We start from the raw sequence: 57,671 nt of genomic DNA, 5'->3' as shown, positions 1-57,671 counted from the left end.
GTGAAATTACATCCGGAAGTGAAAGGCACATTGAAAGTACAGGCAGCAGAGGAATAAGACGACAACCGGATGAGAGGCAGCACTCCGGGCGGGGCGGTGGCTTGAGGACTGCTATTTTTGGCTTGCCAAGGGCCCAGTGATCGGCGGTGGGAATGCAAGAAGCGTCCTTTTGAAATGGTAACGGCCATGAGCGCAGCTATTCTTAGCTTATCCGGTCCAATGGGCCTGTTTTCAAGGAAATAGCGGCGCCTGTGGCCGTTAGCTTGGGAGAGGCTGCTTTTTCGATGGAATAAAAGCCGTGGTGGCCGTTAGCGAAGAGATAGATGGTACGCTTAACAGTCATTTACAGTTTACCAAGCGGCGCCTGGGCTTGATAATGGGAGAAGACCCCGCGCCTACTCCGGCATCGCACACCAAAGTGCTGCGTGAGCTGGAGTGGGTTGGCGGGATAATTGAACGATGACGCCTGTACCAAGCATTGGGCGGCTGGAAGGCTGCTATAGTATTAAGTAAGCAAAGGAGCTGTAAACGCATGAACCCCGAGATGATGTATGATCGCGTACCGCCGCAGAACCTCGAAGCGGAGCAAGCGGTGTTGGGTGCTGTCCTGTTGCAGGGCGAGGCGCTCATCACTGCCATGGAGCGGGTGCGCAGCGAGGACTTTTATACGGCTGAGCACCAGCAGATCTTCGATGCGATGGTGGAGCTCGGCGAGGCTGGACAGCCCATCGACCTTGTCACCCTGACGGCGTATCTGCAGGATCATCAGCAGCTCGAGGGGATCGGCGGCGTCAGTTACCTGGCCAAGCTGGTCGGCGGTGTGCCGACGGCGGCCAACGTGGACTACTACGCGCAGATCGTCGAGGAGAAATCGATGCTGCGCCGTCTTATCCGCACGGCAACCGAGATTGTGACTGACGGCTATGCCGGCGAAGACCAAGTGAGCGCGTTGCTTAGCGATGCCGAGGCGCGCATCATGGAGCTGTCCAACCGTCGCTCCAGCAGCGGCTTCATCTCCATCCGTGACGTGCTGATGGAAGTATTCGAGAAGGTAGAGCAGCTCTATACCAACAAAGGCAACGCGTCAGGTATTCCATCGGGCTTCCACGACCTCGACAAAATGACCTCGGGCTTCCAGCGGAATGACCTGATCATTGTCGCGGCGCGTCCCTCGGTCGGTAAGACGGCCTTCGCGCTGAATATCGCTCAGAATGTCGGCGTGCGGGCCCGCGAGACCGTCGCTATCTTCTCGCTGGAGATGTCCGCGGCCCAGCTCGTGCAGCGGATGATCTGTGCGGAGTCCAACGTCGATGCGGGCCGGATGCGGACCGGTTATCTGGAGGGTGACGATTGGGAGAAGCTGACGATGGCGATTGGCTCCTTGTCCGAAGCGGAGATCTATATTGATGATACGCCGGGCATCACCGTGGCGGATATCCGCGCCAAGTGTCGTCGGCTCAAGAAGGAGAAGGGTCTCGGTATGATCCTTATCGACTACTTGCAGCTGATCCAAGGCCGTGGCAAGGCCGGGGAGAACCGGCAGCAGGAGGTCTCCGAGATCTCGCGGACGCTCAAGCAGATTGCCCGGGAACTCGAAGTGCCGGTCATCGCACTATCCCAGCTCAGCCGGGGTGTGGAGCAGCGGCAGGATAAGCGGCCCATGATGTCGGACTTGCGGGAATCCGGTTCGATCGAGCAGGATGCTGATATCGTGGCGTTCTTGTACCGGGATGATTACTATGATAAAGAGTCGGAGAAGAAAAATATCATCGAGATCATCATCGCCAAGCAGCGGAATGGACCGGTGGGCACGGTGGAGCTGGCGTTCTTGAAGAACTTCAACAAGTTCGTCAGCCTGGACCGCTCCCATCAGGAACCGGCTTAGCGTAGAGAGATGATAGCTATTTCCGAACATTAAAATATGCTGTATTGTAAATGTTCGCTTTTCGGTTGACAGGCAAAATACGGACTGCTACACTGAGAGTGCTGTCTAAATATAAATGCGAGTTCAAAAAAGTCGAAATCACTTTGTGATCAAAAGCGGACTTTTTGAACCACTTTTATAAGGCAGTAATTTTCGGTGTGTACATACACTGAAGTGGGGGAATGACTGATGTCAACAGTTGTTGTTGTAGGGACGCAATGGGGCGACGAGGGCAAAGGCAAAATCACCGACTATCTGGCGGAGGGCGCTGATGTCGTAGCCCGTTATCAGGGCGGAAACAACGCTGGCCACACGATTATTATCGGGAACAAGAAATATAAGCTGACTATGATTCCATCCGGAATCTTCAATGAGAATAAAGTCTGCGTCATCGGCAACGGAATGGTTATCAACCCGGCTGCCCTGATCGAGGAGATCGAATATATCCATGAACACGGTTTCTCCTCTGAGAACCTGAAGATCAGCGACCGCGCGCATGTGATCATGCCTTATCATATGGTACTGGATGCGCTGGAGGAAGACCGCAAAGGCGATAACAAGATCGGAACCACGCGCAAAGGCATCGGCCCTTGCTACATGGACAAAGCCGCTCGTGCTGGCATCCGGATCGCCGATCTGATGGATGGGGAGATTTTCGAGGAGAAGGTACGCAAGCTGGTAGCTGAGAAAAACCACGTGATTGCACAAGTGTACGGCGGCGAGCCGGTTGATGCGGATGCGATCATCAGCGATTACCTCGGTTATGCTGAGAAGCTGCGTCCGTATGTCGCCGATACATCCGTTGTGCTCAATGACGCGATCGATTCGGATAAAAAAGTGCTGTTTGAGGGCGCCCAAGGGGTTATGCTGGATATCGACCAAGGTACCTATCCGTTCGTAACCTCGTCTAACCCAACAGCAGGCGGCGTCTGCATCGGTTCGGGCGTAGGTCCGTCCAAGATCCAACAGGTCATTGGTGTGGCCAAAAGTTACACCACTCGTGTTGGTGACGGTCCGTTCCCAACTGAGCTGCATAACGAAATCGGGGATACGATTCGTGAGACCGGCCATGAGTACGGCACGGTAACCGGACGTCCGCGTCGGGTCGGCTGGTTCGATACGGTCGTGGTTCGTCACGCTCGTCGCGTGAGTGGTATCACCGGCCTGTCGCTGAACTCGCTGGACGTCCTGACTGGTCTGGAGACCGTCAAGATCTGTACGGCGTACAAGTACCGCGACGAGATCATTGAGCACTACCCGGCCAGCCTGAAAATGCTGGGCGAATGCGAAGCCGTATACGAAGAGCTGCCAGGCTGGAGCGAGGACATCTCCGGCGCCAAGAAGCTGGAGGACCTGCCAGAAACGACACAACGCTTCGTAGCCCGTGTCGCCGAACTGACTGGCATTCCGATCGCCATCTTCTCCGTTGGCCGGAACCGTGACCAGACGAACCCGGTTCGCAAGATCTACGAATAGTACCAAGACCGGACGAACTCGATTCGTCTACCATAAGAAGCACTAACCTATTGAGTCCGGATGACCCGGAGCCGTCTGGTATACAGGCGGCCTGGTCATCCGGACTTTCTTTTTCATTGTGACTACCTTCTCGAGACTGGTGCAACCCAACTTACGAGGTAGCGGCGCAAGGGAGCAACGACGTAACTAAGGAACAACGTAAGAGTAATATAAAAGCACACAAGAGCAACATAAGAACGACATCATGAGAGAGACGCAAGGGAGCAACCCTTGCGTCTTTTTGTGTTCCGTCCGCAGCTTCCAGGGCGCGGGGTTCGGTAGCGTGACGGCGGTCGTAGAAACACATGCGGCACAGACGATTATCGTAGGTTGGGTAGTTAGAGGAAACGAGGGGCGCCGGGTCCGCCGGTTGGTAGAGCATACAGCGGAAGGCGGTAAGTAAACTTTCTTTCCGTGCTCAGCTCCCAGTGCGTTGGGTTCGGCAGCATGGCGCCGATACTCCTACGACCACAACTCAGATGGTTAAAGACAAAAGTACAGTTAAATCCTAATAGAATAGCTTATCTCGGGGGACTAAAGACAATTGTGCAGTTATTATGCTCGTAATTGTATAAATGTGGAATTTATGGAGCGATTGATTGTATTTTTGTCGCTATGACATAGAAGATCGGAGAATACGCAGCATTTCGTTGCACTTTTGTCTTTAGCTAGGGGTGGACGGGGGTTATTAAGTCATCTTCGAACTGACCCAACGGTTGCGCCTGTCCCACAGCTGCAAGCAGGACCAGGTCGATTCATCGGTTGCTTGAGAAAGCCCCACCAAGCACAGGAGCGGATGCGGTGTTCGTGGTCTTCGGGTGATTATCCAGGCTGGCGCGCTCCCAAGAAGGTGTCGTGCCATGAGCGACGGGGTAGCCGAGCGACGAATGTACAAAAACAGGGTAGACATTTTTTCCTGCACTCGGAAAGTTCGCAGAATACTTCACCCCATTGCAAAACGTTCTCCCCCTTCGCTGCTTACGGGGAATGATATAGTTAGTAGGCCTTCCAAATTGGCGAGAGGATTTACATAAACACGGGGTCTCCAAAGTTTGAAAGCGCTACATCTATATCAAAAACTCAAAAGGAGAATGAACATTTCCATGAAACCCATCCACCACCCATTGCATCACAAACGGTTCCTTAGTCTGCTGCTCGCGCTGGTCATGCTGGCCTCGGTCTTCGCTGTGCCAGCGGCCCAGGCAGAATCCCAAGCGGATGTATCGCCGCTTGCTGCGGCAGCCGCAGCAAGCGGTGACACGCCGGAGCGTATCCGGGACGGCGTCATCCTGCATGCTTTTGATTGGAATTTAAATGTCATTGAGGAAAACCTCCAAGCGATTAAGGACGCCGGATACACAGCGATCCAGACGTCGCCAATTATGGGCAGCGCTGCCGGGGTCAACTGGTATTTTGCTTATCAGCCCAGCAACATGGAAGCAGGCGGCAACCGTAACCGGTACGGTGACCGAGACGCGTTTGTTCGTCTGACCACCGCTGCCGAGCAAGTAGGCCTCAAAGTCATCGTCGATGTGGTGCCGAATCACATGGGCAGCCCGGCCAATTCCGATGCTCCGTGGACTGACAGCACGCATTTTCACGATGTGGGCGGGAACGTCGGATATAACGATCGTTTTCTGCTGACCCAGCCTCAGATGATCAGCGGACTGCGGGATCTGAACACGCACTCTCCGTTTGTACAAGAATCCTACATCGCGTACTTGAAGGACATGATCGATGCTGGCGCGAGCGGCTTCCGCTATGATGCCATCAAGCACATTGAGCTGGACGACGACGTGCCTTCCCCGGCGAGTATGGCCGCAGGTGCAACGAATGCGAGATATCCCGGCGGGGAGTTCAAAAGTGACTATGTAAAAAATGTGACTGGTGCCGCCGAGGCTTATTTTGAGGAGAAGGGTAAGGAAAACTTCCAGTACGGTGAAGTGCTGCAAGGAGGAGACCCGAACAACGACCGGATGGCTGGGTATGCCAAGTATATCGACCTGACCGCTTCGATGTATGGCCATCATGTACGTGGTGTCCTGGAGCTGGGAGACATTGGCCGTCTCGACAAATGGGCGGATTATGCTGCCGAGGGCCTGAAGGCCGATCAGCTGGTACCTTGGGTTGAATCCCACGACACCTACAATAACGAAGGGGAGTCCCTGGGCTTCAGTCCGAAGCAGATCCGTCAGGGTTGGGCTATGATTGCCGCCCGTAAAGACGCTTCGCCGCTGTTTTTTGCCCGTAATATCAATGCGGATGGCAGCCAAAGAACCAGCGTACGGACCGCTGACAACGTAGATAACAGCCGGCCTCAGTGGACACATCCCGAAGTCGTAGCCATCAACAAGTTCCACAACGCCATGGCAGGCAATGACGAGAATCTGGTGAGCCTCGGGAACAACGCGGTTATGATTGAGCGCGGTACGGTCACTGATGGCGGTGGCGCGGTGCTGATCAATACCAGTGCAACGGACCGTGTGCTGGGTAGTGTGCCCGTTACCTTCCTGAAGGATGGCTTCTATGTAGATGCTCTGAATTCAGCCAACGTCTTTACTGTCGCAAACGGCAGAATTAGCGGAACCATTCCTGGTAACCCAGCAACCACTTCTACCACTGACACCAGCACGAACCCTGGCCTCGTGGTGCTCATGGAGCGGGACGCAGCAAGCTCTGCTATTCTGGCGGCTATGCCTAACGATGATGATGTAATCGCCGGCAACAGCTTCACAGGCAATGAGCTCCGGCTCAGATTGTCGGCTGTCGGTGTCACCGATACCCTATACACTATCAACAACGGTGAGGCGAAGCGTTTTGCCAATGATGAGACAATTACGGTGAGCGGCAACTATAACGATCCGATTACCGTCACGATGGCGGGTAAGACAGCCGGAGGCCATTGGATCACCAAAGAATTCGCCTACACCAGGGTAGAGCTTCACGAAGAGGCAGCTCCACCGGTCGAGGAGCCAACGCACGTCGACGTGTATTTCTCCATCAACCGTCATGCCAACTTCCAAGCCTGGGGCGGATACAGCTACGGTGTGCGGGTGTACACGTTTAACCCTGAGCTGTTTGGCGGCTGGCCCGGCGGGACGATGACGAGAATGAAATACAATGGTGTCGACACCCATTGGTACAAGATTAGAATGCTGCGGGTGACTGCGGGCGGCATTATATTCAATACGCAAAGCAACGCTGGCGCACAGCAGCAAACCAATCAACCGGCGATTACCGCCTCAATGCTGAATAATGAGCAATTATATTTCTATGGCAGCAACGCGAACAACTTTAACATTAATGGCTCCGCTGACAGCGGCAATAACGCACGTGCTAACTGGGATACGGCATTTGCTGCAGGCAACGGAATCGGCTTTGAAGCCAGTGGTATCTTCCCGCCCGGACGCAATGGCGTGATCTTCAACACGTCGGGCGGCAGCACGATTGCCACGCAATATGTCCGGGACGGTGAACAAGCAACTCGGCCAACCACCGATCCAACTCGCAGCGGTTATCTATTCGACGGAAAATGGTACACGGACGCGGCGTTAACCCAGGTATATGATTTCGCTAATCCTGTAGTTAACACGCTTGGCGACGATCACATTTATGGCATGACCCTTTACGCAGGGTGGATTGAACTGGAAGCCGACAAATTCCTGGTGGATTTCAACACCCAGGGTGGCAGCTTGGTAATGTCTATTCCGAACGTGGCAGGGGACAGTACGATTACTGCGCCGGAAGCGCCGGTCAGAAACGGTTATGCTTTTGCAGGCTGGTTCAAAGATTCAGAGGGTACGCAGGCTTGGACATTCGAGACCGACACCGTGACGGCATCAACGACATTGTATGCCAAGTGGAACGTGGTGCCGTACAACATCGACTATAGAGACGGTGAAGTCTCGGCCGTGATGCCGGGCACTGTACCGACTACCTATACCGTTGAATCACCAACGTTTGATTTGAGTGACCCGAGCCCCAAAGAGGGATATACGTTTGACGGCTGGTATACCGATTCGCAATTCCTGCCGAGCTCCAAGCTCAGCAGTGTAGCAACTGGCTCCACCCGTGACTTGACCCTCCATGCCCGCTTCAAAGCGAATACCTCCCGCATAACGCTGGATTCGCAGAGTGGGTCAGGCGGTACGGAGATGGTAACAGTCAACTACGGCGGCAGATTACCGCTGGGCATCGCCCGTCCTGAGCGAGAGGGCTATTCGTTCCAGGGCTTCTACACCGAGACCGAAGGCAAGGGCCAACAGATGTATAACAGCAGCGGCATTCGGGTGTTTGAGGGTAATGTAACCCACACATCCGATCGTGTCCTATACGCACACTGGATTCTTGCCGGAGAAGAGGTCGAGGTAGACCGGTCCACGCTTGAGCAGGACATTCGCACAGCACAAGCCTTGCATGATGGAGCAGTTGAGGGCACGCAGCCAGGACAGTATCCAACAGGTGCAAAAGCAACACTGCAAGCAGCAATTGCGACAGCTACAGCTGTCTATGACCAATCGTCTGCAACTCAACAGCAAGTGGATGAGGCTGTAACCGCTCTGACAGCGGCAGTCCAGGGGTTCAGAAATGCGATCAATCCTGTCATCATCCCAGTCAATCCAGGTACGCCTGGTGTAACAGTAGACAAATCTGTTCTGCAAACGACCCTGCGTGACGCGCAGAGCCTGCATGATCAAGCAGTCGCAGGCACCGAGGCTGGTCAATACCCTGCTTCGGCAAAAGCAGCCCTGCAAACGGCAATCACAGCAGCGCAAGCTGTAAACAGCTCATCAAGTGCCACGCAAACGGCCGTCAATCAGGCGGATGCGGAGCTGAAGAATCAAATGTCGGCATTCCGTGCGCAGGTGATTGCGGTAGAACCAGGGAACCCAGAGGAGCCAGAGGAGCCGCAAAACCCTTCCCTTCCATCGTTTACGGACATTGGCGGGCATTGGGGAGAAGCTGCGATTATGGAATCCGTAGCATTGGGCTTCGTGAACGGATATCCAGACGGTACATTCCATCCGAATCAGCAGGTCACCAGACTGGAGTTCACCACCATGCTGGCGCGTGCGCTGCGTCTAGCAGAGCCTGCGCAGACAGCACTCGATTTTGCAGATGCAAGCCGGATCCCGGCCTGGGCCGCTCCGTCGGTGACAGCCGCAGTCCAAGCGGGATGGATCACCGGTTACGAGGACCGTACCTTCCGGGGCACCAACCCGATCACAAGACAAGAGATGGCCTCGCTCATCATTCGCGCATTGGGCAGCCAAGTGAATGCGGAGGCAGAATTGACCTTCGCCGACAGCTTCTCCGTCCAAAACTGGGCCAAAGGCTATGTCGCCGCAGCGGTTGAACAGGGACTCATGCAAGGCCAAGGCAACAACCGCTTCGCACCTATGGCTAACGCCACACGCGCCGAAGCAGCAACCGTCATCTTAAACTTGCTTAAACTGCAATCGGAAGCCTAACTAAATACCTGCTAGTCGCAAATAATCCCTTGATCGCTAGAGATGGGGATTATTTGCTTCTCTCGAATTGCCCTATTTGTGATAAACTTTATTAGCATTTATACGAGTCAGACATTTGAAAGCGTGCCGGAGTGGTACGAATCGATTCTGGAGAAGCGAAGCGCTCGCCTTTGTCCCCGGATTTCCACCTCTGAAGATTTTATATAATCAGGAAATCTGGGGACAACAGCGATCGGAAGAATGATTCGTTACCCGCAGGCCTACCTTTCAACAGCCGGACCTTGAGGAAATGGGATGAGCATGAAGATTAAATCTTTCATCGTCGACCGCTATCGAGAAGCGCCGTTCAAGAAGCGCATCATTGCTATTTTTTTCATCAGTGTGCTGGTCCCGATTGTGTGCCTGGGCTGGGTTTCCTTGTACGCCATCAACGCCATCTTAACCAATAAAGTCGAAGATTCCATCCAGAGTGTCCTGAAGCAGGAGATTCTGACGCTGGAGAACACCCTGAATAACCTCAATCACGTCTCGCAGCAGCTGGCCTTCGGCATCAATAACAACCGGTTGCTGGAGCAGCATTACTTTGAGCAGGACTTGTACATGAAGTCACGCTATCATAGCGATTTGAAGAGCGATTTGAATGTCGTGACCTTCTCCAATCCGAACGTGGGGTTGACCTTCTATTACTTCGCGGATCGTGGGAACTATGATTTCGAGAACTTCCCGGTGCGGGAGACCTTTGATATTGACCAGTTGCCGCTCATGGAGTCGTACCCGGAGATTACTTACTTTGGCCCACATGTGAGCAATAACCGGATGTACAATGGATTGGTATTCAGCACCATCCGCAAAGTCAATGTCACCCATGAAGAGGTATACGTCTACATCGAGACGGGATTCAAGACAACGCTTAACCTGTTTGCGCCGGACACAGGCATTACCCACTCCCGCCAGCTGCTCATTCTGAACAATAGCGGCGAGGTGACGTATAGCCAGAATGCCGAGCTCTTCCCGGTGAGCAGCGTGTTTCCGTTCACAGGTGAGCAAGACCTCTCGGGGGAGTACAACGGATTTCTGTGGCACCGGGAGGTTAGCAACCAAGGCTGGAGTCTGGTGTCCATCCTTCCCAAGAGCGAGATCAATGAGGAGAAAAATCAATGGTACCTGCAGTTTGCCATTATGGTGTGTATTTTCGCGGTTGCCGTTGGGCTGATTGGGACGTTCATGTGGCGCATGGTCTATCGACCGCTGGAGAAATTCAATTATGAAATCAAGACCTTGATTGACTCCAATCCCGCAGATCGGACGGATCGGCTGCATATTCCCGAGTTCGATTACCTGCTGTTCAAGACCCGGGAGATGAAGAAGAAAATCTGGGAGCTCTACGGAGAAATTGAGCAAAAGGAAAAACGGCGCGCCAATCTCGAAGTGGAGAAGCTCATGTATCAGATTAATCCGCATTTCTTGATGAATACGCTGGATACGGTCCATTGGCTGGCGATGATGAACGGGCAGCAGGAAATCGACAAGCTAGTCCTGTCCCTGAACCGGCTGCTGCGGTACAATCTGGGCAAGATCGGCGAGGAGACGACCATCGGGCGGGAGATCGAAGCGGTCAAGGAATACTTGCAGCTGCAAACCATCCGGTATGATTTTCAATTCGACGTCGATATTGATGTGGATGAGGAGGCCATGTCCTTCGCGATTCCGCGGTTCATCCTGCAGCCGTTAGTAGAGAATGCTCTGTACCATGGGGTGAGCGACAATGGATACATTCACGTGGATATTCGTCTGGGTGAACGATTGGAGATCTCCATTCAGGACAATGGTTCGGGCATGTCACCCGAGCAGTTGGAGAAGCTGCTGCATGACGACGCCATGGATAGTCAGAAGGTAGGGATGGGGATCGGCATGAAATATGTTATCCGCATCCTGCAAGCAAATTACGGGGATGAAGCGACGTTTACGATCAAGAGCGAAGTGGGCAAGGGGACACAGGTGTTCATGGCATTGCCCGTAGACAGAGGTGAGCAGGCGAAATGATTCAGGTATTGGTAGTGGATGACGAGAAGATTGTCAGAAAAGGTCTGGTGTCCTTCATCCCTTGGGAGCAATTCGGCATGACCGTTGTGGGTGAGGCCAATAACGGTGAGAACGCACTGGCGTTTCTGGAGAAAAATAAAGTGGATCTGCTGTTCACGGATCTGGCCATGCCCGTGATGTCCGGTATTGAGCTCATGCGGGAGATCAGCGTCAAATATCCTCAGATTCAGGTTGTTGTCTTGACGCTGCATCAGGATTTTGAATATGTGCAGGAGGCCCTGCGCCTGGGGGCGATCGATTATATCGCCAAGACGGATCTGGAGAAGGAGCAATTCGAGGATCTGATGGCTAGAATCGTCTCCCTGCTGGATATGCAGAAGATCAAACGCCAGACAGCGGCTCCGACAGAATACAGAACCCCGGATCAAATCTATGTCGCTTACTCTCTGGCGCAGCGCCAGGAGGACATGGGCTCGGATGAGGTGCCCTTGGCCTATGGTGCGTCTGAGGCAGAGGAGGGCAGCTGGTACTGGACCTATGAACCGCGGGACTTCGCAGAGCGGGCGCCGGAGTATGCGATGGTCTGTATGAAGAACGTACAGGGGCTGGACCGCAAGGCGATAATGCAGCTGATCCGGGGCTACCGCAGGAATGGGCTGTTCTATGATTATGAGCCGCAGCGGGGCATGCTGGAGATGACGAAGGAGGACATCCGTCCGATCGCCTCCAGTGAGGATTATCACCTGCAGGACCTGAAGCTGAAATGGTTGAACTCGGACTGGATCTATGATGAAGAGGGGTTCGAGGATCGGTTGGCCGAGCTGGCGAGGCTCCGCCTGCCGTCGATTCGGCTGACCCGGCTGTTCTTCTCACTAACGGATGATTGGAACCGCTTGTACGGGTCCTTGCTGGAGCAGCCCATCCTCATCAAGGATTCGTTCTTGTTGTTCGTTGAGCTCGTGGACTGGCTGCGGCAGACGCGAACGATCCTGCATGAATCGACGATGAAGCCGCAGTTCTCAGTCGAAATTCAGAGCAGTATCGCCAAGGCCAAGTCGATCGCACAAGGCTCGGTGGATCAGTCGATCTCGGCCAGCGACATGGCCAGGCAGGTCAATATGAGCTTGAGCTATTTCAGCCAATGCTTCAAACAGATTGTCGGTCAGACCTACACCGACTATGTCAGAGATATTCGAATGGAGAAGGCCAAGGCATATTTGACCAATACGCAGAAGACGATTCAATGGATTGCCGAGCAGGTCGGCTATACGGATGAGAAGTATTTCAGCCGGATCTTCAAGGAGCATGTGGGCGTACTGCCAAGCGATTTCCGACAAATGAATCCGGGACCCCGCTCCAAGTAAAGCTATATGAGGGTGGCGAAGCGGGACCACCGAGGGGGTAAGCCTGACTGAAAACAGGGTAGACGAATTTCAGTCAGGCTTATTTTTTTGTGACATCCTCTCCCTTACACCAGATGTTCCTCTAACGCGCATCTCCGGGAGCAGATTTATAATAAGGATAAAGCTAACCAATAGCTTCACTACAAGGGGGAAGTAAAAAGTGAGTAAACGAGTTAAACTTACCGCGATTGGCCTGATTGCTGCCTTTACGCTTAGCGCCTGTTCGAATACCGGACCGGCCAATACCAACTCCGGGAGTACGCCGCCAGCATCGGGAAATACGAACACTACAGAGCAAGTAGCCGTTGATCCTTTTGCCAAGTACGAAGAACCGGTAACCGTCTCCCTGGGCCGTTCCATTGACCCGAACTACAAATATGAGGGCTCCGACACGGCTGAGGATAATCTGTACACACGCTGGCTCAAGGATACGTACAACATCGTCATTAACCATGAATGGGAAGCGGCGACTGGGGATTATGCTCAGAAGGTAAGCCTAGCGATCGGCAGTAACGATCTTCCTGATGCCATGCTGGTCGATGAGAGTCAGCTACGGCAAATGGTGAAAGCGGATCAATTGGCCGATTTGACCGAGGTCTATGAGCAGCACGGAACTGAGCGGCTCAAACAAATCTATGACTCCAATCCAGGACTGCTGGAGAGTGTGACCTTTGACGGCAAGCTCTATGCTCTGCCAGAGACCACGCTGCCTTCTGCACCACTGACCTGGATCCGCAAGGATTGGATGGATGAGCTGGGTCTGTCCGAGCCTAAGTCGCTGGAAGATCTGGAAGCGATTGCGCAAGCATTCATCGACAATAATATGGGTGGCCCGAATACGGTTGGGGTTGTTGGTACGCAGCAAGGCGGTTCCTTGTACTCGACCTTCCTGTCCTCCAGCGACCATTACATGAATCTCTCGCCGGTGTTCTTCGCGAAGGATGCTTATCCAGGCATCTGGATCGAGGATGAGAATGGTCAGGCCACGTACGGTTCGACGACAGAGAATACGAAGCAGGCACTGACGACCTTGAGAGATTGGTATGCCAAGGGCATTCTGGACCGTGAGGTTGGATTGAGAAAGAGCTCGCAAGAGCTGCTGACAAGCGGCCAGGCTGGCATCTTCTTCGGCCCATGGTGGTCGCCATACAACCTGATGGACTCTATCAAAAACGACGATCAAGCCAACTGGCGGCCGTATGCGGCACCACTGAACGAAGAGCAGCAGTTTAACTCCAATCAGGCGACAGGCAGCACCTTCATCGTGGTGAAGAAGTCGTTCAAGAACCCGGAAGCGATCATCAAAATGCTCAATATCCACGTGAATGAAAAGCAAGAAAGCTACAAAGAAGCAGTCGGCAAAGAAATGACGTCGCAGGAAATCCCATTGTTCCTGATCATGGGCCTCGGCGATCAGCTCGAGTACGCGGTCAAAACCACGCAAAAGGTACTGACCGGCGAGCTGGAGCTGGAGGAAGTCGACAAGGCCAACTACGGCTTCACGTACGAGATTGCCTCCCATGTGAAGGAAATCAAGACGGAGCCGTTCGACAACTACGACATTCAATACTGGGATAAAGAGACCAACCCGGATTTCTTCCCGCATGTTTACTCGCACTTGAACGGCGGCTCGACCTTCGTTGATGCGGATATCCAATGGACGCGGAGTCTGGCTACGGCTCAGACCAAGACCATGCAGTCCCGATGGTCCAACCTGAAGAAGCTGGAAGACGAAATCTTCCTGAAGATCATTATGGGCAGCGCCCCGCTCGAAGAGTTCGATACCTTCGTAGAGAAGTGGAATCAGCAAGGCGGAAAAGACATTACAGCAGAGGTCAATGAACTCAAGTAAGGACGTGAAGTCAAGGCAAGCGGACCTCCGCTTGCCTTGATCTCCCCTTAGTTAAGGAGTAGGTATTATGTTGAATCGCGGGGCTTACAAGCATTATTATGTCATGCTGTTGCCAGGCTTGATCTGGTTGTTTTTTTTCAACCTGTTGCCAATGTATGGCGTGCTCATGGCTTTCAAGGATTTCAACCCCGGCCTGGGAATTATGAAATCGGATTGGATTGGTCTGGAGAATTTTAAGTATATGTTCCAACTGGATGACAGCAGGCAAGTGTTTCAAAATACGATTTTCATCGCCGCTCTCAAGATGGCTGGCAATTTGATTACGCCCCTGATCTTCGCTCTGATGCTAAATGAAGTGAAAAACCGTTTGTTTACCCGTTCGGTGCAGACGATTGTGTATCTGCCCCATTTCCTGTCCTGGGTTATCGTCGCAGGAATCATGCTGGATATCCTGTCGTACACAGGCCCTGTAAATCAGGTGCTGGCCATGTTCGGCTCGGAGCCGATTCTGTTTTTTGCCAATGAACGCATTTTCCCTTGGATGGTCGTGCTGAGTGATGTGTGGAAGGAATTCGGGTTTGCCGCCATCATCTTCTTCGCAGCCTTAACCTCCATTAACCCTGAAATGTACGAGGCCGCCGCCATCGACGGGGCTTCTCAATTTAAACGGCTTCTGCACATCACCCTCCCGAGCGTCATCCCGGTGGCGATTCTTCTGGGTACGCTGAGCTTGGGTAACGTGCTCAATGCCGGCTTTGACCAAATCTTCAACTTGTATAACCCTTCGGTTTACTCGACCGGGGACATTATTGATACCTGGGTGTACCGGGCAGGTCTGCTCGATATGCAATACGGGCTTGCTACAGCGGTTGGTCTGCTGAAGTCGGTCGTTGGCCTGGTGTTGATTGCAATCTCCTATACGTTAGCATACCGGTTTGCCAACTATAGAATTTTCTAGCGGAAAGGTGGGGCAGCAGTGATAGAGGAGCGCTCTGCGATATCCAAGCTTTACAACGGCCTCAATGTGTTCCTGATCCTGTGTATTACGTTGGCGTGCATATTGCCCGTATGGTACACGTTAGTCGTCTCGCTAAGCGACCGCTCGGTCGTGGCGGCGGGCGAGGTTTTCTTTTATCCCAAAGGGCTGACGCTATCCTCGTACCAGATGATCGTGGAGGACAATCAGTTTTTCCGGTCCTTCTGGATCTCGGTGCAGCGGGTATTTTTTGCAACGATCATTACCTTCTTTGTCGTCCTGCTGATGGCCTATCCGTTGTCCAAGACGTCCAAGGACTTCAAGCCAAGAAACTTCTTCATGTGGCTGTTGATCTTCTGCATGCTGTTCAGCGGTGGAATGGTGCCATGGTTTATGACGATGAAGTCGCTTGGACTGATCAATTCGATCTGGGGACTGGTTCTCGGCGGTGGTCTGCCTGTCTTCAATGTCATTCTCGTGATGAACTTCTTCCGCAACCTGCCCAAGGAGCTGGAGGAATCGGCGATTATGGACGGTGCGGGACCTTGGCGAATTTTGCTCGGAATCATCCTGCCGCTCTCCATGCCTGTTATGGCGACGATTCTGGTGTTCACGATCGTGGGTCACTGGAATGAGTTTTTCCAAGCGCTCTTGATTATGACTAAAAATGAGAACTATCCGCTACAGTCCTATATTCGCCAGGTATCGGCCAACGTCGATCTGACGAAAATCGATGCCGAGTCGGCCAAACGCCTGACCACGATGTCCAACCAAACGCTCAACGCGGCCAAAATCTTCGTCTCGATGCTGCCGCTGCTGGTCGTGTATCCGTTCTTCCAGAAGTACTTTGTAAAGGGGATTACGTTGGGGTCGGTGAAGGGCTAGCAGAGTATAACGTGCGTGATGGGCGCTTAGAGGAGAGGGAGCTTCCGATCGCTGTTGTCCCCGGATTTCTTGAATTTCTAACCGCTCTAGCGGTTGAAATCCGGGGACAAAGGCGAGCGCTTCGCTTCTCCAGCTTCCCTCTCCTCTCTGCTTGTGCCGCATCGTTATTCAAAAAAAATAAAAATAAAGAATTACATAGTCGTGCGAGTTCAAAAGTTCGGTTTTCAGCACCGAGAAGGTTGGATGCAGGAGGAAGTGAGGAGCGGAGCGTAGGTGAACCTACGTGAGCACCGGAAATTCCGAATGCATTCAAGATTCGAAGTCGAAACCACTTCAATGAAATGACTTCGTGATCAAAAGTGAATTCTAGATCGGAGAGAATTGTGAATGCAAACGAGTGAGACAATCCATCCGGATATGATGGAAGCTACAGTACCGAACAGGAGGTGGACGCCGGGGCGTCTGGGAGCTGCGGTAGAGCCGCAGAAAGGAATCTATGTGATTCAAGCGGAGTTTGCCCAGATTCTGCTCCAGCCCGTGAGTGATGCCATCGTCCGCATCAAGCTGCTGCTAGATCCGGGCAAAGCCTTCGACCGGGAGGATCTGAACAGCACGATTGCCGTGCAGCAGGAAGCGTTTGTCCCTGTCTACAGTGAGCTGAAGGAAACGAACGATGTGTATCGCCTGTTCCTGCCCGAGCTGACGGTGGAGCTCAATAAGACAACCGCGCAGATCGATTTCTACACGCAGCAGGGTGAACTTATCGCCTCGCAGGAGGAGATTTACAGCAGCAACCGTGGGGAATATGTGTGCCGCAACCGCATGGAGGCGGAGTCGCACATCTACGGCCTGGGCGAGAAGACGGGCTTTCTGGACAAAAAAGGCGAAAAGTACGACATGTGGAATTCCGACGTGTTCGATCCCCATGTACCGGAAATCGAAGCATTGTATGTATCGATTCCGTTTCTCGTCCATTTTCAGCCTGGGAAGACGTCTTATGGCCTGTTCCTGGATAATCCCGGCCGCACGTCCTTCGACATGCGCACGCAGCCGGATGCGTATACGTTCCAGGTGAACGCGGGGACGATCGATTATTATTTTATCCCAGGACCTGGTCTGCCTGATGTCTTGAGGAAGTACAGTGGGCTCACCGGCACCATGGACATCCCGCCCGCTTGGGCCATCGGCTATCATCAATCCAGATACAGCTATATGAACGAAGAAGAAGTGATGTCGATTGCTCGGACGTTCAAAGAGAAGCGGATTCCGTGCGACGTCATCTACCTCGACATTCATTACATGGACGAGTATCGCGTGTTTACGTTTGATCCGGTTCGCTTCCCGAACCCTCGTAGAATGATTGAACAGCTGCAGGAGATGGGCATTCGGATCGTTCCAATCGTCGACCCTGGAGTGAAGAAGGACCCGGAGTATGGGCCTTATCAGGATGGGGTGCAGCATGATTATTTTTGCAAAAAGCTGGAGGGTGACCTGTTCATCGGCGACGTATGGCCGGGAGCCAGCGCGTTCCCTGACTATACGGAGGAGAAGGTTCGCGACTGGTGGGGCGAGCAGCACCGCTACTATACCGAATCCGGCATCCAAGGCATCTGGAATGATATGAACGAGCCGGCGGTATTCAATACGACGAAAACGATGGATCTGGATGTGGTCCACGGCAATGACGGGACGCCAAAGTCGCATCGTGAGCTGCATAATCTGTATGGCATGCTGATGTCGATGGCCACGCAGCAAGGCTTGAGAAAACAACTGGGTGGCGAGCGGCCGTTTGTACTGACCCGGGCAGGCTATGCAGGCATTCAGAAATATGCCGCGACTTGGACAGGTGACAATCGCAGCTTCTGGGAGCATCTCGCGATGTCGATTCCAATGGTGCTGAATCTCGGCTTGTCTGGCCAACCGTTCGCGGGTCCGGATATCGGGGGCTTTGCGCATCATACGTCGCCGGAATTGCTGGCGCGCTGGACGCAGGCCGGAGCTTTCTTCCCGTATTGCCGCAACCATAGCGTACTCGAATCGATCCGCCAAGAGCCATGGGCGTTCGGCGAGCAGATCGAAGACATCTGTAGAACCTACATCCGGCTGCGTTATCGGTTCATGCCATATCTCTACACGCAATTCCACCAAGCGCACACGACCGGGATGCCCGTCATGCGGCCACTCGTGCTGGAGTATCCAGACGATCGCAAGGTGTATGAGATGTGCGACCAATTCCTGGTCGGCAGCGACCTCCTGTTTGCGCCGATTCTACGTCCACACACCGAGTCGCGTTCGGTCTACCTGCCCGCAGGGGAGTGGATCGACTACTGGACGGGAGAGCGGTATAGCGGGGGTCAGCATATCCTGGCGTATGCGCCAATCGAGCGGATGCCGATGTATCTCAAGGCTGGCGCGCTGATCGCCGAGCTGGCCGATGATGAGGCATGGAAGCCTGAGATGAGTGCGCAGTCAGCGATTGAACTAGTTGTCTATGCGGGCTCGGCAGGCACCACCTCGACGGGACAATGGTATGAGGATGATGCTCGCACCTATGCGTATGAAGAGGGTTCTTACAATTTGCTCGACACGAAGATGAGCTTCAACCAGGGGGATATTGTCTTGGCAGGCACCTACCGGGTGAGGAAGCTGCCTCTGCTGCGGGAGCAGTTACAGCTTCGCATCAAATGGCTGGCTTATGCTCCTGAGCGAGTGACGCTGACAACCTCAGATGGGACCGAAGAGCTGGAAGCCCTGGGCGGAAGCTGGTCTTACGATGCAGACGCACAGGAATTGAAGCTGCAATTGCCGAATACGCATGATGCGTTTGAAGTGGTGGTTACTTCGGCGGGGACAGTATCGTAGCTGGCATGGAGATATACGAGTGATAGCAGAGCAGGGAAGGGGAACGATCCTCTTCTCTGCTTTTTTGTTACACGTGGAACGAAATTTGCGTTAATTGGTTATTGGGATGAATGAAATAAGACACTTTTGTTCCTCTATAACCCAGCATATCCACTATCTATCCACCTACCTACCAGTCAACCCGACCAATCAGATCCACCTTTACACGTCGAAAGCGGGTGGGGGGACGAGGCTGACATTGCAACGAGTTAAGCTGGATGGAGTGGATACGTCTTCAAGAAGAGTTGCCGAGAGGTGAATGCCCACTCTGCCGCTTGCCCATACTGGTAAATATAGTGAACGTATGGGAGGTACACAGACATGTGGAAGGTAGCGAAAGTAGCGGAGTGGCTGGGTAAGACGATGGCAGCGGCGGTGCTCATCAGCGTGTTGTCCATCTGGACCACGGGTGTCATTGTCACTAGTTATGTGGACGGGATATTGAAGCAGTACGAGCTGCCCCTGGAGGTACAACCGCTGGCAATGTCGGGCTTGTGGGGACAGCTGTGGGGTGCGGAGCCGCGGAAATCGGGCAAGACGGAGACAGCGGAGCAGACAGAGCAGCAGAAAACGGGGCGCGAGGAGGAAGCAGCCCTTGGCGGCACGGGATCCGGCAGTGGCACTACCAGCACAGGCGGCCTCCGGGGAGATGGCGAGGATGACGATGTGGACGCGGCGCTCGGCGATGGTGAAGGTGAGGGCGGCAGTGGCGATGGCCCCGGAGGTCTCAGCGGTGGATCAGAAGCAGGCACCGACGGCACGGGCGCCGGAGGTCTTGGTGGTGGGTCCGGCCCCGGAACAAACGGTGCGAGCGGGGAGCCGGGATCCGGCAGCAGTGGAGGTCCCGGCAGCGCAACCGGCCCAGGTGGCGAAGCGGGCATGGGAAGCGAAGAGGAGCAAGGCCCGCCGCTCTCCACGGAGACCGGCAGCGGCACGGGGACGCGTGCCGAGGGTGGTGCGGGAGGCGATTCGCCTGTGATGTCATCAGGCGAGATTGCCGAAGCCAAGGAGCAGATGAGCGACGAGGATAAGCAGCTGATGTTCGGCCTGCTCATGAACAAGCTGCCGCAAGAGGCGTGGCAGAGTATTTCGACCTATATGGAGAACGGTCTGACGGAGGAGGAGCTGGTCAGCGTCCAGCAGATCGTGGCCCAATATTTGAATGATGAGGAATACGCTCAATTAATGAATATTCTAAGTAAATATTAATCTCCCAAGCCCGGAAGTGCTGTTGATCTGCCATTCTTGCCTATGCTAGAGTAGAAATCGTGGAGAGCCGTCCTGACTCACGGAGCCGGCTCGATGAGACAAGTCTATCTAGCTGGATGAGCAAAAAGGAGCAGATCATGACCTTAGGAACACCACCATCAAGGAATAATAAGGTAGGTCCTGCGAATCAGGCGAAATCTACCAACAAGCAAGATGGCAAGCTCAGAGCCCAAGACACAGGTCGTCCATTGACGACACCAGGCAAGCCTTTTCGCTGGTTGACCCGCAAGCCCTTCTGGCTGACAACGGCAGCACTGCTGCTGCTCGTCATGGCAGGGTACGGGATTGACCGCTATATACAAACGAATACCGTCACCTACTACCATCTCTATCAGAATGGTGAGCTGATCGGCGAGATTGCCGACCCGGCGCGGGTGGATGAGCTGCTGGAGCAGCGCCTGCAAGAGGCGCGCGAAGCCAACCCCGAGATACATATGGAGCTCGACTCCGGTGAGATATCGTATATCCGGGATAAAGCCTACAAGGCGGACCCGGACACGGATTCCGCGCTGCTGGTATTGGGAAGCAGACTCAGTACCCATGCCATTGGCTATGAGGTGAACGTGAACGGCAAGCTGATCGGCATTGCAAAGGATGAGCGTACAGCACACAAGGTACTGCAGCAGGTGCAGGACCGCTATGCGATTGAATCCATCGAGCCCAAGGGACCGCAGGTGATGGCGCTCTCGCATAACCAGAGTGCGGTGGACGCCTCGGCGGATGAGCGGGAAGTCACCTCGGTCGAGATTCTCGAAGAGGTCGGCACGGGTCGTACCCAGGTCGAGCCAGAGCGTGTAACCTCCGAGGACGAGCTGTATCGCAGGCTCGCCGAGGGCGTAGAGAAGCCGATCAGTTATACAGTGCAGCAAGGAGATTGCATTGGCTGTATCGCTAGCAAATTCGGCATCTCCTCCCAGGTGATCTATCAGAACAACCCGTGGATCGAGGGCGACACAATCGATGTCGGTGAAGTCATTGACCTGACGGTCGAGCGACCGGCGATTACGGTACAGACGGTAGAGCAGGTCAAGGAAACGATTGAGATGGAAGCACCCATTGAGGTCAGAGAGCATCCCGAGCTGATGGCTGGCACCTCCAAGGTAGTGCGTCCGGGCCAGCCGGGCCAGAAGCAGGTCACGTTCAAGCTGATTAAGCAGAACGGCTATCTGATGCACGAAGAGCTCGTCGAGGAGCAGGTGCTGGTGGCGCCGCTCAGCGAAGTGGTGCTCAAGGGCACCAAGGTCATTACGGGCGAAGGCTCGGGCACGTTTGCCTGGCCGGTGAATAACGCACGGATGACGAGCAGCTACGGCCCGCGCTGGGGACGGATGCACAATGGCATCGACCTGGTTGGCAACAAGAGTATTCTGAGCGCCGACCACGGGGTTGTCGAGTTCGTCGGCACACGCAATGGCTACGGCAAAACGATTATCGTGGATCACAAGAATGGCTACAAGACGCTATACGCTCACCTGGACGCTTATTCGGTCCAGCAAGGCGATATTGTGGAGAAGGGCGACAGGCTGGGCGATATGGGCAACACCGGCCGCTCGACAGGTACGCATTTGCATTTCGAAATTCGTAAAAACGATACGCCACAAAACCCAAGCAAATACCTCAATTGAACTCATACCGAAATACCGATCGCCGTAGTGGACCGCTGCGGCGATCTTCTTGTAAAGGGGAAGGACTTCCCGAACATTGGCTGTAACGGGGGCACCCAGATATGGTAAAATAGAGAGCGAACACACAGAACGACTAACGACCGCAAGCTGCGGTCCTTCGATACACAAATACGGACAAGCGACGGGCGGTGTAACTTGTGCAGAGGAAAATCCTGGTTGTTGACGATGAGCAACCGATTGCCGATATTATCAAGTTCAATCTCGAGAAGGAAGGGTATGAGGTCATCTGTGCCTTCGACGGCGGAACAGCGGTAGAGCTGGCGCTGGCGGAGCAGCCGGACCTCATCCTGCTCGATCTCATGCTGCCGGTCAAGGACGGTATGGACGTCTGCCGCGAGGTGCGGCTCAAGCTGCAGACGCCGATCATCATGCTGACGGCCAAGGATACAGAGCTGGACAAGGTGCTGGGGCTGGAGCTTGGTGCGGACGATTATGTGACCAAGCCCTTCAGCACGCGGGAGCTATTAGCGCGAGTGAAGGCACAGCTGCGCCGGCAGCAAAAGAGCGCATCGTCACAGGAGCCAGCGGAGAGCGAGAAGCAGGGGCTGAAGATTTTCAACCTGTTCATCGACACCGATATGTACGTCGTCTACAAGGACCAGGAGCCGCTCGACCTGACCCACCGCGAGTATGAGCTCGTCTACTACATGGCACGCAACAGTGGCAAGGTCATGACTCGTGAGCACCTGCTGCAGGCGGTATGGGGCTTCGAGTACTTCGGTGACGTGCGGACGGTGGACGTGACGATTCGGCGGCTGCGGGAGAAGATTGAGGATGATCCCAGCAAGCCGGAGTACATTCTTACCCGCCGGGGCCTCGGCTACCTGATGCGTAATCCCAAAGCCGGCGGTTTTGGCTACGGATGATGAACAGCATTCGGATCTTCCGCACGATCCAGGTCAAGCTGATCATCATCTATGTGCTGTTAATCCTGATCGCGATGCAGCTGATCGGGGTTTATTTTATCAGTACGATGAAGACCTCGCTGACCGATTCCTTCACGAACAATCTCAATGAGCAGGCCGACATGCTGACCCGTCTGGTGGAGCAGAAGCTCGCGCCGTCGCAGCTGACGGAGGAGCAGATGATTGAGGATCTGCGGGGGCTGGTTAGTACGCTGTTCAGCATTAATGAAGCCGAGATTCAGGTGCTCGACGCCAGCGGCAAGGTGCTCACCACCACGGTGGTGGCGCATCAGTCCTATGTGGGCAGCAAGAACACGACGCTCGCGGTCAGCCGCGCGCTGCAGGGCATCAGCAACAACGAAGAAGATATTATCGACGCCGACAATGTCCGCAAAAAGGTGATCGCCAAACCGGTCATCTCGCGGCCTGGAACGAGCCAGGCCAAGATTGTCGGCGCCGTCTACATTGTAGCCTCTATGAATGAAGTGAATGACACGATTAACCGGGTGAACCGGATCTTCGTCTCCGGGATGCTGATTGCGCTCGGCATGACGGGCGTCCTGTGCGTGCTGCTGGCGCATACGATTACCAGCCCCATCAAAGGCCTGACGCGGCATGCGTCGGCGGTGGCGGAGGGGGATTTTGACCAGCGGGTGCCGGTGTACGGGGACGATGAGATCGGTCAGCTCAGTCAGGCGTTCAACAATATGACCGACCGGCTGCGCGAGGCGCTCTCCGCCAATGAGGAGGAGAAAGAGAAGCTGGCGTCGATCCTCGCCAACATGAGCGATGGCGTTGTCGCTGCGGACGACCGCGGTCAGGTCATCGTCACCAACCGGCGTGCTCGGGAGATGCTGGGTGTGAAGAAGCATGACGGCGAGTATCTCGGCCAGCTGCTCGGTCTGACAGAGGAGCGTGTGCAGGAGCTCGTTCAGGGCATAGAGCATACGGCGATTATCCGAATGGAGCCGTCGATTGAGAAGGAAGACAGCCTGATTCGCGTCACCTTCACGCCGATCTACCGCCGCGACAAGAGCGCTGCAGGAACGATTGCGGTGCTGCAGGACGTTACGGAGCAGGAGAAGCTGGAGCAGTCGCGGCGCGAATTCGTTGCCAACGTATCGCATGAGCTGCGGACGCCGCTAACGACGATTAAGAGCTACGCGGAGGCGCTGGATGACGGCGCGATGCAGGAGCGGGAGCTGGGCGAGCGTTTCGTCGGTGTCATCCGCAATGAGACGGAGCGAATGATCCGACTCGTTACTGACCTGCTGCACCTCTCGCGTCTCGACTCCAACCAGGCGCCGCTGCGGCGGCAGCCGACAAGCGTGCCGGAAATGCTGGAGGAGGTCGCCGACCGGTTCTCCTTCCAGCTGCGGCAGAAGTCGATTGGCATGTCGGTGCGTGTCGAGCACGGGATCTCGTCGGTCTGGCTCGACCGGGACCAGATCGATCAGGTACTCGACAACCTCGTCTCCAATGCGATCAAGTATACGATGGATGGCGGGCGGATCGAGATCGCTGCGATGAAGCCGGAGCCTGGTGTGATTGCCATCGGCGTCATCGACACCGGGATTGGTATTCCACAGCGTGATTTGAACCGGATTTTCGACAGATTCTACCGTGTCGACAAAGCCCGCTCGCGGAATATGGGCGGAACGGGTCTAGGTTTGTCTATTGCCCGGGAAATTATTAAGGCCCATGGGGGGACTATTGCCCTGGCCTCGGAGTATAACGAAGGCACGACGGTGACCTTCACGCTGCCTGCCCTCGAGGAAGGGGGAGAGTCCGCATGATCGAGAAGTTCAAGACGGGTGCATTGGTGCTGCTGGTTGTACTGAGTCTGGTGCAGAGTTATTTCCTGGCTTACAGTGTCCCATCCCTGCGGACCACCACGACCACCGAACAGGACTATGTGCAGACGGAGCGTATGGGTCCGGAGGAGCGGATTGAGAACCTGATCTATCCTGAGGACATGGTGCTTCATCTGGGTGAGAATCGACATACCGTGTTCTACCCGGGGACCAACTTCTATGAGCGGATTCTGGAGAAGCTGCGGGGCCGCGAATTCAAGGGATTCCAACGGAATGCGCGGACCGCAGTGGACTGGAACGAGGTGCGTAACCGCGACCAAGGCGTAGAGCTGCGATTCGGCAGCGCGATGCCTGTCGAATTGCTGCAGAGAGTTCTGAAGCTGGAGGCAGATCCACAATTCCTGGCCGATCAGATCGACCGCATCTGGATCTTCAATCCGCAGGGGCGCGAGGAAGTGCGGGTGTACTTCTTCAGCTCCGACCGCCAGGTTGTGTACGAGTCGGTCCGGGCGGATCTGACGATCAGTGATATCCAGGAGTATGTCGGTTACGGCGCCTACTGGCCATCGTACCAGACTAATGATGGATTGCTCTATCTGCCGACCGAGCCGCTGGAGACCGTGCAGGCGGTGGTGGGTTACGACAAATATACAACCGAGCAGATGCAGCGCAATCTGTTCTTCGATCCCGCGGTGACGCGGACGATCCGTGACCGCAGCGGCACGCAGATCTTCACCGACGGCAAGCAGGGGCTGCAGGTTGAGCAGAACGGCCAATGGGTGCGGTATACCGACCCCGTCGCCTCTAGTGGCAACGTCAACAACTTGACGGAGAACGTGATGGCCGGGCTGCAGTTCACCAATCAGCACGGCGGCTGGGATGGCAAGCACCGCTTCGTCAATCCTGGCAGCGCCGAGGGTGGACGCGGTGTCGTGTTCCAGCAATACTGGCATTCGCTGCCGGTCATTACGGAGCCACCGCTGCGCTTCGGCCAGATTCGGCTGACCCTGCAGCGTGGCGTTGTCGGTGAATATGAGCGCTCGCTCATGACTCTGAGCGGTGAAGCGGACAAGACGATCCGCTACCTGCCAGCAGGTGAATCGCTGTCCCAGGCCTTGCAGGCGTATGAGCGCCGAGCCGAAGTGCGGGCACTGTACCCAGCGCTCCGCGCAGAGGTACTGGAAGAGCAGCAGATCTCGCTCATGCCGGTCTGGGCGGTACGCTTGACCGATGGCACGCAGGACATCCTCCTGGGAGCCCTCCCAACTGGCACTCAGGTGGAGTCATCCATTCCGGTGACCCCAGTCGAGGAACAGGAGGGCACGCCAGAGGAAGAGGACGCCGAGCGCAACGGCAGCGAGGCGAATCAGACGGGCGGTGAAGGCAGCGGAAGCGAGGCAAACCAAACGGGCGGTGAACTGAACCCGTCTGGTGACACCTTCAACCAGACCGGTAGCGAGTCGCCGGTCAATGAGATTGACCCAGCTGGCGGGGCTGTGAACCAGCTTGACGATGGCATGCTGGACAATGCCGACCCGCTGGACGGCGGGGACTTGACGCCTTCGGCAGGTTGACGGAGCTGGCTCGTGTAAAGAACCGAAAAAACATGACTTTAGTTTACCTTAGCGGTTGGACAGGGGATCAGGAACAGTCAGACGACCCAATGGTTCCCCCTATAACTTGTTCTAACGGCCACATAGGCGCTTATTTCGGCGTTTTAGTGAAGCTAGCGTTTCTAACGGCCACAGGTGCGGCTATTGTCACAAATTCACAGAGAAATCGGCGTTTTTGGGTGTAATAGCTGTCTATATGGCCGTTACAATGTCAAAACACCGATTTGGAGCCAGATAGCAGCTGTGGTGGCCGTTAGAATCGGCAAGTAGGTGTCCGACCGGCGATTGGAAGAACGATCCGCGCCACGCGGGCTTTGCACCACCAAATGGAGAGGAGGCAGGGAAGCGATGGATTGGAGACGGGCGAAGAGCGTACTCATCTTCTCTTTCCTGCTGCTTAATATCATCCTCGGCTATCAGCTGTGGCTGGAGGTTCGCGAGCGGCTGAACAACAGCGCCGATCTGACCGACCTGCCGCAGGCCACGCTGCGAACGATGCAGGAGAAGAATATCCGGCTCAGCGGCAGCATCCCTTCGGAGAAGCCGGAGCTGCGGGATCTGACCTATCGGTTTATTTCCCAGCCGGAAGAACGGCAAGAGCTGGAAGAGCCAGTGCCTAGCACAATCGTATATAATGAGAAAGACTTGTTGCGGGGGCTGGGCGATGTCATCCCGAATCTCGATCAGTATACGTTTATTGATTCGACGGCAGGCAGCGATGGTATTTTCACTCTGTATCGGATGATGGACGGGCTGCCGATGTACGACGTTAAGCTGGAGCTCTACTATAGCAATCAGCAGATTATTGCCTATCGCCAGGATATGGTGGATCAGGTGCAGCCCGGTGAGGCCAAGGCGCAGACAGTGTTATCCGCCCTGCAGGTGGTCGAGAGTTTGATCGAGAACTTCCTTCAGGAGGGCTCCAACATTCAAGAGATTCGGCTGGGGTATCAGGGTCAGATGTTTGACTCGGAGACGCAGGTGTCGGCGCCGTTCTGGCGGGTGCTGCTGGACGAAGGGGAACCGCCAATCTACGTGCATGCGATTAGCGGAGATATCGTGACGGAGAACAGCACGGTGACGCTAGACGGGTTGTAACGGGCTCGAACTAGACATAAGAACGTCATAAAGACATAGAGACATAGAGATTCACAACTACAGCAATGGGACGAGAAAGAAGGCAAGAGGAGCTATGGGACTGCGGTTTACAGTATTGGCAAGCGGATCGACGGGGAATGCGACGATTGTGCAGTCGGAGGACGCAACCGTGCTGATCGACGCCGGGCTGAGCGCCAAGAAGCTCGAGGAACTGATGCGCGAACGCGAGGTCGAGGGCAAGGACATCGATGCGATTTTTGTTACGCATGAGCATTCCGATCATATTAAGGGACTCGGGGCTTTTGCCCGCAAGCATCAGCTGCCCATCTATGCCAATGAGGCGACGTGGGAAGAGATGCACAAGCATGTGGGGGCCATCGAGGCGGACAAACGATTTGTCATGGGCACCGGGACTGCGGTAGAATTAGGGGGCATGCTGGGGCGGATGCGGGTGCAATCGTACGCGATTTCTCACGATGCGGCCGAGCCGGTCGGTTATTGCTTCTACAGCGATAACTGCAAGCTCAGCCTTGTGACCGATCTGGGTTATATGAGCGACAAGGTCAAGGAGCAGGTGATCGAGTCGGACGTGCTGGTGCTGGAGTCCAATCATGACGTGGACATGCTGCGCGTGGGACGTTACCCATGGAACATCAAGCGGCGCATACTCAGCGACATCGGCCATCTCTCCAATGAAGCGGCTGGCGAAGCGCTGTGCGAGCTGCTGTCGGACCGGACTCAGCGGGTGTACCTGGCTCACCTGAGCCGGGACCATAATCTGATGGATTTGGCCAAGCTGACCGTGAATAATGTATTAGAGAGTAACGGGTTCTTCTTCAAGCGTGACGAATTCGCGCTGAAGGATACGTATTATAACCGGTCTACTGAGTGGGACGAAGTGAAGCGGAGATAGGCATCGGCGGCACCAGCGCTGGCATCTCCATCGAGAAAAGCGGCTTTATGGCGAATCTCCTCACGGGAGAGGACACCCTTCTCTACGAGCAGCTCCATCATGGCGCTGACGTTGAGCAGGAGTTGGTAGTGATCATCTTTGAGGTCACCGACGCTGGCGGCGAGTTGGACTTGTTCCCAGGTCGTGCGCGATATCATTTGCATGAGATTAGCTCCTTTTTCGTAACATTTCTATCACTAGTGTAGTCTAAAGATATAGAGATCATTCCTGAGTGGGGGATTTAATAACTATATTGTCTTGATGTCTGAGACATCGAGGGGAGCGGGAAGCTGATGAGTTTATTCGATGACGATTTTTACTCGACCAAGGTGTCCAGGCGAAGCAACCGCGAGCCCCGGCCGTCGTTTGGCGTCCGGCGCTCGGGCCGCGGGTGGTCACCGCTGCAGATCATAGCTGCTTCTTCGCTGATCAGTTCGCTGGCAGTGGTGCTGGTCTTTGGCTTGGTTACCCAGGGCTGGGGTACCGGGTCGGGGACGTCTCCGAGTAAACCGACCACTGGTGCGGTGCAATCGTTGGATCCGTACGAACGGCCCATTCAAGCGTCTGCCAAGATTCGACCGGCAGTGGTCAGCATCATTAATGAGCAGCTGCTCGACAGCTTTGGCTTGCCCGGCGGGTTCTGGGAGGAGGAGGAAGGCCTCCTTCCGGAAGAGGAAGCGACCCTGCAAGAGGCCGGACTTGGCTCTGGCGTTATTTTTGAGAAGGTGAAGGGCAAGGCCCGCATCATTACCAACTACCACGTCATTCAGGATGCGGTTTCGGTCAAGGCGGTACTAACCAACGGGGAGATCCGCGAGGCCAAAATCATCGGCAAAGACCAGATCACCGATCTGGCTGTGCTTGAGATTGATGCCAAGGGGATCGACGTGGTTGCCGAGCTCGGTGATTCAACGAAGATTCGTGATGGTGAGACGGTCATTGCGATCGGGAATCCGCTCGGTCTGGGTGACTCCCTGACGATGGGGATCGTCAGCAAGACGCGCCGTATCATCCCGGTCTCACTGAACCAGGATGGTGTGTATGACTGGGAGCAGGAGGTCATCCAGATCGATGCCTCAATCAACCAGGGCAACAGCGGCGGGGCACTTGTCGACCTCAACGGGCGCCTGATTGGCATCAACAGTATGAAGGTGTCGGACTACGGCGTGGAGGGACTGGGCTTTGCGATCCCGATTAACCAGGCCATGCCGGTCGTGAAGAGCCTGATCGAGTACGGCAAAGTGAAGCGTCCGTATGTCGGCGTATTCACACTCGATCTGGAGCAATACTATCTGCAGGAAGCCATGCGTCAACGTGCGGCGGAGGAAGAGGGCGAAGACCCTGCGGCAGAGGATACGCTGCAGCTGCCTGCAGAGGTGAAGCGGGGCATCATCGTGCTGGAGGCCGTCGGGCCAGCCAAGAAAGCAGGGCTGGAGCTCGACGACGTGATCGTCCAGCTCGACAGCACCCCCATCGGCAACACGATGGAGCTGCGCAAGTACCTGTATATGAAGAAGGCGATCGGCGACAAGGTCGAGGTGACCTTTTACCGGGAAGGCAAGAAACAGACCACCACGCTGACGCTGGTGGAGGTTAACGAAGAGGATCAATAAGACTAGCAGCCCAAGGCGGTTAGCTGGCAGGGAGAGGGCGCAGACGGCCAAATCGGCTGAAAGGCGCCCTTGGCTCTGTCCGCAGCAGCGGGCCATAGAGATGGAGTGTAGGGGTAAACGATGTATTGTGTATGCAAGGAACATATCGAATTGTCGATTGATAAGTTTGTGGATGAATACGAGGATGCCCCGGACGTGGTCGACCTGCGCGAGACGCGCTTCGCCAATTGGGATCCGCCGCTGAAGTGTGAGCTGTGTGAGGAGCCAGCCTCCTACTTGATCGTATAGGGGTTTTGAGTGAGAGACCTCCGTGGAAGGGTTGATCTTCCGATCGCTGTTGTCCCCAAATTTCATGATGGTGTAAACCCTTCAGGGGATGAAATTTGGGGACAAAGGCGAACGCTTCGCTTCTCCAGCTTCAACCCTCCCCCTGCGGCTTCTTCACCAAGCTATAGTGGGTAGTAAATTTAAATGAAGGCACGCACAAAACCCCTCGCGTCCCTACGCATGATGCGTAGGTGACGCGGGGGGTTCGGCGTTAGAGGGGTAGCAACGAACCGATAGCTTGCGCTGACGGACGTGCCTCATCTAACCGAGCCTCCATGGCGGGACAGGCGTTACCTGTTCTGCTAACGTGAGCCCTCTATGCAATCTCTGCATTAAGGTGCCATTGGGGCAGTGTCATCTGGAGCTGGAGTCATTGGATCTTCAGCTGGTGGAGGTGTCGTACCCGGATCCGTCATGGTATTATTCGTACCGTTACCTGCGTCACCGCAAGCTGCAGCTCCGAATACCAGACCTACACTCATAATAGACGTCAGCAACATCGTTACCCACTTTTTACGTGTTTTCATTTTCAACTTCCCCTTTCGCGCTTTCGCGTTTTGGAATTTGCTTGCCTGACATCTATTTAACCGCTAACCAGAAGTGTAAACGGTTTTTTCGGTTAGAAAAGCTTAAGATTCACGTCGAGTTGGGGCGGGTTATGGTTTTGGTTGGAGTGGGGGGATGTAAATAATGGACGGATGTGCGTGCTCAGGGGCTTACGCGGGTAGGAGGCCCTTACGATCGCTGTTGTCCCCGGATTTCTTGATTGATAACCCCTGCATAGGGGGAAATCCGTGGACAAAGGCGAGCGCTCCGCTTCTCCAGGGCCTTCCTACCCTCTTCAGCCATTGACCACTGTGGGACCATCACATCATTTACATATATAGATAGAAGAAGGGAAGGGCAGAATCAAATGAACATACAGATCGTGGCGGTTGGGAAGCTCAAGGAGAAGTATTGGGTGCAAGGCATTGCGGAGTATGCCAAGCGATTGGGGCCTTATGTGAAGCTGCAGCTTACAGAGGTAGCAGACGAAAAAGCCCCCGAGACGATGAGCGCGGCGGAGGAAGACCAAGTGCGTCAGAAGGAAGGTGAGCGTATCCTTGCACAGATCAAACCAGATGCGCACGTTATCGCATTGGCTATCGGCGGGGCACTCTGGTCGTCAGAAGAGCTGGCCTCCCAAATGGACAAGCTGGCCACCTACGGGCGCAGTCATGTCGTGTTTGTCATTGGGGGAAGCAACGGGCTGTCCCAAGCGGTCCTAGCGCGTGCACAGCAGCAGTTGAGCTTTGGACGGATGACGTACCCGCATCAACTCATGCGGCTAATGCTGGTGGAGCAGGTGTATCGGGCGGTGAAGATTAATCGGGGGGAGCCTTATCATAAGTAGCGGCAAGTTCATCAGACAAAATAGAGCACTTTCAAACATGAAGTTATTCAATACTTCTTCTAAACTGAAACAGAAAGGAGATGAGAATGAGTGGAGTCACTTCGATTAATTCGGCAAGCGATAGATTACGTGGAAGAGCATCTGCACACGAACATTGGAATTGAAGATATCGCTAGAGCCGCGATGTCATCGAAGTACCATTTTCAGCGAATGTTCCATTCCTTGACGGGTTTTACGGTATCTGAATATGTTCGCAACCGTAGGCTTACGCTTGCGGCGCAAGAACTGGTAGGAACGGATGTTAAGGTCATCGATATTGCATTGAAATATGGTTATGAGAGTCCGGAGGCATTCGCTAAAGCATTCCAACGCATACATGGCGTAACTCCGCTGGCGGCAAAGAAAAGGAATGTCAAGCTCAAAGCGTTCCCTCAAATCTCCTTTCAAATTCAGATCAAAGGAGAAACAGAAATGAACTATCGGATTGTAGAGGAGAAGGATTCAACAATTATCGGAAAGGACGTTGTCATTCGTAAAGACCCCTTCACGGAGATACCGGCTTTTGTAGAGGAGATTTGGACGAATGGCACGCATGATCGGATTAACGAAGCAATTGGCCGGCCTGTAGGAACTCTATTAAGTGGCTATCACTTCGATTTTAGTGAGGATGGAACTAGGAAGTATTTAATGGGGGCCGAGCTTCCGGAAGGAATGGAAGCCGTAGAGGAGCTGACGATCCTTCATATTCCAATTCAAACCTATGTGGTGATCGACGGGCTAGATATTCAAGATGTCTGGAGACGTATTTATTCGGAGTGGTTTCCATCTTCAAACTTTGAACAAGTGGAAGGACCATGTATGGAGAAATACTACTGGGTGGATAAAAGCCAGAACGAATCCGTGTGTGAAGTATGGATTCCAGTTAGAAGAAAGGAATAATTTCACCATTTGGCCTCAACTATGGGGCCTTTTCTTAACTTAATCGCTATCGTTAGCTCATCTTCATTGGGTTCTTCGCTTCGTAATAGAACGTGCATAGAAACTTTTCAACAATTGGAAAAGTTGCTGCATATTGATATTATACCAACTAATAGGGCCAGTGTCATGCTGAAATCCGAAAAGGGGTTGTCTGGATGTTCAAGATAGGGGCGTTTGCCAAACTGAGCGGCGTGACAGTGAAGACGCTGCGCCACTACGATGAAATCGGACTGTTAAAGCCTGCACAAGTGGACGAAGAGTCAGGATATCGTTTGTATTCAGCAGAGCAACTGCTAACCATCCGTCGTATCGCTGGTTTCAAAGAACAGGGCTTGACCCTTGAGATGATAAGACCACTTTTGATAGGAGGAGCCTCTCTAGCGCAAGCGGAGTACACATTGCTTGAGAAGCGGGAGGAATTGGAACGACAGATACAAGAGGCTCAGCGGCAACTACTAGAGGTCGATGAGCGACTCGAACGGATCGAACACCATGAGGCGGTTGCAGAGGAAGGGAAGTTCTTGCTCCGAAGCGTGGAGCCGGTTTTAGTCGCATACGTCCGTGAAACTGTGCCGAAAAGCCAACTGTGTCTGCTGCTCGATGAACTGAAGCAGTATGTCCGCTCACAGGGTGAAGAGACAGACCGTGAGATGACAATCGTCTGGCACAGGAAGGCTGATAGCAACGAGGAGCCTTCGGATATCGAGGTCGCTATTCCCGTCTCAAGTCCAATCCCTATTAGCCACAGGGTGAAAATTCATCAATTACCCAATGTGAAGGAAGCTGTCTCTTATACCCATCACTGCGACCCCTATAAAGACAATTGTAACGCGAGCGAGACGATACGGGCATGGATCGTTGACAAGGGCTACCGGCCACTCGAGACGATCCCGGTCCGAGAGGTTTATCTGACGCCGGACAAAGATATCTACGGCCATCTGAGAGTGGCAGAGGCAATCATACCGGTCGAACGAATCTTAGAAAGAGGGTTAGAATCCACTCCTTGACTCTCCCCTCTTGGGGAGGGTTTATTATGGTATCGACCATATGACAAGGAGAGGATTTGCAAATGAATTTGAAACGATTGAAAGGTCAAATCGCAGTCGTTACTGGAGCCAGCCGAGGAATCGGGAGAGGGATTGCGCGACGTCTTGCTGCTGAAGGTGCGCTTGTGGCCGTACATTATGGCACACGGATTGATGCGGCTGTAGAGACGGTCTCCGCGATAGAAGCAGCAGGTGGTAAAGCTTTCGCCATTGGCGCCGAGCTGGATTCCCTGGACGGAGTTGAGCTGCTCCTTCAGAGCCTGGATGAGGAACTTATCCGCAAGACTGGAGCTAACCAATTCGATATCTTGGTCAACAATGCTGGAATTGGTACATCGTCGTCATTAGAAGAAACAAGCGAAGAGGAATTCGATCGGCTGTTCGCGATCAACGTCAAGGCGCCATTCTTCCTCGTCCAGCAATCGCTTGGGCGACTTCGGGATGGAGGCCGCATCATCAATATCTCATCCGGGGTGACACGAATTGCCTATCCGCATATCATGGCCTACAATCTAACCAAAGGTACCCTCAATACATTCACCTTACACCTGGCCCAGCTTCTAGGTCCGAGAGGTATTACCGTGAACGCTGTTATGCCAGGTATCATCGATACCGAAGTCAATGCGTCGTGGCTGCATACCACTGATGGTCGTAAAATGGCCGAAGAGATGTCAGCGCTTGGACGCGTCGGCAAGCCTTCTGATATCGCGGACATCGTCGCCTTCACGGCTTCGCCGGATGGTCGATGGGTAACGGGACAGATGATTGATGCGACCGGTGGATCGCATCTGTAAGATAGGTGGGCCTAGTAGTGTGTATAGGTAACAAGTTTAAGGCCATCCGCTTAGGATGGCCTTAAACTTGTTCGTTACAGACAGCGAGTTGAACCATGGGAATAGTGGAAGCAATGGTGGTTTATCCACTTAGTTTGTTTACTAGACAAACTAAGTTTCAACTGCTATTATATTGGTAAACGTTTACATTAACACAACTCGAGACCCTAGTGTTATACCCGGTTCTATCTTCAAATGGAGGGAGGAGCAATGCCGTCATGGATCAAAATATGAAACAAGCGATAATCAGGGGAGAAACCTCGCTTGGTATCGAATTTGGTTCTACACGCATCAAGGCTGTGCTGATGAATCACAATTGTGAAACCATCTGTTCCAGTAGCTATGAATGGGAAAATCAATTGATTGATGGTTATTGGACGTACCATCTGAATGAAATTATAAACGGGCTGCAAGAAACCTATCATCAATTAAAGCAAGAGGTTGAGAATCATTATGGCGTAACCCTGCAAACAATCGGATCCATTGGATGTTCTGCCATGATGCAGGGCTATATTGTACTTGATCAAGCAGGGGAGCTGCTGGTTCCGTTTCGAACATGGCGTAATGCCACAACGGGTACAGCCGCATTGGAGCTAACCGAGAAATTCCAATTCAAAATTCCTCAACGCTGGAGTATCGCACATTTGTATCAAGCGATTTTGAACGATGAAGAACATGTCCATCACATCGATTATATGACGACTTTGTCGGGTTATATTCACTGGCTGTTGACTGGCAACAAGGTTCTGGGTATCGGGGATGCCTCGGGTATTTTCCCAATCGATGAGTCTGCACAGCAATATAATGAAACGATGTTGAAGCAGTTTGCTGATTTAATTGCCGATAAAGACTACCCGTGGAGTCTTAAAGATATTTTACCTAAATTTTATCCTGCAGGTAATCATGTTGGCTATCTCCATGAAGCTGGTGCTCGATTATTAGATCCATCAGGTAACCTGCAAGCAGGTATTCCGCTATGTCCTCCAGAGGGAGATGCCGGAACGGGCATGGTCGCTACGAATAGCGTCAAAAAGCGTACCGGGAACATTTCCGCAGGTACGTCGGTGTTTGTCATGATTGTACTGGAGAAGGATTTATCCACGGTGTATCCGGACATTGACATCGTAACTACACCTGATGGCTGCCCTGTCGCCATGGTTCTAGCCAACAACTGCTCCAGCGAGATTAATGCTTGGCTCGGCTTGTTCGGTGAATGCTATGAAGCATTGGGGTTGAAAATCGATCGGAATGAGTTATTCAGCGTCCTGTTCAACAAAGCGCTGGAAGCAGACGCGGATGGCGGTGGCTTGTTGAGCTACGGCTACTATTCAGGTGAGAACATTACCGGGTTTGCACAAGGCCGTCCGCTATTCGTTCGTTCTCCACAAAGCCACTTCAATCTGGCTAACTTTATGAGAGTCCAACTGTTTACCGCGTTTGCTGCACTAAGGCTCGGGATGGATACGTTGACACAGAAGGAGCAGATAAAGATTGACCGTATTGTGGCGCATGGTGGATTGTTCAAAACGCCGTTAGTCGGTCAAAAAATGTGTGCCGCAGCACTGAATGTCCCTGTGTCGGTCAGGTCAACAGCTGGGGAAGGTGGCGCGTGGGGCATGGCAATTCTGGCATCCTATATGCTTCATAAGGAGCAGGACGAGGGGTTGCCTGATTACCTTGCCACTAAAGTATTCAACAATGGTGAAGGACAAGAGGTTGATCCAGATAGTGCAGATGTGCAGGGCTTTGCCTTGTTTATGAGACGTTACACGGAAGGACTGGCAATTGAGCAGGCAGCGGTAGATCATTTTGTGGTCTCTAAAGTCTTCGAATAAAATTAACAAAACGCGCTAGAACCATAAGTGGTTTGGCGCGTTTCTTATCCATCTAGAAGAGTTGCTTGTCATCTGTCTTCCTCATCGATATTGGGGGAACGGTGGACGGCTCCCCACTCACATAGCCCCTCAAGAATGGGGAGCAGGGTTTTCGCTTTGTCTGTAAGGCGGTACTCAACCTTTGGAGGGACTTGGGGGTATTCTTTCCGATCCACCATTCCATCCTGCTCCAGCTCCTTAAGCTGTGAACTCAATGTCTTGTACGTGATCGCCCCGATTTGCCTCTTCAGATCGTTAAAGCGAACCGGCTCGTTCTCCGCTAGCAGGTAGATGATGACCATCTTCCATTTGCCGCCAATGACCGACAGTGTATATCCAAAGGGAGTGTCTTGGAGACGCTTCACTTTGCCCCTATATTCAGACATACCCATGCTGACACTATCCTTTCTGCTAGTACCTATCCTAAAAGTGCGTACTATTTTTTTGATTGCCTTCATCTTATACTAACCATACTTCGAACGAAAGGAGAACACAAATGAAAATAGCACGAACGTTTAATCACGGTGTGGCATGGGAGGAAGCGAGCGGCATATCCCAGGGGTATTCATTTAACGGCATGATCTATGTCTCAGGTCAGTTTTCCCACGATATGGAGAGCACATTCGTTGGTGCAGGGGACATTGAGGCGCAGACCAGGCAGACGCTTGAGAACCTAGATCGTGTACTTGCGGGGTTCGGCGTCACCAAATCAAACCTTGCGTATGTAGAGGTGTACCTGACAGACGTGAAGGGGTATTTTGAGCCTTGCATCCGGTTGTTTAGAGAATATATGGGGGAGCACCGTCCTGCCGGCAGCCTCATTGGCGTGTCAGAGCTAGCGTTTCCTGAGCAACTCATTGAAATAAGCGCTGTCGCCCATACGTCATAACCCAAGGACAATGCCGGCTCTGTTTTGATAATTCTCAGTCTAGATACCTCCTGCAACAGAGCCCTCTATGTCTGCTTTCAATTGTTCAAACCATGCTAGATTAACCAAGTGATGGGAACGGGAATTTTCGTTCATGCGGCGGTAGTAATCGATTGTACCGGGAAGTTCCTGTGTGTTGGACAGGTACTCATCCAGGAGGGCGATTCGGGTTTTAGTCTGGTCTAGTTGCGACTGGATCAGTTGCAGCAATTTGTTTTTGTCGTATTCATCGGCAAAGAGCAGTGCCCCATAAAATTGCAGGTTCACATATTCCGATTTGGTACCATACTCGACCATTAATTTTTCGAATTCAGCCATCCCCGATTCGGTGATTTTAAAATTCCGAATGTCGCGCCCACTGGTTGAAGGATGCTGCGGAATCTGTTCAATCCAACCTTTTTCTTCAAGTTGCTGCAGATTGTAATAAAAGGAGCCTTTCGTGAAGTTGACAATGTATTTGTAATGGCGTTTTTCCATGAAGGCCAATAGTTCATAGCCGTGAGCGCCGGGGTTTTGGATAAGTAAGCCAAGGATCAGTAAGGGGATCACGGCTGCATCACCTTCGCCATCTGCGCCTCGAATTCTGCGTACGTGAGTTTACCTGAAGCCAAATCCAGGCTATGAAGGTAAATCTGTTCTGTTTTCGAATAATTTCGCTCCACTTTCAGCGATTGCTCCTCCCCTGGGATAGGCTCCAGGACATGGCACTTTCTCGAAAAGGCTTCGAAATAGCGGTAGCCGAATTTGCGTTGCGAAACTGCGTCTACATGAATGCCATCAGGATTTGCGGTCAACTCCGCCGCTGTTACAAAATAACAATTTGGCTGATTGTTAGCGAATGTCTGCAATTGTCCATTGACCTGTCGATACTCGGTCGCGTTCTGTCCAAAACCGGTCTTCCCAAGGAAATCACCAAGTCCGCCAATGATCAACGGCACCTCATCAAGATTCAATTCGTTTCTTAGGGTCTCGATGATAAGGGTTAATTTCTCGTAATACGTTTCATGTAGCGAACGATAACTGTCGCTCTCACCCTGGTGCCACAGGATTCCGCAGATTTGACTGGACCGCAAAGCGAAGCGAGCTTCGGACAAAGCATGCTGAAAAAGGATGCCTTCCGGATGCCAGTCATTCAGGGAACTGCCACCTTCTGCACAAGGAATCAACCCAATTTCTTCATCAGGATTGGCTTTCGACCAGGCATCGGCGAACGACGCCGCCAAGCTTATACCGGAGACCGGACGGTCATAATTAATCGGCTCTGTCATCATCTGCCACTGTCCATTCCGCAGCATTTTTATTTTTTCATGATAGATAGGTTCGACTTCATGCAGGAATCCACGGCCTGCCATATTAGACTGACCTAACATTAAAAATGATTTTATCATTTCATCTTCACTCCTTCATACAACAACCATAGTCTAATTGGACTAGAAGTATTATATAGTCTAATTAGACTATAGTCAATTCTATTAAAAGGATAGACACTAGGCTCCATAGGTTCACCTCACCTTTCTCTGAATCCTACCCGAATGGGTGATGTTTATTTTGCGAATATCGCCTTATAGTAAGGCATAGTGTCGATAATTGGCGAAAACGCATCAGAATGAAAAAGAGGAGTGAGGCTGGTTTATGGTTATAGGTAACAATCAGAAGTTTCTTAAAAAGGGTTTTTTAATTCTACTCTTGGTATTGGTGATGTGGTCCTCCATGTCGTTCCCTCTGCGGGTATCAGCCGCTGACCTTCCCAAGGACATCAGCCAAATGTTCAAGTGTGCGGATGAGAATAAATTATGCTCCTTCCCGGGGACGCAAGACGTGTATTTCGGCGCGAATGGATCCTATGCTTCTGTTACTCGTACCGAAGGCGTTTGGTGTGAAGTCATTTCTATCGGTACTGATCCCGCTTATAGTACACCGAAAGCATGTTACGTGGCTCAAGGGGGCGTGCAGTACGACAGGAATGGTCTGGTGTACGGGAACGATCCGATCGACAGTCATACCTATGAAGTGGGAGATCCGGTTACGGTTCTGGACATCGAGGAGCGGACGAGAGCAGGCTATACCTTCGATGGCTGGAATACGAAAGCGGATGGAACGGGGACTCATTATGATGTAGGCGAAATCTTCTCTATAAGGACGGCAATGGTAAGGTTGTATGCGGAGTGGATACCGACGGGGTTGCCGGTTGAGTCTGTGTATGACGGAACGGGTGTGGAGAGCGATCCTTATCAAGTGGCGACACCCGGCCAACTCGACATGGTCAGAAACTATTTCGGAGAAGGTGTATACTTCCAATTAACGGCTGATATTGACTTGAGCGATTATCAGTCGGGAGCAGGTTGGACGCCGATTGGGGATACGAATCGTTATTTCGAGGGCAGCATGGACGGCAACGGATACAAGATCACCAATCTCTCGATAAATCGACCAACAGATTATTACTTGGGGTTATTTGGTGTTATATATAATTCCGACATTACAAATATGAAACTGGAAGATGTGGATATTAAGGGGGGCTTCGCTGTTGGCGGCTTGGCAGGTTACAACGGAGGAACGATCAGCGACAGTTCCGTCGCGGGAACTATAACAGGAGACGAGAGTGCAGGCGGACTAATTGGATACAATGAGGGAGCGATTAATAACAGCTATACCACGGGAAACGTAACAGGAGGCAGCTTAGTAGGCGGACTGATTGGATACAATGCAGGATCAATTGACAGCAGCTATAACACGGGAAGCGTAACAGGAAGCAATGCTCGTATTGGCGGCTTGGTAGGCGAAAATTGGGGGGGTGGGATTAGCAACAGTTATACCACGGGAAGCGTAACAGGAGGCAGTATGGTAGGCGGTTTGGTGGGCATAAATGCAGGAACGGTTACCTATAGCTACGCCACGGGGAGGGTATCAGGAGAAGAGGATGTAGGCGGCTTGATCGGTCTGAATCAGAGCACCGTCGGCCAAAGCTTCTATGACTTGGATACATCCAACCAATCGGATACGGGCAAAGGCGACGGAAAATCGACTAGTGAAATGAAGACGGAAGGCACCTATACGGATGCAGGTTGGGACTTTACGAGCATCTGGGGGATCGACGCCTCGCTTAATCATGGATACCCTTATCTGGGAGCGATCCAAAAGATTGTATCGTACGACGGGAATGGCAGCGACAGCGGAATGGTACCGACGGACAGCACCCTCTACTGGCTGGGAGAAACGGTCAACGTACTTCGTCCTGAAGAGCCTTTCGGCAAGACGGGCTACACGTTCGCGGGCTGGAACACGCAGGCCGACGGCAACGGTACGAACTATGCCGCAGGCGATACATTCATGATGGGAACGGCGAATGTAACCTTGTATGCGAAGTGGACAGCTGTACCGGCAGGGTCTGTGTTTAGCGGAACGGGAATAGAGAGCGATCCTTATCAGATTGCAACCCCTAAACAATTAGATAGGGTCAGAAGCTATCTGGACACCGGCTTGTATTTCAAGCTTACGGCAGATATTGATCTGAGCGAATACCAGACTGGAGAAGGCTGGACGCCCATTGGGAACCTTGATCATCCATTCCAGGGTCACATGGATGGCAACGGACACAAGGTCACAAGCCTCTTGATTAATGGATCCGATAATTTCTTGGGGCTCTTTGGTTCCCTAGGGCAGCATGCCCGGGTGACCGGTATGAAGCTGGAAGATGTATATGTCAAGGGTTACTTCTCTGTTGGTGCTCTGGCAGGTATGAATAACGGAGCAATCGATAACAGCTACTCCACGGGAAGCGTAATAGGGGAAGGTTATTATACAGGGGGGCTGGTAGCCAGAAATGAGGGCACGATCGACAATAGCTATGTCGCAGGAAGTGTAACGGGAACAGCGCTAGTTGGCGGTCTGACAGGCCGAAACGATGGAACGATCAGCAATAGCTATACCACGGGAAGTGTAACAGGAAGTGAGGTAGTTGGCGGCCTGACAGGCCGAAACGATGGAACGATCGGCAATAGCTATACCAAGGGAAGTATAACGGGAGAATCGCTAGTAGGCGGCTTGACAGGTGAGAACGATGGAGGAACCATCTTCAACAGCTATGCCGCAGGCAGCGTAACAGGAAACTTCGATGTTGGGGGCTTGGTAGCCGAAAATTACGGAACGATCAGCCACAGCTTCTATGATATGGAGACCACTCGTCAATCGGATACAGACAAAGGCGAAGGCAAATCGACTCAGGAGATGAAGATGCCAAGCACCTATGCAGATCCGAGCTGGGACTTCGCGGGCATCTGGGGGATCGACGCATCGCGCAACAACGGATATCCGTATCTGCGGACGATCCACAAGTTCGTGAAGTACGACGGGAATGGCAGCGACAGCGGCAGCGTGCCTGCGGATAGCGGCTCCTACTCGCAGGGCGCAACGGCAACTGTACATGGCAACACGGGGAACCTGTCGAAGTCCGGCTACACGTTCGCGGGCTGGAACACGCAGGCTGACGGCAACGGAACGAATTATGCCGCAGGCGATACGTTCACGATGGGAACGGCGAATGTAACGTTGTATGCGAAGTGGAAAGTCGTGAATATACCGGGCAATGGATCGACGACTTCTAGCGGATGGACGCCTTCCAGCGACAAAGTCACCTCGTCGAATGGCAAGCTGACGCTTCCCGTCGGCAAGTCGGGCGAGGTCAGCTTGGACGGGAAGGTCAAGATTGTCGTTCCTGCCGGCGCTGCCCGCCAAGAACTGAAGATCACGATGGAAGTCGCGGCGGATACAGAGAAGCTGCTCACCAGCCAAGATGTATTGGTCACCCCAATCTATGAAATTCTGAAAAACGTCACGGAAAACTTCAATAAGGACGTTACGCTTACCTTTACCTTCGATCCGGACAGCCTGAAGGATGGTCAGACTCCTTCTGTCTTCTTCTATAATGAAGTCGAGAAGACGTGGGTAGAGCTCGGAGGCGTGGTGAGTGGCAATACGATTGTTGTATCGGTGGATTACTTTGCGAAATTTGCGGTTTTCGCCGTAGGCGAAGAAGTAGATGTAACGGAGCCCGAGACGCCAAGCATTCGACTCAGCGATATCTCGGGACACTGGGCAGAGATGAATATGAAGCAAGCGGTAAGCCTGCACATCGTCAGCGGTTATCCGGACGGCACGTTCAAGCCGAACGCAACGGTAACGCGTGCGGAGTTCGCGGTCATGCTGATGAATGCGTTGAAGCCGGAACAAGACGGCACCGCGCTTACATTCGCCGACAAGGAGCAGATCGGCGTCTGGGCGCAGAAGGCAGTAGCGCAAGCCGCGCAAGCTGGCATCATTCGTGGATATGAAGACGGCACCTTCCGTCCGAATGCCCACATTACACGTGCCGAGATGGCGGTATTAATCTCGAATGCGCTGGGACAGTCCGCGCAAGCGACGACGGCAACCAGCTTCACGGATGACAAGGATATTCCGGCCTGGGCAACAGGCGCAGTGGCGGCCATGCACAAGCTGGGTATCATCGAAGGCAAGGGAGCGAGCCGCTTCGCTCCGGGAGACCATGCGACAAGAGCAGAGGCTGTAACGATAATCCTGAACATGCTGGCGCAAAAGGTCAAGTAACGTAACAAAAACAGGGCTGCATGGAGTCAAACTCCAAGCGGCCCTGTTTTTGTTTTAGTCTAATACCCCTAATTCCTTGGAGCGTTGCAGCGCTAACACGCGATTGTTGACGCCAAGCTTCTTGTACGCATTCTTAATATGATACTTTACGGTTTCACTCGAGATATACAGCTGAAGGGCAATATCCTTGTTCGGCAACCCGTCCGAGATGAGTTGGAGCACCTTGATTTCTTGTTCCGTCAGCAACGGTTTGACTCCGGTGGACGATTGGGCGCGATGCGGCTGCAACGCTTGAAGTAGCTGTCTCACATAGGCGGGAGGAACCGCGTGCCGCTGTCGGGCGCGATCCGAGCGCTTTACTGTCAGATAAGTGGACAGCAGCTCGGTCATGATCTCGCCTTCATCGACAAAGCTTCGAATATATCCATGAGGCTCGGCCAATTGCAAAGCGAGCTCCAACGAAGCAAGAGCATCCGCCGCTCTGCCCGACCGTTGAAGGATGACGCTTTGCAGAATGAGTACCTTGATCCGATCGCGGAGACAGTCCGCCTGGCGCAGCAACGGATTCAGACGGCTTAATACGTCCAACGCTTCATCGAATGCTCCGCTTGCCGCGAGCACGCGCGCGAAAGCCAAGTACTCCAACACGCGCTGGAGCGGGACGTCATCCGTATCCGCTAACCCGCATCGCCTCAGCCAATGGAGCGCAGCCTCGGTTGCACCTTGCCGCAGGGCCAGACAAGCTTGCTCGGCTTCGATCTTCAACAGGAACAATTGATAATCGGGCGTATCGAGCTGCGACTTCAAGTCCGCGAGCAGTTCAGCGGCCCGATTCTGATTGCCGAGCGCTTGTTGGATCCATGAAGAGGTCGTAGCGACTTGCAGGAAAATCCGCGCATACGGCCGAACATCCCTGCGTCGAAGCGCCAGCTCTGCATACCGTTCCGCCTCCTCAAGCCGATCCCACTCGTACAGCAGCTTGCTGTAAGCAGCGAGGAAGGTACCCGCGAGAGGATAGGATGTCTTGTTGCCCAAATCAACCACCCATCGGGATAAAAAAACATCGGCTGCATGCAGATCGTTAATATGCACCAAAAAATCCGTAAACGGGTCATAGCCGACATATTGATAGCGCCACATCGTTTGGAACATGCTTCCCTCCGGCATATAGTGCTCTACCCGCTCGTAGTATTCGGAGGCTTTGACCAAGTCCTTGTGCAGGAACGCGTCGACCGCGCTGAAGAAGTAAATATTGCCCATGGCTTGCTTCCACTCGGCTTCTGGCAGTTTACCTTCCAGCGTCTGAAACCGAGCCCGCGCCTGTCCGATTCGGAAAGAGGCCGCTTCGTGATCCTGTGCGCCCGACAGTACGGTTATATAGAACAGCTCGACCATGGGCTTATCGGCGAAGAGCGGTTCCGGTATAGCTGACATCCACCGAATCAACGAGATGCTCTCCGAGTGAACTAACGCATCAAGATTTGTCTCGATCCATCGAACGGCATCCCCGTAGTGCCCGCCGGCCAAATAATGCTCCATCGCTTCCTCGCCCAACCCGGCATCCTCGAGCCAGTTCGCTGCGTTACTATGCGCTGGCACCCAGTGGCTCGAATCCTCTCTCGCGCCCATACGCTGTAGGAAGTCCGCAAACAAATGATGATAACGGTACCAATTCCTCTGATCGTCTAGAGGAATGATGAATAGATTCAATTGCTCCAATCTCTCAAGATACTGCTGACTATCCTGCCGTCCCGTTACGGCTTGGCACAAGGAATGATTCATTCGACTTAGAATCGAGGTAGCGATGAGGAAGGCGCGCATCTCTTCCGATAAATGGGTGAACACTTCTTCCAGCAAGTAATCCGAAATAAGATGCTGTCGGCCATTAAATTGATCCATTGTGTCGGCTATATTTGCGCTTTGCTTCAGGGAGATCGCCGCCAGCTCCAATCCGCTGATCCAGCCTTCGGTCTGGTGATGCAGCTGCGCCACTTGCTCCGACGTTAACGGTAAATCGGTCGTATCCCGGAAGAAGTGATGTCCCTCTTCGAGCAGGAATCGCATATCCTGCATCGTAATCTGATGGAATTCGCCCTTCGCTCGAAGTCGTGCCGTCGGGATCGCCAAATCGCCGCGGCTCGCGATATAGAGATGAATGCGTGAGGGCAGCCGTTCAATTAAGTAGGATAAAGCATTGTGAATATCGGGGTTTTCGATGAAGTGATAGTCATCTAGCACAATTACAAGCTCGCCGGCGATTCGGTCCAAGTCATTCAGCAATGCAGGTATCGCATGCTCCAACGACGCCCATAACCCCTTCTCGATCACGGCGCGGACCCCTTCGCCGAAGCTTGGGACCGCCTCCTGTATAGAAACAGTGATAACGCTCCAGAATTGCAAGTAGTCATTATCGCGTGTATCCAGCGAAATCCAAGACACTCGCGTCCCGCATTGCTTCGCCCATTCGCTTAACAAGGTCGTCTTGCCGTAACCGGCTTGCGCGGATACATGCGTAAGTTTCCCGTACAAGCCCTCCGTAAGCATCCGCGTTAACCGCGGACGAGTAATGACGTTTCGCCGCACATGGGGGATATGAAGCTTCGTCTGTACAATCATTGATCTCCTCCGGCATCTCCGTTCTCTTGTTCTATGCTATACATTCGACGAATTTCGAGCTTTTCCTGTTGTGATTTCGATCGATCCATGAGCGTTTCTATCGCCAGCTCCCAAGCTGCTTGAGAGCCTATATTTCCACTTCTTCAGAATTTCTTTAGAAAGATCATCAGAAGCAACTAAGAAAATTCTTTTACACTAGACTCACGGTTTAAAAATGCTTGAAAACCTAGGAGTTGATGATTGTGGAACTCATCATGACTTTGCTAAGTCATTATGGATACTTATTATTTTTTATAGCATTTTGTTTAGGCCCGTTTGGGATACCTGTCCCAAATGAGGTGACGATAGTGACAGCCGGCATTTTGACCTCGCAGGGAATATTGAATCCTTGGTTGACAATTGGCTCCATTCTAAGTGGCATGATCACAGCTGTAACCATTGGATATTGGTTTGGTCGTCTGGCAAGCAAGCACTCTTTATTCAGGAGACTCAGTGGTCATAGAAGTTATAAGCAAGCCGAGCGACTATTTGTTAAACGTGGCTCCATTCTTCTTGCGTTTGCCTATCTCCTTCCGGTCATTCGGTACTTCGTGCCAGTAATTGCTGGTGTTAGTGGCATTCCCTTTAAACGTATATTTTGTATTTCATACCCTTGCGCCATCTTATGGGTGGTGTCGTTGTTTTTACTCAGTCGTGCTTACAGCCACGAAGTATGGATAATTATCAACCATCTTAACGAGACATATGTAGGACTTGCCGCTTTGCTTCTACTCCTGCTGTTGGTACTGCGTCGTGTATTTTTCGGTAAAAACCTTCCTGTTGAGAGCCGTTCAACCTATCCACATTAAACTTGACGCAAAGGGTGTGACGAAAGCACGATGAAACAACAGATATTGTTTTTTAAGAAATACCTGAATAACCCCAAACACATTGGCAGCGTGGCACCCAGTTCTCGATTCTTAGCTGAGCGTATGTTGAATGCAGCCCCATGGGGTCAAGTCAAAACTATTGTAGAATTAGGCTCTGGAACGGGAGCCATTACACGGGCGCTGGCACAATGCACCAAACCTGGCATGAGAGTCATGCTGTTTGAAAAGGATGAAGATATGAGAGTAAGGCTTCAACATGAGTTTCCGCATTTTTTGTGCGAAGGAAATGCGATGAAGTTAGTGTACCATCTGAATAGAAATAATATCTATAGCGTCGATTGCATTTTTAGTGGTTTACCTTTCTTTAATTTCTCAACGGCCATACGAATGCATCTTATTAAACAGATTCACGAATCACTCAAGCCAGGAGGTACTTTTATTACGTTTCAGTACTCGCTACAAATGAGAAAACTACTCTCGAATTTTTTTGAAATCGAACGAATCTCCCTAGTCCTGTTAAATTTCCCTCCTGCTTTTGTTTATGTATGTAGGAAGCGGGGTCGGGGAGAATGATTGCGCTCGGTATGGTGGGAATGCTATCCTGACAAAATAACTGTCAGAAGAGGGGGAGGATCGGATGGGCCGTATCCTTATCGTAGACGATGACCCGGAAATCCGGGATGTTGTGCACGTTTATTTGCGGAATGAAGGGTATGAGGTTCTTGAGGCAAGTGATGGAATCGAGGCTCTGGAAGTGCTATCTCATGAGAAGGTAGGACTGCTTATTCTGGACGTAATGATGCCTCGGATGGACGGTATTAATGCCTGTATGAAAATTAGAGAGAAGTATACGATGCCGATCATAATGCTTTCCGCCATGGAAGAAGATATAGACAAAATAATGGGCTTATCAACGGGTGCCGATGATTATATGACTAAACCATTCAATCCTATGGAGCTAATCGCCCGTGTTAAGGCACAATTTCGACGACAGGTGATGACTGCTCCGAAAGAGGAAAAACCGGACGGCATTCACATTCAAGATCTAGTCATTGATGAAGCCAAGCATTTCGTATCGATGCGGGGCCAAGTGGTTAATTTGACTCCGCTTGAGTTCGCGATTCTCACGATGCTTGCAGCCAATCCTGGGCACGTATTCAGCGCAGATACGATTTACGAATCGGTCTGGAAGGAACGCTCGGGTTACTCGGACAATACGGTGATGGTTCATATTCGTAATTTGCGTGAAAAGCTGGAGCTTCGTCCAAAGGAACCGCAATATATCAAGACGGTATGGGGTGTTGGTTATAAAATCGATAAATAAGCGGGTGCTGCAATGGCGCAGCATTCGGTACTCGTTTTTGTGGGCTGCGGTTCTTGCGGTTACGATTTCGTTTGTAGTTACCGGTGTTTTTGGAAGTTCTGTCAATTCCACTGCCCCTAATTATGGTTTAGAATATTACTCCTTCATGATCTATGTTGTACCGGTAGTGTTTTTTGTTGTTTTTATTATTTCGTTCTATTTGCTGACCCGGCGGATCATTATGTACATGTCTATATTGGCGGATGGGCTCGGTATTATCTCTCAAGGTAATTTTCATTACCGTGTGCCGATCAGCCGCAAGGATGAACTTGGAGAAGTAGCCGCAAGCATGAATGCGATGGCCGAGCAACTTGAGAGCCAGAAGGTCAAGGAGAGGGAAAATGAAGCGTCTAAAATGGAGCTAATAATAGGTGTCTCTCATGATCTCCGTACACCACTGACCAGCTTAATTGGCTACTTGGACTTACTTCGCAAGCGATCTTTTCAGGATAAGAGTGAGTACGAACGTTTTGTCAATAATGCCTATAGCAAAGGGGAGCAGCTAAAAAAGCTGATTGATGATCTATTCATTTATACGCGGCTGTCCGCGGGACATATGAAGCTGACAAGGCAGGAAGTCGATATGCGAGGTCTAACTGAACAAGTCTTGTTCGAGTTTGTCCCCATTGCAGAGGAGAATGACTCGGTCATCAGACAGCATATCCGTGTTCTTCGAGCACCGGTCAATATTGACTCGGAGCAAGTGGTCCGTATTATCGATAATTTGCTTATGAATGCGCTGAAGTACTCAACCCCCCCAAAAATGATCGACGTCACATTAAGCAGGGATGAATCGTGGGTCTATCTGACCATTGAGAATGAGGGAGAATGCATAACGAAAGAGCAGGAGGCAAAGCTCTTCGAACGCTTCTATAAAACTGAGCAGGCCATGCAGAATCGGCATGTGCAGGTTGGTGCCGGATTAGGTCTGGCTGTAGCAAGGCAGCTTTCTGAACTCATGGATGGTCGGCTTACGCTTGTGCATGTATCGGGTCACTATGCTTTTACGCTGCAGCTCCCAATTTCATATGATGAAGTATACGAAAAATTCGGAGTAAATTAGACCCATTTAATGGAAGTTCGTATTCTGTATCCGTTAGCATATAGATAGCGAATAGCATTTCGAACCTGCTCACCTTTGGAGGGACTTGGGGGTATTCTTTCCGATCCACCATTCCTGGGAGGAAGGGATCGGCATATCCCAGGGGTATTCATTTAACGGCATGATCTATGTCTCGGTCAATTTTCACTGATTGAAATAAGCGCTGTCGCCCATACGTCATAACGCAAGTGGTCATGCAATGGGCTCCTGAGCTAGGAACCCGCTCTTCAAGAACATGGCGTAGAGTAGAACAGGGGCTAACACGTTTAGTCCCCTTCAACAAGTAACACGAGCTGGAGCAATTGTTATGCTTAGGTTGTAACGGCCACCACGGCACCTATTTGACCCAAAATCACCACTTTGCGATTCTAAAACGGACAGGAGCGCAGTTATTCTGTTGATTTCAGTAGATATGGCCTGTATTTGATGCAACTAAGCGCACCTGTGGCAGTTAGGTGGATCAAGTGGCCATTTTTCGTGTCTAAGCGACTATGGTGGCCGTTAGAACTTGGCGTACACGAAATTCATTCAGCGCAGCCAATATTTAAAGTTTATCAACTTCAGTGACAGTAGTTGTCAGTGAAGTTGTTTTATTATAACGGTAACCACTCCTTAAAGAAGAATGGTTATCTAATAAACTTTATGAGGAGCGCTTAGAACATGAATTCTACCGTATATCTTTATGTGTTTGATACCATGTCCGATTGGGAAGTAGGGTATTTAACCGCCGAACTGAACTCTGGAAGATACTTCAGAAAAGGGCTGGCTCCCGTAAAAATAGTCACCGTCGGCATAGAAAAGACGCTAGTCACTACCATGGGCGGATTGAAAATCATGCCGGATATTCAAGTGGATGAGTGCAGCATCGACAGCATAGATGCGCTGATTTTGCCTGGTGGAACGACATGGACAGAAGCTATGCACGCACCCATACTACAATTTTCCGAGAGGTGTTTACAGGAAGGGATAGTTGTTGGCGCAATTTGCGGGGCTACGCTCGGACTTGCTCAAGCAGGCTTGTTAGATTCACGTTGGCACACAAGCAATGATCTGGGCTACCTTAAAATGATTTGCCCTTCTTACACAGGCGAGTCCTGTTACAAAGGGGAACCTGCTGTTACCGATGGAAAATTGATTACGGCATCTGGAGTAGCTCCATTAGAATTTGCGGTTCAGGTTCTAAACGCACTGGATGTATGGTCTCCCGCAACATTAGATGCTTGGTACCGTCTCAACAAAACGCATGAACCTCAATATTTCTACGAGTTAATGAATTCCGTCCAATAACAGGTGGAGTCACATGTACCTATCATCCGAAGCTCAAGCGCTGTTGGCGCTTGAGCTTTATTTTTCCCCACCTGAAGACGAGGATGGTATAATCACTCTAGCGTGTTGAAACGAGAAGGGTGAGAGCCATGAGTGTGATACGGTTGGAGAACGTCACAAAGAAGTATGAAGAGACTATGATCTTTCGCGATATTTATTTTCGAGTGATGCCAGGGGAACGGATCGGCCTCATCGGCCGGAACGGTGCAGGGAAGTCTACGGTATTTAAGCTCATTATGGGCAAAGAAGAGCCGACGTCCGGCAGAGTAGAGATCGATCCTCAGGTGAAGATTGGCTATTTCTCGCAATTCTCGGAATTGAGCGGAAGCCTGTCCGTGCAGCAGGAACTGGAACGATGCTTCGAGCAGGTTGCTCAGATCGAACGAGAGCTGCAAGAGGTTGGAGATAAGCTAGGTGTAGTTACAGATAATAACGAAATGGAGCAGCTGCTAGCGAGGCAGGCGGAGTTATTCGAGCAAATGGGCCATCTCGATGGCTGGAACGTGTCCGTCGAAATTAATACCGTGCTCACGAAGCTAGGATTCAACGATAGATCTCGTAATCAGCCGATCGATGAGTTGTCCGGGGGCTGGCGTAACCGCGCGGCGCTCGCGAAGATGCTCATTGAGCTGCCGGATGTCGTGCTGCTCGACGAGCCTACCAATTACTTGGACATCGAAGGCATCACCTGGCTGGAGCAGTGGCTGTACCGGTTCAAGGGCGCCATGATCCTGGTGTCGCATGACCGGCAATTCATCGACAAGGTCGTCACGCGTACGATTGAGATTGAAAATTACCATTTTCAGCACTACGAAGGCAACTACACCGAATACGTCCGTAAGAAGAAGATGCGCAAGAAGGAGCTGGACCGCCAGTTCGAATGGGAGGAGCAGTTGCTGCTCATGGAGTCCGAGGCGATTGACGACCGTGCGAACAGGAAGTCTGCATCCAAGGATCGTCTGTCGCGGAAACTGGCGGATAACAAGAAGCGGATTGAGCCGCATCCCGTTAACGTGCTGATTACCGATATTTACGAGCGGCTGCGCTTCCCGGACAAGCTATGCGAAGTGAAGAAGATCGGGCAGACCTACGAAGGCAGGCAGATCTTCGAGAATGTGAGCTTCGATATTCAGAAGGAAGATCGCTTGGTGATCACAGGACCGAACGGCAGCGGGAAGTCCACGCTTATCAAGATTCTTACCGAGGCGGAGAAGCCGGAGTCAGGAGAGGTGACCTGGGAGAAGGGCGTTAGCTACGCCTACTTCAACCGAATGTGGGAGGAGCTTGATCCCAAGGATACCGTCAGTCACTCGGTGAATACGTATGGATTGGGACTGGACGCCCCGCGCAAGAAGGTGGCCAAATTCCTAGCCATGCTGCAATTCTCGGAGGCGGATCTGAGCAAAATGATCGGCAATCTCTCCGGCGGACAGAAGGCTCGCGTGGCGCTTGCCAAGTGTCTGCTATCGGGTGCGGCGGTGATTGTCTTGGACGAGCCTACCAACCATCTGGATCTCACGAGTATACAGGTCATGGAGCAAGCGCTCATCCATTTTCCCGGTGCCGTCATTACGGTCAGTCATGATCGCTTCTTCATTGATAAGATTGGTACGAAAATGTTAACCTTCGACCCGGTGACGGGCGTAACGGAGCAGAGTTTGTAGAATTGAATGGTCACCATCTTAGGTACAAGAAAGGCACACAATGATAACAGTTAATGAATTATCCTTCTCATTCCCGCAAAAAGAGCTCTACAAAAACATCTCCTTTACGATTGAAGAGGGGCAGCATTGCGCCTTTATAGGAACAAGTGGCAGTGGGAAAAGTACCCTGATCGATATCCTGATGGATCCGGAAAAATATTTGTTCGATGGCAAGTTAGAGATCGACCCGACATGCAAAATAGGGTATGTCAGTCAGTTCTCACAAGTAGACACAACGAAAGAAATCACCGTTTTTGAATATCTTGGCGAAGCATTCATTCAGATCCAAAATGAAATCACAGCGATTTTTACGGAGATGGAAACCTCCTCGGATATGGACGCATTGCTCGAAAAGTATCAATTCGCTTTGGATGCATTGGAAGCCATGGGTGGGGATGATTTTGAAAGCAAGATTAAGAAGAAACTAAATCTAGCCAATCTCATGAAGTTAAAAGATCAAAGGGTAGCCGAGTTGAGTGGCGGGGAATTCAAACTGATCCAAGTGATGAAGGAAATGCTGACGAGTCCAGACTTATTGATTATGGACGAACCCGATGTGTTTCTAGACTTTGAGAACCTAAATGGGCTAAAAAACCTTATTAATTTTCACAAGGGCATGCTGCTCGTGGTGACGCACAACCGCTATCTATTAAACCATTGTTTCAACAAAATGATTCACCTTGAAAACACAGAGGTCCAAGCGTTTGACGGGCAATATATAGATTATAATTTTTCGCTACTTCAGACTAAAATTGAGCTGCAAGAAATTGCAGTCGCTGAAGATGAAGAGGTGAAGAGAAACGAAGATTTAATTCATACCCTGAGAGAAATCGCTACGGTCCATGCAGATCCATCGAAAGGCAGAGCGCTAAAAGCCCGAGTTAAGTTTCAAGAGAGACTGGAAGCACGGAGAATTAAAGCGCCGTTTGTTGATATTAAGCAACCGAAGATTCACTTTGGTATGGACCATGAGATGAATGAGATGGAAGACACGGTTGTAATCAATGTGAATGATTATCGCGTTTCTTTTGATGAGTTGCTGTTAGACAAGGTTAATTTTGAGATCAAATCGACAGATAAAGTAGCCATTATCGGTCCAAACGGTACCGGGAAGACGACTTTACTCCGAGACATCTTCAAAAATAACCAGGATTCCATTGAAATCAATGCAGATGTGAAAGTGGCTTATTTATCTCAGCAGCAAGGCGAAATGCTCAAGGATTCGAACACCATCCTGGAAGAATTCATTGATGCTGGGTTCAAAACATATGATGCAATTAGATCGTATCTTTCAAACTATGGGCTTGAAGGAGACATCCTTGATCAAAAGATTGAATCTCTGTCGGGGGGAGAAAAAAACATTCTTCAATTGGCTAAAGTTGCTGCCAGTAAAGCAGACGTATTGCTTCTTGATGAACCGACAAGCCATTTAGACACCTACACGCAAATTGCACTGGAGAATGCGATCCAAGACTATAAAGGTGCAATTCTCATGATATCTCATGATTTCTACACGGTTGTAAATGGGATGGATTATGTTTTGCTCATTGAAGATCAGACCATCCGAAAAATGAGTATGCGAAAATTTAGACAGATGATTTATGCTAGTCATTTTAATAAAGATTATCTAGAACTGGAACAAAAGAAGAAATCAATTGAAATGAAAATCGAGCTGGCTTTACAAGATACGAATTTTGAGCTCGCAAAAGGTTTTGTTGATGAGCTAGATGAGCTACTGAAGTTGCTGTAAGGTGGGTTCGTGGAAAAGGATCGCCAAAAAGACACTGATGATGATAAAATCTCAGTGTCTTTTTCAACATTCAAAAAAGTATAGAATTTCCTATCTACTTGGGTGACCGCCCAATGACAATAGACACGATTTTTCGCATATATTTTAGTTAATGAGCCGATTTTACTCCAATAGATATGAATTTTCGAGCTTAATTGAGATTTTTAGACGAAATCGCTCGAATAAGTATGAAATTTCGTGTTTATTTGTGTGCGGTCCTCGATGAATCTCCATCTCGGCTTGGAGCGCGATTATTTCATTTTGCCCTTCCGGTTGCGTGCAGCGTAGATCCACACGGCGGCGCCTGCGAGTACGGCGCTGATGCTAAGTAAGATGGTCCAAATGACGCGCGAACTATTGCTATCTACGGTTGCCAACTTAGACATGCCGTCGGCCGCTACCGTCTCAGCCGTCACTCGCTGTTGCGGCAGGCTCTCCCCCGTGTCTGCGCCGCTGCCTTCGGCGGGCGCTTCCAGGACGGAAATAGGTCCATCGCTGTTGGCATCCAACGGTTGGAGAGGAATCTCCTTATCCTCGAGCCATTTCAGGTCTTCCACTTTGTGTTCGATCAGCATGCCGGGAGAACAGAGCGGCTGCTCCCAACCATCGTCCGTCTTATTTAGATACATCAAGTAGTGACCGCCGACCTCGCTTGAGGCAAAGCCAGCACCCCAGAAGGCATCTTCAAGCACGGACAACTGCCGGTCTTCAATCGTTTTGAAGCTGCGAAGGACGGTGACCTCGGTTTGATTGTATTCACCCGTCTCGCCATACCGTTCCATGGCATCCACTTGACCGACAATGACGGCTTCGTAACGTTCATAGGCTTCCTCTACAGTGAATCCCACGCAAGAGAGCGCATGGGCGGTCGGCGCGGGCAAGAACCCAAAACCTGGTGCAAGTATTGCAACCGACAACAAGGACAGCAACGACAGACGACGAATCGATGTTTGCAAGGAATACTCCCCCTTTTCTATTTAAGAAACGAAAAGTTCCCATCGAATGTTGCACCCGTTCGCCGGGGAGCACCTATGTACAAGTTACATCAACCTGCCCTTACTCCCTCACCCATATCATGGTAGAATCACAGTACAACTCATACGCACGGGAGGGAAAAGCAATGAGCCGAGTCCAGAACAGCGGCTTCTACAAGCTGAAATTCTTGGTTACACCGAGTGAGTTCCAGGGTGTGGTGGAGCTCCTTCAAACCAAGCAAGCGCGATTCCATCAGACGGGCCAAGGGCAGCCACAAGAGGAGGCCGGGGCGGTGGTGGAGGCGTACGAAACCTATTATGGATACTTCACTGCCCAAGAGAAACCGGATTATTATCCTCATTTTGTTTTTTCCATCGTTCTCTCGACAGGCGAAGGGCCGACGGGGTTATTTGTGCGTCATGAAGGCCTAGCGTTTCCTGATGGGGAGCAATGGGCGGAGGACGAGCTGCCGTACCTGATGCTTTCTTTTCCCAAGGGGTATCGGATGGATGAAGAGGACGGGAAGACCTATCGATACGAGGACATCCGTGTCCATCAGCCGCGGGCCTACGGCATCTATGAGGAGGTGGCCCATCAGGTCAAGGGCTTCACTAAACCTCTCCGTTTTATCGCACGTACCACAGCTGGGCCCCAAGAGCAGAAGCCACCGGTACGCATTAGCAAGGTCGCTCTGGACGAGCTTAGCCAAGGCTGGTTATGGAAGCGACACCAGCTTGCCACCCGTCCTGGCTCAGCAAGATAGATAAGCTACTCTTGACGTATTCAAAAAAAATTTTCCTCCTCGCCCCAACCTTTTTCGTTTTCCGTGCAGTATTTAGATAAGTGCCACCGCAAAGAAGGAGCTTTCAGTCATGGATAAACAACAAGCTGACCGTGTCATCCAGGATTACATCAAGCCGCTGTATGGATTTGCATTGAACAAAACGCGCCATATCGCCGAAGCCGAGGAGCTGGCGGGACGCATCACGCTGGAGGTTTATCAGACGCTTCTCACCAAGACGGAGTTCCTGGATCTGAACAGCTACGTCTTCAAGATTGCTCACTATGTGTGGGCGAGGTACGTGGGTGAGAAGGCGAAAGCCTCCAATCAACTGCGGATCGATGATCATGAGTTGATGTCCCAAGACGAGGGCCTCGACACGATGATCCGTCAAGAAACAGCGGGCGCGTTGCGGCGGGAGATCGCCTACTTATCTCAGCAGCAACGTGAAATCGTCATCAAGTACTATTACGGCGGTATGAAAATCAGAGAAATTGCGGCTGCGATGGAGCTCTCGGGTGGCACGGTCAAATGGCACTTATTCGAAGCGAAAAAGGAGCTGAAACACAAGATGCATACCATTCGATCCATGGGCAATCTTGGAATTAATCCGATCCGTATGTCTAGTTTAGGGCACAGCGGATCCCCGGGCAACAAAGGCGACACCTCCGACTTCCTATCGACGGCGATCCGACAAAACATTGCTTTTGCCGCGTATCCCAAGCCGCTCACAGTCAAAGAAATCGCCGAGGAGCTTGGCATTTCGCCTGTCTACACAGAGGATGAAGTCGCAGCGCTCGAGGAATATGGCTTCTTGGATCAGCTGCCGGGCGGGAAATATCGTACGAATATGTATATTGAGGATCCGTCCCAAGCCAAAAGTGAAGCTCTGCACCGAGTGTATGAGCAATACGCGGAGATTGCTGTGGAGCATTATTTCAAAACCTTCTTCTCGATGGCGGAGGCCTTCAAAGAAACGGGTGTCTATATCCCGGACGGAGATTTTAACTTGCTGTTGTGGAGTCTGATTCCGTATGCAGGCAAACAACTGAGCTTCGAAGAGCTGGATAAGGTCAGCCATGAAGAGGTGTCCGTGAGTCGGAAAGATGGTGGCCATTACGCAGCCTATGCGACGATCGACAGAGCGTTTGACGTGAGCTATGACCGCAAGTGGTATGAGTTCTGCGGCTTTATGAACAGGAATTCCGAGGACCACGCAGTAAAGGCCTGGCAAGTCGATACGTGGTGGTGCGGCAGGCAGGGCGGCTGGAGAGACAATCTAAGCTCGGACTTCATCAGCCTCATGCACGTCATTAATGGAGATTTACCCCAAGACCATACGAACATCGATGCCTACCGACGTCTTTTCGATAAGCAATATTTGCTGCAAACGGAATCCGATCCGGAGATCAACATTGTGTATAGTCAAAATAAGCATACCGAAGAGCGCCTGCATGCGCTGCTCTTGCAGCCATCTGCACGAATGAAAGAAGCTGCATTGAAATTGGATCAGGCTGTCTATCAATTACAACTGGAGGGTCAGCCAGCCCATGCACATAAGTATGTGCGCTACTGGTCGCAGAACAGCATGTCATCGGGAAAAATGAGCACCTACGTCCTCAAACATTTGGTCGATATCGGCATGTTAAAAGTACCTGAACCGCATCGGCAAAAAGGCATTTCCACAATGATGTTTATGAATCAAAACTAGTGCGTAGGGAGACTCAAGCACACAAAAAAAGCGGACGAATGGAAGCAACTTGCTTCCCTCGTCCGCTTTCTTAATCTTATGAGCCATTCTCGCTTACTTGGTATGACTGATCCAAGTTTCACTGTCTGCGTTCTTCTCATAATCATGTCTATTGGTAGCTTCCATAATATCGTAGTACGCCCAGTGCACGTTCGTTAAGTCTACATATTGATTGAGCTGAGCTTTATTAAGGTCTACATAACTTCTGTCAGCAGATCGTTCCAGCATACGATTGACCAAGCTTACCACTTCCGCACGCGTGATGTAGTTGCCAGGTTTGAAGGTTCCATCTGGATAGCCTTGAATCCACCCTTTGGCAGCAGCAGAGGCAATGTAATCTCTCGCCCAGTAATTCTCGGGAATATCCGTGAACGTAATAGGCTCGCCTGTGACCAACTTATCAAATCGGGAGGCAATAGCGGCAAACTCTGCTCGGGTAATGGTCGCATCCGGTCTAAAGGATCCGTCGGCATAGCCCGTAATGATGCCGAATTG

The 57,671-nt window shown here is 52.0% G+C and carries 45 protein-coding genes (2 of these 45 only partly in view); 37 read left to right on the top strand and 8 right to left on the bottom strand.

The annotated features are described in order from the left end of the window. From rplI to F556_RS0113315, 19 genes are all read left to right on the top strand, one after another. Positions 1 to 57 carry the 3' end of a 50S ribosomal protein L9 gene (gene rplI, locus F556_RS0113395; protein WP_020617475.1) on the top strand. It extends 390 nt beyond the left edge of the window, so the window shows 57 of its 447 coding nt (coding positions 391-447); its start codon lies beyond the left edge, outside the window; it ends in the stop codon at positions 55 to 57. Positions 58 to 301: 244 nt separating this feature from the next. Next, the gene (locus F556_RS38575) at positions 302 to 463 is read left to right on the top strand and encodes a hypothetical protein (RefSeq protein WP_211222582.1); all 162 of its coding nucleotides are present in this window, start codon (positions 302 to 304) and stop codon (positions 461 to 463) included. A gap of 69 nt (positions 464 to 532) precedes the next feature. After that, on the top strand, positions 533 to 1,885 hold the full coding sequence (gene dnaB / locus F556_RS0113390; RefSeq protein WP_020617474.1) for a replicative DNA helicase: 1,353 nt from the start codon (positions 533 to 535) through the stop codon (positions 1,883 to 1,885). Positions 1,886 to 2,113: 228 nt separating this feature from the next. After that, the gene (locus F556_RS0113385) at positions 2,114 to 3,400 is read left to right on the top strand and encodes an adenylosuccinate synthase (protein ID WP_020617473.1); all 1,287 of its coding nucleotides are present in this window, start codon (positions 2,114 to 2,116) and stop codon (positions 3,398 to 3,400) included. Positions 3,401 to 3,644: 244 nt separating this feature from the next. After that, positions 3,645 to 3,842, top strand: coding sequence for a hypothetical protein (locus F556_RS37760; protein ID WP_157272739.1), 198 nt, complete (start codon positions 3,645 to 3,647; stop codon positions 3,840 to 3,842). Between the two features lie 700 nt (positions 3,843 to 4,542). After that, positions 4,543 to 8,910, top strand: a complete 4,368-nt coding sequence (locus tag F556_RS0113380; RefSeq protein ID WP_020617472.1) for an InlB B-repeat-containing protein — start codon at positions 4,543 to 4,545, stop codon at positions 8,908 to 8,910. A 300-nt stretch (positions 8,911 to 9,210) separates the two neighbouring features. Beyond that, the gene (locus F556_RS0113375; RefSeq protein ID WP_020617471.1) at positions 9,211 to 10,953 is read left to right on the top strand and encodes a sensor histidine kinase; all 1,743 of its coding nucleotides are present in this window, start codon (positions 9,211 to 9,213) and stop codon (positions 10,951 to 10,953) included. Continuing rightward, complete coding sequence (locus tag F556_RS0113370; RefSeq protein WP_020617470.1) at positions 10,950 to 12,317, top strand: response regulator; 1,368 nt, start codon at positions 10,950 to 10,952, stop codon at positions 12,315 to 12,317. The genes F556_RS0113375 and F556_RS0113370 overlap by 4 nt, the downstream gene beginning before the upstream one ends. A 199-nt stretch (positions 12,318 to 12,516) precedes the next feature. Further along, positions 12,517 to 14,208 carry a type 2 periplasmic-binding domain-containing protein gene (locus F556_RS0113365; protein WP_020617469.1) on the top strand — a complete coding sequence of 564 codons (1,692 nt, stop codon included), beginning with the start codon at positions 12,517 to 12,519 and terminating at the stop codon, positions 14,206 to 14,208. Positions 14,209 to 14,275: 67 nt separating this feature from the next. Then, on the top strand, positions 14,276 to 15,166 hold the full coding sequence (locus F556_RS0113360) for an ABC transporter permease (RefSeq protein ID WP_020617468.1): 891 nt from the start codon (positions 14,276 to 14,278) through the stop codon (positions 15,164 to 15,166). A gap of 18 nt (positions 15,167 to 15,184) precedes the next feature. Beyond that, positions 15,185 to 16,069 (top strand): carbohydrate ABC transporter permease, encoded by an 885-nt coding sequence (locus F556_RS0113355; RefSeq protein WP_020617467.1) that lies wholly within the window; start codon positions 15,185 to 15,187, stop codon positions 16,067 to 16,069. A gap of 387 nt (positions 16,070 to 16,456) precedes the next feature. Continuing rightward, positions 16,457 to 18,931 carry a glycoside hydrolase family 31 protein gene (locus F556_RS0113350; protein WP_020617466.1) on the top strand — a complete coding sequence of 825 codons (2,475 nt, stop codon included), beginning with the start codon at positions 16,457 to 16,459 and terminating at the stop codon, positions 18,929 to 18,931. Positions 18,932 to 19,291: 360 nt separating this feature from the next. After that, positions 19,292 to 20,179 carry a hypothetical protein gene (locus F556_RS36275; RefSeq protein WP_026297277.1) on the top strand — a complete coding sequence of 296 codons (888 nt, stop codon included), beginning with the start codon at positions 19,292 to 19,294 and terminating at the stop codon, positions 20,177 to 20,179. A 137-nt stretch (positions 20,180 to 20,316) separates the two neighbouring features. Further along, positions 20,317 to 21,864 (top strand): M23 family metallopeptidase, encoded by a 1,548-nt coding sequence (locus F556_RS0113340; protein WP_020617465.1) that lies wholly within the window; start codon positions 20,317 to 20,319, stop codon positions 21,862 to 21,864. A gap of 197 nt (positions 21,865 to 22,061) precedes the next feature. Continuing rightward, complete coding sequence (gene yycF, locus F556_RS0113335; protein ID WP_020617464.1) at positions 22,062 to 22,790, top strand: response regulator YycF; 729 nt, start codon at positions 22,062 to 22,064, stop codon at positions 22,788 to 22,790. Continuing rightward, the gene (gene walK / locus F556_RS0113330; RefSeq protein ID WP_026297276.1) at positions 22,790 to 24,625 is read left to right on the top strand and encodes a cell wall metabolism sensor histidine kinase WalK; all 1,836 of its coding nucleotides are present in this window, start codon (positions 22,790 to 22,792) and stop codon (positions 24,623 to 24,625) included. Before yycF ends, walK begins: the two co-directional genes overlap by 1 nt. Then, positions 24,622 to 26,217: a YycH family regulatory protein gene (locus F556_RS33960; protein WP_020617462.1), complete on the top strand. Its 1,596-nt coding sequence runs from the start codon at positions 24,622 to 24,624 to the stop codon at positions 26,215 to 26,217. The genes walK and F556_RS33960 overlap by 4 nt, the downstream gene beginning before the upstream one ends. A gap of 387 nt (positions 26,218 to 26,604) precedes the next feature. Beyond that, complete coding sequence (gene yycI, locus F556_RS0113320) at positions 26,605 to 27,354, top strand: two-component system regulatory protein YycI (RefSeq protein WP_020617461.1); 750 nt, start codon at positions 26,605 to 26,607, stop codon at positions 27,352 to 27,354. Positions 27,355 to 27,448: 94 nt separating this feature from the next. Beyond that, positions 27,449 to 28,267, top strand: coding sequence for an MBL fold metallo-hydrolase (locus F556_RS0113315; RefSeq protein WP_020617460.1), 819 nt, complete (start codon positions 27,449 to 27,451; stop codon positions 28,265 to 28,267). Here the strand turns inward: F556_RS0113315 and F556_RS0113310 are convergent. Next, complete coding sequence (locus F556_RS0113310; protein WP_026297275.1) at positions 28,225 to 28,470, bottom strand: hypothetical protein; 246 nt, start codon at positions 28,468 to 28,470, stop codon at positions 28,225 to 28,227. The genes F556_RS0113315 and F556_RS0113310 overlap by 43 nt on opposite strands. 129 nt (positions 28,471 to 28,599) lie before the next feature. Between F556_RS0113310 and F556_RS0113305 the strand changes: the two genes are divergently transcribed. Then, positions 28,600 to 29,919, top strand: a complete 1,320-nt coding sequence (locus tag F556_RS0113305; RefSeq protein ID WP_020617458.1) for a S1C family serine protease — start codon at positions 28,600 to 28,602, stop codon at positions 29,917 to 29,919. Between the two features lie 120 nt (positions 29,920 to 30,039). Continuing rightward, positions 30,040 to 30,207, top strand: coding sequence for a CxxH/CxxC protein (locus tag F556_RS36890; protein ID WP_020617457.1), 168 nt, complete (start codon positions 30,040 to 30,042; stop codon positions 30,205 to 30,207). A gap of 371 nt (positions 30,208 to 30,578) precedes the next feature. Here F556_RS36890 and F556_RS37755 read toward each other — a convergent pair whose 3' ends face one another. Further along, the gene (locus tag F556_RS37755) at positions 30,579 to 30,773 is read right to left on the bottom strand and encodes a hypothetical protein (protein WP_157272736.1); all 195 of its coding nucleotides are present in this window, start codon (positions 30,771 to 30,773) and stop codon (positions 30,579 to 30,581) included. 386 nt (positions 30,774 to 31,159) lie between these two features. Between F556_RS37755 and rlmH the strand changes: the two genes are divergently transcribed. The 5 genes from rlmH (at position 31,160) to F556_RS0113275 (ending at position 36,331) form a co-directional block, all read left to right on the top strand. Beyond that, positions 31,160 to 31,639, top strand: a complete 480-nt coding sequence (rlmH, locus tag F556_RS0113295) for a 23S rRNA (pseudouridine(1915)-N(3))-methyltransferase RlmH (RefSeq protein ID WP_020617456.1) — start codon at positions 31,160 to 31,162, stop codon at positions 31,637 to 31,639. Between the two features lie 129 nt (positions 31,640 to 31,768). Continuing rightward, positions 31,769 to 32,578 (top strand): AraC family transcriptional regulator, encoded by an 810-nt coding sequence (locus tag F556_RS33955; RefSeq protein WP_245583058.1) that lies wholly within the window; start codon positions 31,769 to 31,771, stop codon positions 32,576 to 32,578. A 194-nt stretch (positions 32,579 to 32,772) separates the two neighbouring features. Then, positions 32,773 to 33,624 (top strand): MerR family transcriptional regulator, encoded by an 852-nt coding sequence (locus F556_RS33950; protein ID WP_020617454.1) that lies wholly within the window; start codon positions 32,773 to 32,775, stop codon positions 33,622 to 33,624. 62 nt (positions 33,625 to 33,686) lie between these two features. After that, positions 33,687 to 34,457 carry an SDR family oxidoreductase gene (locus tag F556_RS0113280; RefSeq protein ID WP_020617453.1) on the top strand — a complete coding sequence of 257 codons (771 nt, stop codon included), beginning with the start codon at positions 33,687 to 33,689 and terminating at the stop codon, positions 34,455 to 34,457. Between the two features lie 257 nt (positions 34,458 to 34,714). Next, complete coding sequence (locus F556_RS0113275; protein WP_020617452.1) at positions 34,715 to 36,331, top strand: xylulokinase; 1,617 nt, start codon at positions 34,715 to 34,717, stop codon at positions 36,329 to 36,331. Between the two features lie 68 nt (positions 36,332 to 36,399). Here the strand turns inward: F556_RS0113275 and F556_RS0113270 are convergent, their stop codons facing one another. Then, positions 36,400 to 36,762: a winged helix-turn-helix transcriptional regulator gene (locus F556_RS0113270; RefSeq protein WP_020617451.1), complete on the bottom strand. Its 363-nt coding sequence runs from the start codon at positions 36,760 to 36,762 to the stop codon at positions 36,400 to 36,402. A gap of 104 nt (positions 36,763 to 36,866) precedes the next feature. Here F556_RS0113270 and F556_RS0113265 point away from each other — a divergent pair, with 104 nt between their 5' ends. After that, entirely contained in the window at positions 36,867 to 37,259 is a 393-nt protein-coding gene (locus F556_RS0113265; RefSeq protein WP_020617450.1) for a RidA family protein, read from the top strand. A gap of 39 nt (positions 37,260 to 37,298) precedes the next feature. Here the strand turns inward: F556_RS0113265 and F556_RS0113260 are convergent, their stop codons facing one another. Together F556_RS0113260 and F556_RS0113255 are read right to left on the bottom strand one after the other, a co-directional pair. Continuing rightward, positions 37,299 to 37,847, bottom strand: a complete 549-nt coding sequence (locus tag F556_RS0113260) for a PadR family transcriptional regulator (RefSeq protein WP_020617449.1) — start codon at positions 37,845 to 37,847, stop codon at positions 37,299 to 37,301. Continuing rightward, positions 37,844 to 38,686: a sialate O-acetylesterase gene (locus tag F556_RS0113255; RefSeq protein ID WP_026297273.1), complete on the bottom strand. Its 843-nt coding sequence runs from the start codon at positions 38,684 to 38,686 to the stop codon at positions 37,844 to 37,846. Before F556_RS0113255 ends, F556_RS0113260 begins: the two co-directional genes overlap by 4 nt. Positions 38,687 to 39,245: 559 nt before the next feature. On the opposite strand from F556_RS0113255, the gene F556_RS36270 reads away from it, so the two are divergent. Continuing rightward, positions 39,246 to 42,902 carry an S-layer homology domain-containing protein gene (locus F556_RS36270; RefSeq protein WP_169447581.1) on the top strand — a complete coding sequence of 1,219 codons (3,657 nt, stop codon included), beginning with the start codon at positions 39,246 to 39,248 and terminating at the stop codon, positions 42,900 to 42,902. Positions 42,903 to 42,956: 54 nt separating this feature from the next. Here the strand turns inward: F556_RS36270 and F556_RS0113245 are convergent, their stop codons facing one another. Beyond that, on the bottom strand, positions 42,957 to 45,518 hold the full coding sequence (locus tag F556_RS0113245; RefSeq protein WP_020617446.1) for a winged helix-turn-helix domain-containing protein: 2,562 nt from the start codon (positions 45,516 to 45,518) through the stop codon (positions 42,957 to 42,959). 242 nt (positions 45,519 to 45,760) lie between these two features. Here F556_RS0113245 and F556_RS33940 point away from each other — a divergent pair, with 242 nt between their 5' ends. The 7 genes from F556_RS33940 (at position 45,761) to F556_RS0113210 (ending at position 53,631) form a co-directional block, all read left to right on the top strand. Further along, a complete protein-coding gene (locus F556_RS33940) occupies positions 45,761 to 46,366 on the top strand; it encodes a DedA family protein (protein ID WP_020617445.1) in 606 nt (201 codons plus the stop codon). 30 nt (positions 46,367 to 46,396) lie between these two features. Further along, positions 46,397 to 46,960: a class I SAM-dependent methyltransferase gene (locus F556_RS0113235; RefSeq protein ID WP_020617444.1), complete on the top strand. Its 564-nt coding sequence runs from the start codon at positions 46,397 to 46,399 to the stop codon at positions 46,958 to 46,960. A gap of 64 nt (positions 46,961 to 47,024) precedes the next feature. After that, positions 47,025 to 47,711: a response regulator transcription factor gene (locus F556_RS0113230; RefSeq protein WP_020617443.1), complete on the top strand. Its 687-nt coding sequence runs from the start codon at positions 47,025 to 47,027 to the stop codon at positions 47,709 to 47,711. 4 nt (positions 47,712 to 47,715) lie between these two features. Then, on the top strand, positions 47,716 to 48,813 hold the full coding sequence (locus tag F556_RS0113225) for a HAMP domain-containing sensor histidine kinase (protein WP_245583057.1): 1,098 nt from the start codon (positions 47,716 to 47,718) through the stop codon (positions 48,811 to 48,813). Positions 48,814 to 49,512: 699 nt separating this feature from the next. After that, on the top strand, positions 49,513 to 50,139 hold the full coding sequence (locus F556_RS0113220; protein ID WP_020617441.1) for a type 1 glutamine amidotransferase family protein: 627 nt from the start codon (positions 49,513 to 49,515) through the stop codon (positions 50,137 to 50,139). Positions 50,140 to 50,267: 128 nt separating this feature from the next. Beyond that, positions 50,268 to 51,842 carry an ABC-F family ATP-binding cassette domain-containing protein gene (locus F556_RS0113215; protein ID WP_020617440.1) on the top strand — a complete coding sequence of 525 codons (1,575 nt, stop codon included), beginning with the start codon at positions 50,268 to 50,270 and terminating at the stop codon, positions 51,840 to 51,842. 40 nt (positions 51,843 to 51,882) lie between these two features. Continuing rightward, entirely contained in the window at positions 51,883 to 53,631 is a 1,749-nt protein-coding gene (locus tag F556_RS0113210) for an ABC-F family ATP-binding cassette domain-containing protein (protein WP_020617439.1), read from the top strand. A 290-nt stretch (positions 53,632 to 53,921) separates the two neighbouring features. Here F556_RS0113210 and F556_RS0113205 read toward each other — a convergent pair whose 3' ends face one another. After that, the gene (locus tag F556_RS0113205) at positions 53,922 to 54,626 is read right to left on the bottom strand and encodes a hypothetical protein (protein WP_020617438.1); all 705 of its coding nucleotides are present in this window, start codon (positions 54,624 to 54,626) and stop codon (positions 53,922 to 53,924) included. Positions 54,627 to 54,790: 164 nt separating this feature from the next. Here F556_RS0113205 and F556_RS0113200 point away from each other — a divergent pair, with 164 nt between their 5' ends. Continuing rightward, positions 54,791 to 55,408 carry a hypothetical protein gene (locus F556_RS0113200; protein ID WP_020617437.1) on the top strand — a complete coding sequence of 206 codons (618 nt, stop codon included), beginning with the start codon at positions 54,791 to 54,793 and terminating at the stop codon, positions 55,406 to 55,408. A gap of 109 nt (positions 55,409 to 55,517) precedes the next feature. Further along, positions 55,518 to 57,137: a sigma-70 family RNA polymerase sigma factor gene (locus tag F556_RS0113195; protein WP_020617436.1), complete on the top strand. Its 1,620-nt coding sequence runs from the start codon at positions 55,518 to 55,520 to the stop codon at positions 57,135 to 57,137. Positions 57,138 to 57,230: 93 nt separating this feature from the next. On the opposite strand, the gene F556_RS0113190 is transcribed toward F556_RS0113195, so the two are convergent. Next, positions 57,231 to 57,671, bottom strand: the 3' portion of a protein-coding gene (locus F556_RS0113190) for an InlB B-repeat-containing protein (RefSeq protein ID WP_169447579.1). The gene runs 6,513 nt beyond the window's last position; 441 of the gene's 6,954 nt are visible here — the last part of the coding sequence; its start codon lies beyond the right edge, outside the window; its stop codon occupies positions 57,231 to 57,233.

The organism is Paenibacillus daejeonensis DSM 15491 (genome assembly GCF_000378385.1).
In the GTDB taxonomy this organism is placed as follows: domain Bacteria; phylum Bacillota; class Bacilli; order Paenibacillales; family Paenibacillaceae; genus Paenibacillus_D; species Paenibacillus_D daejeonensis.
This window is presented reverse-complemented; position numbering and strand designations above follow the sequence as displayed.

What these genes read in the sequence shown, in the direction of transcription:
- F556_RS0113385 (WP_020617473.1), top strand. Translation starts at nt 2,114, where the DNA reads ATGTCAACAGTTGTTGTTGTAGGGACGCAATGGGGCGACGAGGGCAAA.
- F556_RS0113370 (WP_020617470.1), top strand. Translation starts at nt 10,950, where the DNA reads ATGATTCAGGTATTGGTAGTGGATGACGAGAAGATTGTCAGAAAAGGT.
- F556_RS0113230 (WP_020617443.1), top strand. Translation starts at nt 47,025, where the DNA reads ATGGGCCGTATCCTTATCGTAGACGATGACCCGGAAATCCGGGATGTT.
- F556_RS0113235 (WP_020617444.1), top strand. Translation starts at nt 46,397, where the DNA reads ATGAAACAACAGATATTGTTTTTTAAGAAATACCTGAATAACCCCAAA.
- F556_RS0113350 (WP_020617466.1), top strand. Translation starts at nt 16,457, where the DNA reads ATGCAAACGAGTGAGACAATCCATCCGGATATGATGGAAGCTACAGTA.
- F556_RS0113195 (WP_020617436.1), top strand. Translation starts at nt 55,518, where the DNA reads ATGGATAAACAACAAGCTGACCGTGTCATCCAGGATTACATCAAGCCG.
- F556_RS37755 (WP_157272736.1), bottom strand. Translation starts at nt 30,773, where the DNA reads ATGAAAACACGTAAAAAGTGGGTAACGATGTTGCTGACGTCTATTATG.
- F556_RS0113255 (WP_026297273.1), bottom strand. Translation starts at nt 38,686, where the DNA reads ATGATAAAATCATTTTTAATGTTAGGTCAGTCTAATATGGCAGGCCGT.
- F556_RS0113360 (WP_020617468.1), top strand. Translation starts at nt 14,276, where the DNA reads ATGTTGAATCGCGGGGCTTACAAGCATTATTATGTCATGCTGTTGCCA.
- F556_RS0113315 (WP_020617460.1), top strand. Translation starts at nt 27,449, where the DNA reads ATGGGACTGCGGTTTACAGTATTGGCAAGCGGATCGACGGGGAATGCG.
- F556_RS0113265 (WP_020617450.1), top strand. Translation starts at nt 36,867, where the DNA reads ATGAAAATAGCACGAACGTTTAATCACGGTGTGGCATGGGAGGAAGCG.
- F556_RS33950 (WP_020617454.1), top strand. Translation starts at nt 32,773, where the DNA reads ATGTTCAAGATAGGGGCGTTTGCCAAACTGAGCGGCGTGACAGTGAAG.
- F556_RS36275 (WP_026297277.1), top strand. Translation starts at nt 19,292, where the DNA reads ATGTGGAAGGTAGCGAAAGTAGCGGAGTGGCTGGGTAAGACGATGGCA.
- F556_RS0113220 (WP_020617441.1), top strand. Translation starts at nt 49,513, where the DNA reads ATGAATTCTACCGTATATCTTTATGTGTTTGATACCATGTCCGATTGG.
- walK (WP_026297276.1), top strand. Translation starts at nt 22,790, where the DNA reads ATGAACAGCATTCGGATCTTCCGCACGATCCAGGTCAAGCTGATCATC.
- F556_RS0113215 (WP_020617440.1), top strand. Translation starts at nt 50,268, where the DNA reads ATGAGTGTGATACGGTTGGAGAACGTCACAAAGAAGTATGAAGAGACT.
- F556_RS0113380 (WP_020617472.1), top strand. Translation starts at nt 4,543, where the DNA reads ATGAAACCCATCCACCACCCATTGCATCACAAACGGTTCCTTAGTCTG.
- yycI (WP_020617461.1), top strand. Translation starts at nt 26,605, where the DNA reads ATGGATTGGAGACGGGCGAAGAGCGTACTCATCTTCTCTTTCCTGCTG.
- F556_RS0113340 (WP_020617465.1), top strand. Translation starts at nt 20,317, where the DNA reads ATGACCTTAGGAACACCACCATCAAGGAATAATAAGGTAGGTCCTGCG.
- rlmH (WP_020617456.1), top strand. Translation starts at nt 31,160, where the DNA reads ATGAACATACAGATCGTGGCGGTTGGGAAGCTCAAGGAGAAGTATTGG.
- F556_RS0113270 (WP_020617451.1), bottom strand. Translation starts at nt 36,762, where the DNA reads ATGGGTATGTCTGAATATAGGGGCAAAGTGAAGCGTCTCCAAGACACT.
- dnaB (WP_020617474.1), top strand. Translation starts at nt 533, where the DNA reads ATGAACCCCGAGATGATGTATGATCGCGTACCGCCGCAGAACCTCGAA.
- F556_RS0113245 (WP_020617446.1), bottom strand. Translation starts at nt 45,518, where the DNA reads ATGATTGTACAGACGAAGCTTCATATCCCCCATGTGCGGCGAAACGTC.
- F556_RS0113275 (WP_020617452.1), top strand. Translation starts at nt 34,715, where the DNA reads ATGGATCAAAATATGAAACAAGCGATAATCAGGGGAGAAACCTCGCTT.
- F556_RS37760 (WP_157272739.1), top strand. Translation starts at nt 3,645, where the DNA reads ATGAGAGAGACGCAAGGGAGCAACCCTTGCGTCTTTTTGTGTTCCGTC.
- F556_RS36890 (WP_020617457.1), top strand. Translation starts at nt 30,040, where the DNA reads ATGTATTGTGTATGCAAGGAACATATCGAATTGTCGATTGATAAGTTT.
- F556_RS0113210 (WP_020617439.1), top strand. Translation starts at nt 51,883, where the DNA reads ATGATAACAGTTAATGAATTATCCTTCTCATTCCCGCAAAAAGAGCTC.
- F556_RS33960 (WP_020617462.1), top strand. Translation starts at nt 24,622, where the DNA reads ATGATCGAGAAGTTCAAGACGGGTGCATTGGTGCTGCTGGTTGTACTG.
- F556_RS0113280 (WP_020617453.1), top strand. Translation starts at nt 33,687, where the DNA reads ATGAATTTGAAACGATTGAAAGGTCAAATCGCAGTCGTTACTGGAGCC.
- F556_RS0113310 (WP_026297275.1), bottom strand. Translation starts at nt 28,470, where the DNA reads ATGCAAATGATATCGCGCACGACCTGGGAACAAGTCCAACTCGCCGCC.
- F556_RS0113375 (WP_020617471.1), top strand. Translation starts at nt 9,211, where the DNA reads ATGAAGATTAAATCTTTCATCGTCGACCGCTATCGAGAAGCGCCGTTC.
- F556_RS0113305 (WP_020617458.1), top strand. Translation starts at nt 28,600, where the DNA reads ATGAGTTTATTCGATGACGATTTTTACTCGACCAAGGTGTCCAGGCGA.
- F556_RS0113200 (WP_020617437.1), top strand. Translation starts at nt 54,791, where the DNA reads ATGAGCCGAGTCCAGAACAGCGGCTTCTACAAGCTGAAATTCTTGGTT.